This is a genomic window from Simplicispira sedimenti (genome assembly GCF_022760965.1).
Classification (GTDB): domain Bacteria; phylum Pseudomonadota; class Gammaproteobacteria; order Burkholderiales; family Burkholderiaceae_C; genus Simplicispira; species Simplicispira sedimenti.
In genome coordinates this window covers 1-57,306 of the sequence record NZ_JAKVIJ010000012.1, presented here as the reverse complement: position 1 = coordinate 57,306, position 57,306 = coordinate 1, and the positions used below count along the sequence as shown (strand labels likewise).

Genomic DNA, 57,306 nt, shown 5'->3' with positions numbered 1-57,306 from the left:
CAGCCGGGCTTGCGTGGCCAGCCCCGCCATGGCCGCCCGCACCTGGGACCACACCCGGTAGCTGCGAAAACTCACGCCCATTTCCTGGCGGAACAGGTGGTTGAAGCGCGAGGCCGACAGGTGCGCCGCCTGCGCCACCTGATCGCGCGGCAATGCCCCGTCGCGCGCCATGCGCAGATGCTGCAGGCTGCGCAATACGCGCGCATCGAGTTCAGCAGCCGCCTCGAAACGCTGGCCCAGCAGGGTCGGCAGATCGAAGCTGCGCAGCCGGGCCTCCGTGCAGCCGCGCGTGCGGGTCCGCGCGGCCGGGTCGAACACCACACCGCCTTGCTGCCCGAGCCAGGGCCGCAGGCTGCGGGCCTCGGAGGAATCGGGCTCCAGGTACACCAAGGCCACGCGTTCGCCGCACGGGTCGAACAGATGCCAGACCCCCATGTCGATGAGCGCGCTGTGGCAGGTTTCCACGCACCCCGGCGCCAGATGCACCGCAAAGCGTCCCGACAGCCCCAGCAGCAGCACGGGCGCAGCGTGGCGATGCCAGCCGGTGGCCGGCAGCTCTCCCACATACAGGGCCCGGTCGGCCCCCAAGGTCAGTGTGTTCGTCGCGCGCATAGCCCAAACATACAAGTTTTCCGGCGGGCTTGCCGATAGCCTTGCGCACGGCCGATCACATCCCCACCACACCTTCTGGAGAACCCCTTGAAACGCCTTGTCCTTGCAGGCTGCGCCCTGCTGCTGCTGTGCGCCATCACCACCTACCACGCCGTTCCGCTTCTCTACAAGGAGCCCCTGCTGTGGCTCAACCGCAGCCTCTCGGGCCTGGAGGAAAAGACGGTGCAAGCCGCGGGTCACCGCATCCACTACCTGGAGGGCGGTGCAGGCAGCGCGGGTGGCACGCCGGTCGTGCTGCTGCACGGCATCTTCGCCGAAAAGGACCACTGGGTGGACTTCGCCCGCCCGCTGACCGGCAGCCACCGCGTCATCGCACCCGACCTGCCGGGCTTTGGCGAAAGCGATCGGCTCGAGGGACAGGCCTACGACTATGCGGCGCACACCGAACGTCTCGCCGCATGGCTGGACGCGCTGGGCCTGCCGCGTGTGCACCTGGCGGGCAACTCGATGGGCGGCACGATCGCCGCGCTGTTTGCGCTGCGCCACCCTGATCGGGTGGCCAGCGTGGCCTTCATCGGTGCGCCGCATGGCATCCGCTCGGCGCGGCCCAGCACCATGGATCGGCTGATCGATGCGGGCCAGGCGCCGCTGGTCGCGCACGATGCGGTGGCCTTCGACGCGATGATGGACCTGGTGTTCGCGCAGCGCCCGTTCCTGCCCGCACCGATTCTGGAGGCGGCGCGCGCCGATGCCGTGCGCGACGCGCCCTCCAACCTCCGGCTGTGGCATGCGCAGCTCAAGGACCGCTACCTGCTGCAGGAGCGGATCGGCGGACTGCGTCCGCCGACGCTGGCGCTGTGGGGTCAGCAGGACCGCGTGTTTGACGCCTCGGGGGCCGAGGCGCTGCGCTCACTCCTGCCCCATGCCCGCATCGAAACGCTGCCGGGCCTGGGGCATCTGCCGATGATGGAGGCGCCCCTGGCCGTGTCTGCCCGGTATGGGCAGTTCTTGCATGAAATGAACGCAAAAAATAGATAAAAAAAGCCGCTGACGCCTATAAATAAAGCGCCAGCAGCTATATATTTGATAGCAAATCAGGTCCGCCGCGCGGAACGCCCCTTGGCTTTGGCGGTCTTGCCACCGGCTTTGGTGGACTGCGTCCGCGATTTGCCCGCCGAAGCCGTGTTTGTGGAAGACTTGGAACTCGCCTTGCGACCACCGCCGCCCAGGCTGCCGCGACCAGCGTCCTCGATGTCCAAGGGTGGTCTGCGCTTGCCTGCAGGAGCGGACCGCGCTCCACCGGATGGCGCAGCACTGGCCTTCTCGCGGGTGTTGCGCGCGGCTCCCGGCACATCTTCATCACCGACAAGCCTGAAATCGATGCGCCGCCCGTCCAGATCCACCCGGCTGACCTGCACCCGCACGCGGGTGCCGATCACATAGCGGATACCGCTGCGCTCACCGCGCAGTTCCTGGCGGGACTCATCGAAGCGGAAATACTCCCCCCCCAGTTCGGTGATGTGCACCAGGCCTTCGACGTACATGGCATCGAGCGTGACAAAGATGCCGAAGCTGGTGACCGAAGACACCACGCCACCGTATTCCTCGCCCAGATGTTCGCGCATGTACTTGCACTTGAGCCAGGCCTCCACGTCGCGGCTGGCCTCGTCGGCGCGGCGCTCGTTGGCGCTGCAATGCAGGCCGGCGGCTTCCCAGGCCTGCGTCTCGGCCAGGGCCGCGCCCGACTCCTTCTTGCGCGGCACCTTGCCGGGTGGCGCCACACGGCTGGCCAAACGCTTGCTCAGCTTGGCGTGCGCTTCGCCCGGCGTGGGCAGCATGGGCAGGCGGTACTTGGTATTGCCCAGGATGGCCTTGATCACACGGTGCACCAACAGGTCGGGGTAGCGCCGGATCGGGCTGGTGAAGTGCGTGTAGGCATCAAACGCCAAGCCGAAGTGGCCGCTGTTGATGGGCGTGTAGATGGCTTGCTGCATGGAGCGCAGCAGCATGGTGTGGATTTGCTGCGCGTCGGGCCGGTCCTTGGTGGCCTCGGCGATGGCCTGGAATTCAGACGGTTGCGGGTTCTCGCTGATCGACAGCCCCACGGCCATGGCCTTGAGGTAACTGCGCAGAATGTCCTGCTTCTCGGGCGTGGGGCCCTCGTGCACGCGGTACAGCCCGTGCTGCTTGCCCTGCGCGATGAAGTCGGCGCTGCACACGTTGGCGGCAAGCATGGCTTCCTCGATGAGACGGTGCGCGTCGTTGCGCGTGCGCGGCACGATCTTGTCGATGCGCCCGTTCTCGTCGCAGACGATCTGGGTTTCGGTGGTTTCAAAGTCCACCGCGCCGCGCTCACGCCGCGCCTGCAGCAGTGCGCGGTACACGTCGTGCAGGTTGAGCAGGTCGGGCACGCGCTCCTTGCGCTTGGCGGCTTCGGGGCCGCGCGTGTTGGCCAGGATGGCGGCCACCTCGGTGTAGGTGAAGCGCGCGTGGCTGAACATCACCGCCGGGTAGAACTGGTAGGCATGCACCTCGCCCTTGGCGGTGACCAGCATGTCGCAGACCATGCACAGGCGCTCGACATCGGGGTTGAGCGAGCACAGGCCGTTGGAGAGCTTCTCGGGCAGCATCGGGATGACGCGGCGCGGGAAGTACACGCTGGTGGCGCGGTCGTAGGCATCGATGTCGATGGGGCTGCCGGTCTGCACATAGTGGCTCACGTCGGCAATGGCCACCAGCAAGCGCCAGCCCTTGCCGCGCCCTACCTTGGCGGGCTCGCAGTACACGGCGTCGTCGAAGTCGCGCGCGTCCTCGCCGTCGATGGTGACCAGCGGCACGTCGGTCAGGTCGATGCGCTGCTTTTTGTCCTGCGCGCGCACCTTGTCGGGCAAGGCGCCGGCCTCGGCCAGGCAGTCCTCGGAAAACTCGTGCGGCACGCCGTACTTGCGCACGGCGATCTCGATCTCCATGCCAGGGTCGTCCACCTCTCCCAGCACCTCGGTAATGCGGCCCACAGGCTGGCCGAACAGCGCGGGTGGCTCGGTCAGTTGCACCACCACCACCTGCCCGGTCTTGGCGGTACCCAAGGCACCTGCGGGGATGAGGATGTCCTGCCCATAGCGCTTGTCTTCGGGAGCCACGATCCAGACACCGCTCTCTTGCAGCAGGCGACCGATGATGGGATGCGCGGGGCGCTCCAGGATCTCGGTCACCCGGCCTTCAGCGCGTCCGCGCCGGTCGTGGCGCACGATGCGTGCGCGCACCCTGTCTTTGTGCAGGACGGCACGCATCTCGTTGGGGGGGAGGAAGATATCGGCCTGTCCGTCTTCACGGACCACGAATCCGTGGCCGTCACGGTGCCCCTGCACGGTGCCCTCGATCTCGTCGGATGGATGCAAAGGCTTGGCGCTGGAGTTCATTTTTTTGTTATACAATCTAAGTCTTTCCTGAAATGCCCAGGTGGCGGAATTGGTAGACGCACTAGTTTCAGGTACTAGCGGGTAACTCCGTGGAGGTTCGAGTCCTCTCCTGGGCACCAAGTTTAACGAAAAGCCGCTGCTTCAGCGGCTTTTTTCAAAACAAAAAAGCACAAACGATTTCAGGAAGGCGCTTTCTTGCTATACAATTTGAAATTCCTGAAATGCCCAGGTGGCGGAATTGGTAGACGCACTAGTTTCAGGTACTAGCGGGTAACTCCGTGGAGGTTCGAGTCCTCTCCTGGGCACCAAAACAAAAAAGGCCGTTGCATTCGCAACGGCCTTTTTCATTTCTCAAGGCCTCGTGCCCACTCTGCCCTGTTCACACAGTGCGCAGACACAACCCGCCGCACAAGGCCAGCGGGTCAGGCCCCACACATCACTTGCGCAACAGCGCCTTCAGCACGTTTTGCAGGCGGCGGGCGCTGGCTGCATCGCTGGCGCTACCCAGCACACGCGCGGCATCCTGACCCCAGGTTTCTGCGGGAGCAGGGTCGTTGCGGCGGGTGAGCAGTTGCAACTGCAGCATGCGCCGATCCGACAGTTGTTCGGCCGGCGTGGGCACCTCGGCAGCGATCTCCAGGCGCAGCAGTGCCTGTGCGGCATCTCCCGCAGGCGCACCTGCCAGGGCCTGCACCCAGGCCGAGCGCACAGCGGGCTGGACACGACCACCCAGTTCCTGGGCCGATGGCACCAGGCTGCCGTCGCGCTTTTCCCAGGCGGTCAGCAGCTGCGTGAGCGCTTCACCATGGGCCTGGGCGGCCAGCTTCTTGAGCGCCTGCTGGGCGTGCTCCAGCGCCTCGCGCTGAGCCCGGAATGCAGCATCACCCAGGCGCGGGCCACGCTCTTCAGGGCGGCGGTCTGCAAAGCGGCCGCCAGTGCGCATGTCGTCGCGCGGGCCACGGGCGTCGGGCCGACCCGCATCGCGGCCAGGGCGTGCATCACGGCGCTCGCCGGGCCTTGCGCCACGCGTGGCAGCGGCCGGGGCTTCCTTCTTCATGCCAGGGCGATCGTCCCCACGCACCGCCACCACCGGGCGTGCCGCAGGCTTGGGAGCGGGGGCAGCAGGCGCCTCGCCTGCATCCCCACCCTCGGCAGGTGGCTCATCGGCCACGGGCTCCTGGGTTGCCACCGCCGCATCGGCCGGCGCAGCCGCCGATGCGGCTGCTTCGGCTTCACGGGCCGCCTGTGCCTGGCCGCGCAGGGCCGCTTCCAGCGCTGCCATGGCGCTGCGGATTTGCTGCGCATTACCCCCGGCATTGGCAGCCTCCAGGGCCTTGGCGGCTTCCAGCACGGCGCGATCATGCGCGCTGGCCTGCGTCGCACCGCGTTCACGCTCGGCGCTCTTGCGGTTGAAGGCCTCGTCAATGGGCTTGCGGAAAGCATCCCAGAGCTTCTGCTCCTGGCGCCGGTCCATGGGAACGCTGTGTGCCTCGGCCTGCCAGCGTTGCTGCAGGGCCTTGATCGCGTCAATGCGCAGGCTGGGTGCAGCGCCCAATTGGGCGGCTTCGTCGATCATGGCCTGGCGGCGTGCCAGGCTGGCGGCCTGTGCCTGCTCCAGCGGTGCGCTGGCGGATGCCAGGGCCTGCTTCCACTGCGGCTGGAGTTCGGCATAGACTTTTTCGCCCACATGGCCGCTCTCGCGCCAACGCTCGGCAAACTGGAACAGCGCACGTTGCACGGCCTTCCAGTCGCCCCCGTTGGCGTGTTCAACGGCCCAGGCGCGGACTTCCTCGATCAGCGCCAGACGTTGCGCCTTGTGCGCGGCCGTTTCGGTGCGCAGCTTTTCCAGCCAGACCTCAACCACCTTGTGGGCCGCATTGCAGGCCTCGTCAAATTTCTTCCACAGGGCATGGTTGGGCGCGCCACCTTGGTCGGCATGCTTCCATTGTTCGCGCAGCTGGCGCAGCGACTCCTGGATCTTGCGGCCGCCCAGGGCCTGGCCCTCAGGGCGTTGCAGCAGGGCCTGGGCCTTGGCGATCAGGTCTTCGCGCACCTGGTCTGCGCTCCAGCGCTGCCAGCCTTCCAGTTCACCCGCTGCCACCAGGGCGGCGTGCACCCGTTGCTCCAGGGCATGGTCGATATGGCGCCCCTGGGTCTTGAGCACCGCGCGCAGGGCCGATGCGGCACCGGCACTGGCCTTGCCGTGGCCTTGGGCAGTCTCTTGCTCCAAGTGCCGCAGGGCTTCTTCCACTGCCTGAGCGGCCTGAGCCAGCACCTGCGGATCCGTCTTGGGCCGGGCTGGGCGTGGGGGCTTGTCGATGACGACGGCCTCGGCCTGCGCCGGCAGACCACGCGCCTGGCGTAGCTCATCGGCCCATACGGGCACGGGGGGCAGCGGCGCCTGCTCGTCAGACGCGGCCGCCACCGCCTGCGCCAGCGCAGAGTTGAAAGCTTCCCACACCACCAGCAATTGGGCGCGCGAGGCGTCGAGCAAAGGCGGGAAACGTGTCTCCACGCTGGGCCAGTTGGCGTCGGAACTCAGGGCCTGGGCCTGCTCCTGCCAACGCGCCACATCGGTGCTGAGCAGTTCCTGCGCCGCCTGGGCATCGCGCCAGGATTTGGTAGAGAGCACCTCGATGCGCTGGGCCAGCAGCACGGCCGCTTCGCGCTGGACCTGTACGCGGTGCTGCAGATCCTCGATCACCTTGACGCGATCGGCGAGCTCTGCCTTGAGCAGCGACAGGGGTTCGCGCGACAGCGGTGCACCGGCCTTGGCCGCGTCGCGCTGCCATGCCAATGCGTCGGCAATGTTCAGGCGGGGCGCTGCCAGCAAGGCACGGGCCTTTTCGGCCCATTCAGCGGCGATCGATTCCTGGTTGCGGGCGCGACGGATCTCGTCCAGGCGCTCGCGCACGGCACGGGCAGCCCCCTTGTCGCGAGCGCTCAGCTCCTTGAACACCTCTTGCAATTGCTCCGGGGTGGGCGTGGTCGCCAGCCATTCACGGATGCGCGCAGCACGCTCGCCCGAGGTCGCTGCAGAAAAGGCGCCACCGGTCATGGCGTCCAACGGATGGGCTTCGGGAGCCTTGGCCGGAGCCGGAGTGGTTTCAGGTGCGTCGGACATCTTGCTGCGGGAAAAAAGTGGAAACATGGATTTTTTGGAAACAGGCGCACCGACTCATCCCGGTGCGCAGCACGCGCGTCTGGCCAGTCAATGGTGAACGCGCAAAGGGGGTATTTTCGCCGGTATTTGGACAAAACCCATCAGAAGGCTCTCAACGCATGCCCAAACCCAGTTCGGCACGGGGGGTCCAGCCTTCCTGCCCGGACGACAGTCGCACCGCCCCCAGGAACAATCGCTCGGGCGGCATGCGCCGCTCCAGCAGGTAGTCGCGCACCGCCACTGCCCGTGCCAATGCCAGGTCGTGCATCGCCGTATCGGGCACGGCAATGTTCGCCAGCAGCAGCGCCTGCATCTCGCTCTCGGGCAGGTCTTTGGCCAGCCCGACCAGGTTGCGCGGCTTGGGAATGTCGGCGCGGCGGTACACCTCCTTGAGCAGGGCCGGATACTCCTCGGCACGGATCGGCGCCTCTGGCACGGCCCCTGATGTACCGCCGGGTGCCGCCATGCGGCGCTTTTGGGCCAGGAGCACCTGCTCCAGCTGTGCGCGCTTCCAGGCCTCACGCTCGGTCTGCAGGCTGGCCTGGCCCACCACGGTGAGTTGGAGCGCTGGGCGCTGCTCCAGCGCCTGGACCACCTTGTCCAAGGAGGCACGCGCGGTCGCGTCCAATGCCGCACTGCCTTCGGAAAACGGCACAAAGCCCTGTTCCGCGTCACCACCACCCAGGCCTGCAAGCAGCGAGAAAGGCGCTGTCACGGCCTTCAGAATCAGGTTGCCCAGCAGCTTGAAGATCACCGGACCGACGCGAAACTCGGGGTCATTGAGCGATCCGCTGATCGGCAGGTCCACATCGATCACCCCATTGCGATCGGCCAGCAAGGCCACGGCCAGCCGCACCGGCAGGCTTCTGGGGGCATTCGCAACCTCTTCGCCAAAGACCAGCTGGTGCAGCACCAGCTTGTTCTGGGCGCTGAGCTGCCCATCGGGCTGGACACGGTAGCTGACCTCCATGTTGAGCTTGCCACGCTCAATGCCATGGCCTGCATATTTGATGGCGTAGGGCGTGAGCGGAGACAGTTCCAGCCCCTGCATACGCCCTTGGATATCCAGCGCCACGGGCTGGGCCAGGGGATTGAGCTTGCCCAGGATCTCCAGCGATGCGGTGCCCTCGGCCTTGCCGCGCAGCTCCAGCTCGGCCATGGCGGGCGGTGCCCCACCCTCGGTGGGGGCTGAAGTAATGGCGCCCAAACGTCCCGTGAGGCCACTGAGCTGTGCTGAATACTGGGGTCGCACGAAATGGTCCGTGAAATGCACCCGCCCCCCCGTCAGGCTGATGGGCCCGAAGCGAATTTGCGGCGCCTGGGGCGCTTGCTCCGCTGCGGCAGCGGTAGTGTTCTCTGGCGCGTTGGTCGCCGGGCCCATCAGGTCCTGCAGGTTCAGGCGACCGTCGGACTGCACAACGATGCGGGCAAAGAAATCGCTCAGTGCCGATTCGCGGACCGACAAGGTCAGCGGTCCACCCGCTGGCTGTGCGGCGTCGATGCCTCGCATTCCCAGCGACCGCCATTGCAAGACGTCCCCATCCTCCTGCGTTTGCAGCAGGAGTGTTTCCTGCCCTTCATCGGCCTCCGAGGGGGCCACAGAAGCCAGGCGTACGCGCACATCGTCCAAGGCCGCATCCCCTTGCACCGCCCATTGCAGGCCGGGTTCGGTCTGCCGCACCTGCACCTGCCCCACAAAGCTGGCATCCGCCCTGCCCACTCGCGCGCGCAGCCCACCTTGAACATACGGTGCCATCGCGTGCAAGGGAAGATGCCGCGCTGCCACCCGCCCCTGCACCTGCAAAGGCATGACGCCCAGGCCGCCTTCGTACTCCAGTCGCCCGGGATCGGCCTGGCCGGCGCCCAGCCGGGCCGACAAGGTCAGGGCGGCGGGCCGTGCGCCAGGCGCTGCAGGCGCAAAGTCCTGCAGCCTCACCCGCACATCCGTAGCCGCCAGCGATACGCGCTGGCCGAGGGCAGCATCGTTCAACAAGACAACGCCGCCATCGAGTTCCATGCGGCCCAGCACCAGCGACCAGGGCTTCACCGCTGGGGCGGCAGCGGACTCAGGCGGAGGTGCGGTCTGCGCCGCGCGCAGCCAGCGATCCACCATCCATTGCCCACGCGCATCCCGCTCTACCCGCACACGCGGCTGGGCCAGCGCCATCCGCCCGATCTGCACCGCATGGCGTGCACCATCGACACGCATATCCTCGACCTCCAGGCGCTGGAGGTCTGCCAGGGTGCGCCGATCGCGCAGCACGCTGCGCATGGCCTCGACCTCGGAACAGTCTGCCGCGACTACGCAGGACAATCTGGCCCCATCCAGCCCCAATCGGGCCACCTGGGCCACCCAGGCGCCCCCGTTCCAGGCCAGCCCGGCATCGGTTTCAACCACCCCCGAGAGCCTGGGCGTGAACCAGGCACTCAAGTACGGGGCGCCCCACTCCAGTGGCAGGCTGCGTACCGAGAGCGCGGTACGCCCCTCCTGCGGCGTACCCGCACCCGCAAAAGCCAGGGTGGCCGGCACAACGGCCTGGGCCGTGCCTTGCTTGCCTTCGCCATCCAGCGGGGCCATCGCCATGCTGCCGGCCCATTGCATGGGTGCCGTGGCTGGAAAGGACAGGGCTGACGCCTGCAGCACCAGATCCTGCACTGCCAGTCTTGCGCCACCCGGGACACTGTCGTCCTCCCATCGCAGCGATCCACCCTGTGCGGCAAACCGGCCCAGGGACAGCTTCCATCCACCAGCCGCTGGCTCAGCCTGCTGCACCTTGCCTGCCGATGGCGGGGGCAAGGCCAGCGCGGTCTGAGTCCCCCAATCCCACTGACCAGCGCGATTGCGGCGCAGGTGCGCCTGGGGCGCGGTCAGCACCACGGAATCCACACGCAGCATGCGCAGCAAGGGCTGGAAATCCGCCACCTGCACCTGCAGGGCGTCCAAGGACAGCCGTTCATGCTGTTGACTGTCGTGCAAACTCAGCTTCTTCAGGCCCAGCGCCCCACTGATTTGGACCATGGGCCGGGGCTTTTGCTCAAAAGCAATGCGCAAGTCCGCATCCAAGGTGCCTGAAGCGAGGGTCAAGGGCAGGCCTGCAGGAAGATAGTTCTTGTAGGGCGCCAGATCCAGTCCGTCGAACCGCAGCACGGCGTCGGTCCGATGGCTTTCCACGAAGGGCATGGCCTGCGCCGCCGAATCGAACACACTGTTCCCGATGCGCAAGGCCAGCCTGGGCTGTACCTTGACGGCACGCTGTGCACTCAGGTTGCTCAAGAAGGGGAGCGAAAAGGTAATGTCCCGCACCTCATGGGTTTGCCCCACGGTACGGTCCTCAAAATCGACCGAGCCCCCTTGCAAGGCAATGTTGTAGAGGGCAAAGCCCTGGGGCTGAGCCCCCTCAGGCCCAGGCTGGTTCAACCTGTGCACCACATCGTCGAGATCGGTCTGCCCAGGTGCGAGCTGGGTGACACGCAGGATGGGGGCATCCACCTCCAGCGCATCGATCACCGGCGCCCTGCGCAGCAAGGACTGCATCTCCAGATCCACATGGATGCGCGCCACCTGCAATTGCGGCGCGGCACCGTCCCGACCCGCCACACTCAGATCCTGCAGGGTGATCTCCAGCGACCAGGGCAGGAACTGCAAGCGACCCATGGTCACCTGGCGCCCCAGCAGGTCGCTCAATGCCTGCTGCGCACGGGCATGAACCAGCGGCGGCACCGCCAACCAGAGCGCCAGCAAAACCAGCAACAGCGCCCCGGCGGCCATCTGGAGCCTGCGCCGCCAGGCATTCCCTTGGGAAGACGACAACAAACGGACAAATGGCAAGGTCAGGGAACGCTTCATGGGGTCCGTTGGCACGGCAAGACGATGGCGCGATTGGAGCAGACTTTGGCGCTGCCTCGGCAACCGGTTGAAACAAGAAAGCCCGGAGGAGCGGCGCCATGCGCCACCCATCCGGGCTTGACGGCTGACACAACGGTCTTTGCCATCGGTTTGCGGTACGGAGGAATGTGGTCCGTACCGCGGGGGGCAAGGGATTGCCCCCAGGGGGTTGCCTTGGAAGCTCGGCACTCTGTCTGCGCTGGCACTGCATGCACTGGCAGCGGGCTTTGCTTCGTTCGGCGATGCCTTCATCGAAGAGGCAAGCACACCTTATCAAAGAACGCGCCCCAGCACAAATCAGACCGTCAATCACGGAATGCCCATCGATTGAAATTGGATGCAGCACTCCACCCCATTCAGCACACCAGCACCTGTATCGGCCCCGCTCATAGGAGAAATCGGTCCAAATCTGTGATTTTTGACAGCTTTTTAAGAATTTATATGTCTTAAATTTCAATTTGTTAGTATTGACTAGGCATTTAATGCCCTCCTAGAATCCGCCAGCTTCTGAAACATCAGTAGTAACCCGAACCGCTGCCGACATCGGCAAAGTCAGTTCCAGGGCCCTTCCCCATATCCATGGCCCGGACTTGATGGCGTACCAATCCAGGCGAAACCTTGTGCCCATGAATGGCCTCTGGCCACCACAGCATGGCGTTCGCACCAGAAAGGAAAGCTATGACAGCGACAAACAACTTGGTCTCCGGGCTTCGTTCCTTGGCTGCCACCCTGGCACAGGGGTTTCTGCACATCACCCACAGCGGCTTTGCTCTTCTGGGCGTGGCCGTCGCCATCATCGCGATCACCTTGACCGCCCGGCCCGATTTGCGCCAGGCCGGCGAGGCGCAGTTGATGGACTGGTTGCAGGCCCGCCAAGAATCATTGGTCGTTCCGGCAGATGACTTGCAGGAACCCAGCGAACGAACCCTGGCCGTCAACCCCAAGGAGCTGCCCCAGGAGCAGGCCCGTGTGGCCTACTGGCTCAGCAAAAAATACCGCGTGGCGCCGGAGCCCTTGGGCTTGCTGGTGGCCGAGGCCTACGAGATTGGCACCCGTGCCAAGCTCGACCCGACGCTGATCCTGGCCGTGATGGCCATTGAGTCACGTTTCAACCCATTCGCCCAGAGCCCCGTCGGCGCCCAAGGACTGATGCAGGTGATGACGCGCGTGCACACCGACAAATACGAAGCCCTGGGCGGTCACCTGGCCGCCTTCGATCCGGTGACGAATCTGCGTGTGGGCGTGAAGGTATTGCAGGACTGCATCACGCGTGCCGGATCGGTCCAGGGTGGGCTGGCCTATTACGTCGGAGCCACCGACCCCCAGAACGATGGCGGCTACGCCGAAAAGGTCCTGGCCGAACACTACCGCCTGCGCCAGGTCGCATCCACGGGCCGGGCCGTGCCGCCCACACAAGCCGTGGCACCGCCCACACTGGCCACCCAGGCCCCTGCCAAGACGGCCCCGGCTGCAGCATCCCCAGCACCAGGCGCCAGCAGTCTGGGCGAGAAAGTGGCCTTGCTGTCTGCCACGGATCTGTAAGAACCTGTTTGCGATCTTTTGGGCGGCCCAACAGCGCTCCGGTTACACTCGCAAGGTACGCAACTGGCGATAGGCGCAGACCCCCACCGGGCCTGCCGCTGACGTGGAAAACTGCAGGGGCAACCTCCTGTGAACCACCGGGGAGCGTACCGCGCGGCCAGCGACCGCTGTTGCGCGTTCCGCCGTTCGCCTGGGCAGCCCTTGTTTCAAGGGACACAAGTTCATAGGACTGCCAACACCATGTACGACCGCAACATCCTCGTCGAACAAACCGACCCCGAACTCTTTGCCGCCATCCAGGCCGAAAACAAGCGCCAGGAAGAGCACATCGAACTCATCGCCAGCGAAAACTACGCCTCGCCTGCCGTCATGTGGGCCCAGGGCACGCAGCTGACCAACAAGTACGCCGAGGGCTACCCCGGCAAGCGCTACTACGGCGGCTGCGAGTATGTCGATGTGGCCGAGCAACTGGCCATCGACCGCGTGAAGAAGATCTTCGGTGCCGACGCCGCCAACGTGCAACCGCATTGCGGCGCCTCCGCCAATGAGGCCGTGTTCCTGGCCTTCCTCAAGCCCGGCGATACGATCATGGGCATGAGCCTGGCCGAAGGCGGCCACCTCACGCACGGCATGCCGCTGAACATGTCGGGCAAGTGGTTCAACGTGGTCTCCTACGGCCTCAACGCCAAGGAAGAAATCGACTACGACGCGATGGAAGCCAAGGCGCGTGAGCACAAGCCCAAGCTGATCGTGGCCGGTGCCTCGGCCTACAGCCTGCACATCGATTTCGAGCGCTTTGCCAAGGTCGCCAAGGAAATCGGCGCCATCTTCATGGTGGACATGGCCCACTACGCCGGTCTGATCGCCGCCGGTGTGTACCCCAACCCCGTGCCCCACGCCGACGTGGTGACCTCCACCACGCACAAGAGCCTGCGCGGCCCGCGCGGCGGCATCATCCTGATGAAGGCCGAGCACGAGAAGGCCATCAACAGCGCCATCTTCCCCGGCCTGCAAGGCGGCCCGCTGATGCACGTGATCGCGGCCAAGGCCGTGGCCTTCAAGGAAGCGCTCACGCCCGAGTTCAAGGCCTACCAGGAACAGGTCGTGAAGAACGCCAAGGTCGTGGCCGAGACGCTGACCCAGCGCGGCCTGCGCATCGTCAGCGGCGGCACGCAAAGCCACGTCATGCTGGTGGACCTGCGCGCCAAGGGCATCACGGGCAAGGAAGCCGAGGCCGTGCTGGGCGCCGCCCACATGACCATCAACAAGAACGCCATCCCCAACGACCCGGAAAAGCCGATGGTGACCAGCGGCGTGCGCATCGGCACCCCCGCCATGACCACGCGTGGCTTCAAGGAAGAAGAAGCCCGCGCCACGGCCCACCTGATTGCCGATGTGCTGGACAACCCGCGCGACGAAGCCAACATCGCCGCCGTGCGCGCCAAGGTCAACGCGCTGACCAGCCGCTTCCCGGTCTACCGCTGATTCGGCCGCGCGCGCCTGCACGCCCATGAAGTGCCCGTTCTGCAGCCACCACGAGACACAGGTCGTCGAGACCCGGGTGTCCGAGGACGGGGATTTCATCCGGCGCAGGCGCCGCTGCGCCACCTGCGAAAAGCGCTTTACCACCTACGAGCGGCCCGAGGTCAGCTTCCCCAGCGTGGTCAAGAAGGACGGTCGACGCACCGAATACGCACGCCCCAAGCTCATGGGCTCGTTCAGCATTGCGCTGCGCAAGCGCCCGGTGAGCACAGCACAGGTGGACTCGGCCATCGAGCGCATCGAGGAGCAACTCCTCAACCTCGGCCAGCGCGAAGTGCCCTCCAGCCGGATCGGCGAGTTGGTCATGCGCGAACTCAAGAAGCTCGACAAGGTGGCCTACATCCGCTACGCCAGTGTGTACCGCAGCTTCGAGGACATCGACGAATTCAAGACCCTGGTGGACGAAGTGCGCCAGTGATCCCGTGGCGGCAGGCACGCCCGTGCTCCTTTCATCATTTGCTACTATTTTTATAGCTACTCGCGCTTGATGGACGGGCGTTACAAGCATTTTTTATCAAAATGCTGTCGCGTACAGCACGGCGCCTCTGGCCCCGCCCCGGCACAATGGCACTGCCGTGAGAACCCGCCATCTGTTGCAGCTTGTGCTGCTATCCGCCCTGTGGGGCGCTTCCTTTCTGTTCATTCGCATCGCCAGCCCGGCGCTGGGGCCCCATGTGGCTGCGGCGCTGCGCATCGGGCTGGCCACGCTCACCCTGGTGGCCATCATGCGCGCCACACGCGAGCCCTGGCCCTGGCGCCACTGGCGTGAACTGGCAGGCCTGGGCACGCTGACCGTCGCCCTGCCCTTCCTGCTTTACGCCTATGCCGCCCTGCACCTGCCCGCGGGCTACAGCGCGCTGCTCAACACCATGGTGGTGCCCTTTGGCGTGCTGGCCTCGGCCTGGATGAAGGAGGACACGCTCTCGCTGCGCAAGTGGCTGGGCTGCGCGTGCGGTTTTGCCGGCGTGGCCTTGATCGTGCGGCTGGGGCCGGTGGAGCCCTCGCCCACGCTGCTGCTGGCGGCGCTGGCCTGCATGTCCGCAGCCGCCTGCTACGGCGTGTGCACCCCCTGGATGAAGCGCGCCACCCAGCGTATCAGCCCGCTGGCCATTGCGGCAGGCATCCACGCCGCCGCGCTGGTGCTGCTGGTGCCGGGCGCCGTGTGGGACTGGCCGCAGGCCCGGTTCACCCTGCCTGCCCTGCTGGCCGTGGCGGTGATGGGGGTGGTGACCTCCGGCCTGGCCTACTGGCTCAATTTGCGCGTGCTGAGCCAGATCTCGCCCGTAGCGGCGATGAGTTCGGCATTCATGATCCCGCTGTTCGGCGTGGCCTGGGGCAGCCTCTTCCTGGACGAGGCCCTGGGCCCAGGCATGCTGTGGGGCGGCGCGCTGGTGCTGCTGGCCACCACGCTGGTGACCGGCTTCAACCCGCTGCGCCTGCTGGCGTTCCTGCGTCCGCGCTGACCGCGCCGTCCTGCCGTCGTCAGGGGCGCGCGGCGGGAATGGGCGGCACCGCCTGCACCACGTCACCACACTGCGCACGGTGGCGCAGCGCGTGGTCCATGAGCACCAGCGCCAGCAGCGCCTCGGCGATGGGCGCGGCGCGGATGCCCACGCAGGGGTCGTGGCGGCCCTTGGTGACCACCTCGGTACTCTGGCCGTGGATGTCGATGGACTCGCGCGGGCTCAGGATGGAACTGGTGGGCTTGATGGCAATGCTCACCTCAATGTCCTGCCCGGTGCTGATGCCGCCGAGCACACCACCCGCGTTGTTGTTGGCAAAGCCCTCAGGCGTGAGCGCATCGCCGTGCGTGGTGCCGCGCTGGGCCACGCTGGCAAAACCCGCACCGATCTCCACGCCCTTGACGGCGTTCAGGCCCATCATGGCGTAAGCAATATCAGCATCGAGCTTGTCGAACAGCGGCTCGCCCAGGCCCACGGGCACACCCGTGGCCTGCACGCGGATGCGCGCGCCACAGGAGTCGTGCGCCTTGCGCAGCTGGTCCATGTAGTCCTCGTAGCGCTGCACATCGGCCACAGGGGCAAAGAAAGGGTTGTGCGGCACATGCTCCCAGCTCTCGAACGGGATGACCAGCTCGCCCAACTGCGTCATGCAGGCGCGAAACTGCGTGCCAAACTTTTCAGCCAGCCACTTCTTGGCCACGGCGCCGGCCGCGACGGTGGGCGCCGTCAGGCGCGCCGACGAGCGCCCGCCGCCGCGCGGGTCGCGCAGGCCGTACTTGTGCCAGTAGGTGTAATCGGCATGGCCGGGGCGGAAGGTGCGCAGGATGTCGCCGTAGTCCTTGCTGCGCTGGTCGGTATTGCGGATCAAGAGCCCGATCGGCGTGCCGGTGGTGCGGCCCTCGTACACACCCGAGAGGATCTCCACGGCGTCGGGCTCGTTGCGTTGCGTGACATGGCGGCTGGTGCCGGGGCGGCGGCGGTCTAGGTCAAACTGAATATCGGCCTCGGACAGCAGCATGCCGGGCGGGCAGCCATCGATCACGCAGCCAATGGCCGGGCCGTGGGATTCACCAAAGTTGGTGACGCAGAAAAGGGTGCCGAAGGTGTTGCCGCTCATGGCACCGGATTATCCCAGACGGCCACCCACTGCAATGGGAAAGAGCCACCGACGCTTGCATCGGGCGCGACTCTTGGCCAGAGCCACCGCGCAAGGGCCGCCCCGCCGCGCTGGTGGCGTCCCCCTTCCCGCATGGCGCAGCAATGCGAGAGAAGGGGGAAGGCGCCGAAGGCGACTCAGGGGGTTGTCTTCTCTTCCGGCCAATCGCGGATATAGGCCTTGAGCATCTTGTTCTCGAAGTTCTGGCTGTCCACCACGGCCTTGGCCACGTCGTAGAAGCTGATCACGCCCATGAGCATGCGCTTGTCCATCACCGGCATGTAGCGCGCGTGGCGGTCCAGCATCATGCGGCGCACCTCGTCCATGTCGGTTTCCATGGTGCAGGTGAGCGGGTGGTCGTCCATGGCAGAGCGCACAAGCATGGTGCCCACGCTGCCGTTGTGCTTGACCAGGGCCTGTATCACCTCGCGAAAGGTCAGCATGCCCACCAGATCGCCCAACTCCATGACCACGAGCGAGCCGATGTCCTTCTCGGCCATGGCCTCGGCGGCACGTGCCAGGGGTTCATCGGGGTGAACGGTAAAAAGGGTGTTGCCCTTGACGCGCAGAATGTCGCTGACTTTCATGGGGTGCTGCCTTCGTGAAGGGCGCCGCGTCACGCGGGCGCCAGAATCGCGGTACGTTGAGTGGTCAAATATAGCCCACAAATGCGCAGCCATCAGTAGGGCGTGTCATCATCCAATTGCCCCACGCCCTGGCTGCCCAGCCCTTTTCTGGAGACAAGTCCATGCCTGGTTACGCCGATCCCGGCTTTGATACCCTGGCCCTGCACGCAGGCGCCACCCCCGACCCCGCCACGGGCGCGCGCGCCGTGCCCATCCACCTGACGACCTCGTTCGTGTTCGATTCGAGCGACCACGCGGCTGCTCTGTTCAACATGGAGCGCGGCGGGCACGTCTATTCGCGCATCAGCAACCCCACCAACGCCGTGTTCGAGCAGCGCATGGCCGCGCTCGAAGGCGGCGCGGGCGCCATTGCGGTGGCCAGCGGCCAGGCAGCGCTGCACCTGGCCATCTGCACGCTGATGGGCGCGGGCTCGCACATCGTGGCCAGCACCGCGCTCTATGGCGGCTCGCAGAACCTGCTGCACTACACGCTGCGCCGCTTCGGCATCGAAACCACCTTTGTCAAGCCTGGCGACATCGACGCCTGGCGCGCCGCCATCCGGCCCAATACCAAGCTGTTCTTCGGCGAGACCGTGGGCAACCCCGGCCTGGACGTGCTCGACATCCCCACCGTCAGCGCCATCGCACACGAGCACGGCATTCCGCTGCTGGTGGATTCGACCTTCACCACGCCCTGGCTGATGAAGCCCTTCGAGCACGGCGCGGACCTGGTGTACCACTCGGCCACCAAGTTCCTCAGCGGCCACGGCACGGTGATCGGCGGCGTGGTGGTGGACAGCGGCCAGTTCGACTGGGAGGGCTCGGGGCGCTTTGCCGAGATGACGCAGCCCTACGACGGCTTTCACGGCATGGTGTTCAGCGAGGAATCGACCGTGGGCGCCTTCCTGCTGCGCGCGCGCCGCGAGGGCCTGCGCGATTTCGGCGCCTGCATGAGCCCGCACACCGCCTGGCTCATCCTGCAGGGCATCGAGACCCTGCCGCTGCGCATGCAGCAGCACATGCGCAACACCGAGAAGGTGGTGGAGTTCCTGGCCAGCCAGCCCTTCGTCGAGCGCGTGGGCCACCCGCTGCTCGAATCGCACCCCAGCCACCAGCTCGCACAAAAGCTGCTGCCGCGCGGCGCGGGCTCGGTGTTCAGCTTCGACCTCAAGGGCACGCGCGAACAGGGCAAGAAGTTCATCGAAACGCTCAAGATCTTCAGCCACTTGGCCAACGTGGGCGACTGCCGCAGCCTGGTGATCCACCCCGCCAGCACCACGCACTTCCGCCTGGCGGACGACGCGCTCGCCCAGGCGGGCATCACGCAGGGCACGATCCGCCTGTCCATCGGCCTGGAAGACCCGGACGACCTCATCGACGACCTCAAGCGCGCCCTCAAGGCCGCAGAAAAGGCAGGTGCATGATGCTCATCGACGTCAACGGCCATCCAACCTTCTGCTACACCGGCGGCAAGCCCTTCGACCCGGCGCAGCCCACCGTGGTGCTGATCCATGGTGTGCTCAACGACCACAGCGTCTGGGCCATGCAGAGCCGCTACCTCGCCCACCACGGCTGGAACGTGCTCGCCGTGGACCTGCCCGGCCACTGCAAGAGCGCCGGCCCGGCGCCGGCTTCTGTGGAGGAGGCGGCGGACTTCATCATCGCCCTGCTCGACGCCGTGGGCGCACCGCGCGCCGCGCTGGTGGGCCACAGCTGGGGCTCGCTGATCGCGCTGGAGGCCGCCGCGCGCCTGCAGGAGCGCGCGAGCCACCTCGTGCTGGTGGGCACGGCCTTCCCCATGAAGGTCTCGCCCGCGCTCATCGAGGCCGCGCTGAACGAGCCCGAGAAGGCACTGCGCATGGTCAACGTGTTCTCGCGCAGCACCCTGTGCGCGCCGCCCACCGCCCTGGGTCCCGGCACCTGGGTGTACGGCGCCAGCATGGCGCTGGGCCGGCGCGTGCTGCGCAGCAACCGCGAGGTGAACCTGTTCCACCGCGGCTTCGTGGCCTGCGACAGCTATGCGGGCGGCGAGGCGGCCATCGCGCGCATCACCTGCCCCGTGCTGTTCGCCCTGGGCGCGCAGGACCAGATGACGACACCCAAGGCCGCGCAGGGCCTGATCGCCAAGGCGCGTGAATCCGGCAAGCAGGTGCAGGTGGTCCACCTCCCGGTCGGTCACCACCAGATGACCGAGACGCCGGAAGAAACGCTGTTCGCCCTCCGGGACTTCCTGGCGCGCTGAATGCTATCGAATAGATAGCTACTAGCGCTTACTGGTATTGCGTCAAGGCCGTTTTTCGCTCTCAATACTGGCCAACGCATCGCCGAGCAGCAGCCCATCGAGCCCCGCCCGGCCCCACACCCCCTCCAGGCTGGGCGTGCGCTCCAGCAGCAGGCGCTGCACCAGCGGCGCCAGGGGGGTGGTTTGCGGGTCGGCCAGCAGCACGTAGCGCGATTCGGCCTGGCGCGGCGTGACCCCGTCCTCCTCCTGCAAGCGCCCCACCCAGTCCAGGGCCAGCAGGGCATCGAGCGCGGGTTCGAGCTGCAGCGCATCCACGCGCAGCCGCTGCGCCAGCGCATCAGCCCGCAGGCCCCGCGCCGGGGTGTGGCGGGCCACGTCGAGCTGCTGCAGCACCTCCACCGCCAGCTCGAAGTTCCAGCCCTGGTGGCCCGAGCGCCGCGCCACGCCCGCCAGCAGGCTGGGTAGGTAGGCGGCCACCACGGCCCCCAGCAGCACGATGACCCAGGCCACGTACATCCACACCAGCAGGATCGGCAGCGTGGCGAAGGTGCCGTAGACCGCCGAATAGGTGGGCACCTTGGCCACGTACAGCGCCAGCCCTTTCTTGGCCAGCTCCATGCACACCGCCACGAAGAAACCGCCCGCCCAGGCGTGGCGCCAGTTCACCTGGGTGTTGGGCACATAGTGGTAAAGGCCCGCCATGCCTGCCGCCAGCACGAAGAACTCGATCGAATCGAGCAGCAGCCGCAGGCCGCCCGGAAGCTGCCCCACCAGCCCGCGCGAGGCCGAGAGCGCATACGAGGTCAGCGCCAGGCTGGCGCCCAGCAGCAGCGGCCCCAGCGTGATGGCGGCCCAGTAGATCAGCACGCGCTGGCCCAGCGGCCGCAGCCGGCGCACGCGCCAGATGTTGTTGAGCGTGCGGTCGATGGTGAGGATCAGCGCCAGCGCGGTGGCCAGCAGCACGGAAAAGCCCAGCAGCCCGAGCCGGTTGGCCTTGGACGCGAACTGCGTGAGGTAGCCCAACACCTGGCGCGCGATGTTGTCGGGCACCAGGCTCTCGACCAGCCAGCGCTGCAGCACATCCTGCAGCTTGGCGAACATGGGGAAGGCCGTGAACACGGCCAGCGCCACCGCAACGAAGGGCACCAGCGCCAGGACGGTGGTGAAGGTCAGGCTGCTGGCCGTCAGGCCCAGGCGGTCTTCACGGAAGCGCTCGCGCAGGGTGTGGGCCGTGGTGGCCCAGGGAAAGTGCGAAAGCTCTTCGGGCAGGGCCTGCAGGCGCTGCACCACGGACTGTAGGGAAAAGGGCATGGCCGCTATGATGCCATCCGCCATGCACCCGTCCGACGCCCCTGCCCTGCCCTTGCCCCTGGATCACACCCGCTGGGTGGACGCCACCCGCCGCACCGCCGTGGCCGCCCTGCTGGCCCTGATTGCGCTGTGCCTGGCCTGGGAACTGGTGCTGGCACCGCTGCGGCCGGGCGGTTCGTGGCTGGCGCTCAAAGCCTTGCCGCTGTGCATTCCGCTGGCGGGCATTCTGCGCAACCGCATGTACACCTACCGCTGGGTCAGCCTGATGGTGTGGCTGTACTTCACCGAGGCCGTGGTGCGCGGCTGGAGCGACCCTGCCCCGAGCAACTGGCTGGCGCTGGCCGAACTGCTGCTGTGCCTGATCCTGTTTGCCGCCTGCGCCGCCCATGTGCGGCTGCGGCTGCGGTATGCCCCATCCGCAGCGACCGCCCCTTCCTGATTGATTGCAAAGCGCCTGCGCAGCCGCGCGGACGGAGTGGAACCATGCCTGACCTGATTGAACAACTGCGCCAGATCGTCGGCGCCCCCCATGTACTGACCGAGGGCGACCTCAGCGCCTGGGAGCAGGACTGGCGCCGCCGCGTGCACGGCAAGGCCCTGGCCGTGGTGCGCCCGGCCAGCACGCAGGAGGTGGCCGCCGTGGTCAAGGCCTGCGCCGCCGCGGGCGCGCCCATGGTGCCGCAGGGCGGCAACACCGGCCTGTCGGTCGGCTCCACGCCCGACACCTCGGGCCGCGAGGTGGTGCTGAGCCTCACGCGCATGAACGCCGTGCGCGCGCTCGATACCGACAACCTCACCCTCACCGTCGAGGCCGGCTGCATCCTGCAGAACGTGCAGGAAGCCGCCGAGAAAGCCGGATTGCTATTCCCGCTCTCGCTCGCGGCCGAGGGCAGCTGCACCATCGGCGGCAACCTGGGCACCAACGCCGGCGGCACGCAGGTGGTGCGCTACGGCAACACGCGCGACCTGTGCCTGGGCCTGGAAGTCGTCACGCCCCAGGGCGAGGTGTGGGACGGCCTGCGCGGCCTGCGCAAGGACAACACAGGCTACGACCTGCGCGACCTGTTCATCGGCAGCGAGGGCACGCTGGGCGTCATCACCGCCGCCACGCTCAAGCTCTACCCGCGCCCGGCCGCACAGCTCACCGCCTGGGCAGCCGTGTCGTCGATGGAGCAGGCCGTGCGCCTGCTGGCCCTGGCGCACCAGCACCTGGGCGCCGGGCTCACCGGCTTCGAGGTGATGGGGCGCTTCGCGCTGCAACTGGTGGACAAGCACATGCCGCAACTGCGCGTGCCCTTCATCGACCAGGACGGCGTGCCCTACGCCGTGCTGCTGGAGAACTCCGACAGCGAATCCGAGGACCACGCGCGCGCGCGCTTCGAGGCGCTGCTGGAGACCGCCTTCGAGGCCGGCTGCGTGCAGGACGCCGTGGTGGCCGAGAACATCGCCCAGGCGCAGCAGCTCTGGCATATCCGCGAGAGCATTCCGCTGGCCCAGGCCGAGGAGGGGCTGAACATCAAGCACGATATTTCCGTGCCCATCTCGCGCATCCCGGCCTTCGTGGCGCATACCGACGCCCTGCTCGCGCGCGAGATTCCCGGCGTGCGCCTGGTCAACTTCGGCCACCTGGGCGACGGCAACCTGCACTACAACGTGCAGGCCCCCGAGGGCGGCGACGCCAAGGCCTTCCTGCGCGAGCAGGAGGACCGGGTGAACCACCTCGTCTACGAGGCAGTGGCGGAACATGGCGGCTCGTTCTCGGCCGAGCACGGCGTGGGCGCGCTCAAGACCGACAAGCTCGCACGCTACCAGTCGCCCGTGGCCCTCTCCATGATGCGCGCCATCAAACAGGCGCTGGACCCGCAAAACCTCATGAATCCGGGGCGGGTGCTGGCGATGCCAGAAAACTCCTGATTTGGTAGCTGCTGGCGCTTTATCCACAAGCGCAGAAGCCACTTTTGATTCAAAATTCCTGACCATGACTAACGCTGCCAACCGCCCCATCCGCTCGCAGTACGAAGACTTCATGCGCCATGTGTTCTTCCACGGCGTGGCCAAGGGCGACCGCACGGGCACGGGCACGAAAAGCGTGTTCGGCCACCAGATGCGCTTCGACCTCTCGGAGGGCTTCCCGCTCGTCACCACCAAGAAGGTGCACCTCAAGAGCATCATCCTGGAACTGCTGTGGTTCCTGCGCGGCGACAGCAACGTGCGCTGGCTGCAGGAGCGCGGCGTGACCATCTGGGACGAATGGGCACGCGCGGACGGCGACCTCGGCCCCGTGTACGGCGTGCAGTGGCGCAGCTGGCCCGCGCCCACCCCTGACAACCCTCGCGGGCACATCGACCAGATCCAGCAGGTGATCGACACGCTCAAGAGCAACCCGGACTCGCGCCGCATCATCGTGAGCGCCTGGAACGTGGCCGAACTGGACCAGATGGCGCTCATGCCCTGCCACGCCTTCTTCCAGTTCTACGTGGCGCCATCGCAGGTGGCCGGTGAGCCAGGCAAGCTCAGTTGCCAGCTCTACCAGCGCAGCGCCGACATCTTCCTGGGCGTGCCCTTCAATATTGCGTCATACGCCCTGCTCACGCACATGGTGGCGCAGCAGTGCGACCTGGCGGTGGGCGACTTCATCTGGACCGGCGGCGACTGCCACATCTACAGCAACCACGCCGAGCAGGTGCAGACGCAACTGGCACGCGCGCCCTACCCCTACCCGGTGCTGAACATCAAGCGCCGCCCGGACAGCATCTTCGACTACGCATACGAAGACTTCGAGGTGCTGGACTACCAATGCCATCCGGCCATCAAGGCGCCGGTGGCGGTGTAGGCATGCCCCGGCCACCGGCACGACCCGGCACACTGGCCAAAGTGTGCTTTGTGCTGATCAGCCTGACCTTTGCCGCCTTGGGAGTGCTGGCCCTGCTGACGGAAGTGGTGCCCGAGCGCTCCACCCGCTTCGGCATGGCTCCGGCACTGTTCGGTACCGATGCACAAGGCATGGGCGTGGTCTCGCTGCTCCTCGCGGGCGTGCCGCTGCTGGCCTTGCTGCGCAACCAGCGGCAGGCCGCGCTGGCCGGCACCGTACTCGTGCTGGCCCTGCTCACGTTCATCTTCACCTGGATCTTTGGCTGACCCCCTCACCCGCGCCGACACCATGCACATCGCCCTCATCTACGCACGCGCCGCCAACGGCGTCATCGGCAAGGACGGCACCATGCCCTGGCACCTGCCGGAGGACCTGGCGCATTTCAAGCAGCTCACGCATGGTAGCCCCGTCGTCATGGGGCGCAAGACCTGGGACTCGCTCCCGCCGCGCTTCCGCCCGCTGCCCGGGCGCAGCAACATCGTCGTCACGCGCCAGGAGAATTGGAATGAAATGGGCGCGCAGCGCTCATCCAGCCTGCGCGAGGCGCTACAAATAGCAGAGCAATCGAACCCCGCCACGGTGTGGGTGATTGGCGGCGCGCAGATCTACGCCCAGGCTTTGCCGCTGGCCCAGCGCGTGGAAGTGACCGAGATCGCGCAGGACTTCGCGGGCGACGCCTTCGCCCCCGAACTCGGCCCCGAATGGCTGGAAACCGCGCGCGAGGCGCACACCAGCGCGGGCGGCCTGCCCTTCTGCTTTGTGCGCTACGAGCGGCGCTGATTCCCAACCCCGCAGCGTACAAAACCGGCGCGGCCCAGGCCAGGGCTCCCGCGCAAGGGCCGCCAGTATTCCCACGTGCGGGCGCTGGGAGCGTCCCCTTGCCCGCATTGCGCAGCAATGCGAGAGCGGGGGGAAGCCGCGCAGCGGCTCAGGGGAGTGTTTCACCTCACGCCGGGGCGCCGACGATCACGCTGGACGCCTTGAAGATCGCCGTGGCGCGTGCGCCCACCGCCAGGCCCAGGGCCTCGCTGCTGGCGTGCGTGATGATCGCTGCGATCGACACACCATCGGCCACGTCGATCACCACCTCGTCATTCACCGCGCCCGCCGCGATGCGCGACACCGTTCCATCGAGGCGGTTGCGCGCAGAAAAATGCGCGCCTTCGGCCTCGGTCACCACCACGATGGACGAGGCCTTGACCAGCGCGAACGCCTGCGCGCCCACGGCCAGGCCCAGGCCCTCGGCACTCTCGTGCGTGACGGTGGCGACGATGCGCAGGCCCGGCCGCACGGCGATCTCCACCTCGTCGTTGACGGCGCCGTGCACCACGCGGGTGACGGTGCCCGCGAAATGGTTGCGCGCGCTGGTTTTCATGCTGATGTTCCGGATCAGGAGGTAATCGTCGGCAATGCCCTGGGCCTGCTGGCCCAGCTGCGCGATGAAACGCTGGTGCTCGGCCTCGATGCGGCGGAAGTTCTCCACCAGTTGCCGGCCCCGGGGCGTGAGCCGCGTGCCGCCGCCGCCCTTGCCGCCCGCCACGCGCTCCACCAGCGGCTCGCCCGCCAGGTTGTTCATGGTGTCGATGGCGTCCCACGCGGCCTTGTAGCTCATCTTCATGGCCTTGGCGGCGTGGGTGATGGAGCCCTGCTCGCCCACCAGCGCCAGCAGCTGCACGCGGCCCGAGCCGCCCAGGCTCTCGCCGCCCACGGTCATCCAGACCGAGCCGCCGAGTTCGATGCGTTTGTCTTGTTCAGGCATGGGCAATGTCTTCCATCATGTGTCCCGCATCCATGCGCAGCACCTGTTCGCCAAACACGCGCACATCCTCGGGGTCGTGCGTGATCAACACCATGGGCACGCGCAAAGACCGTTGCAGCGCGTCCAGCTCGGCGCGCATGCTCGCGCGCAGTTCGGTGTCGAGCGCGGCAAAGGGTTCGTCGAGCAGCAGCGCACGCGGCTGCGCCACCAGCGCGCGCGCCAACGCCGTGCGCTGGCGCTGCCCGCCCGAGAGCTCGTGCGGATGCTGGTGCGCCACCTCGCGCAGGCCGAAGGCGTCGAGCCAGCGGTCCACGTCTGCGCTGGCGTGCGCGGCCGCCGGGTTGCGCCAGCCCTTGTGCGCGCCAAAGGCAATGTTCTGGCGCACATTGAGGTGCGGGAACAGCGCGTAGTCCTGGAACAGGTAGGCCACGGCGCGCTCGCGCGGCGGCCGGTGGATGCCCTGGGCGGCATCGAACAGCGTCTCGCCATCCAGCCGCACATGGCCTGCATCGGGCCGCAGCAGCCCGGCCAGCGCCTTGAGCAGCATGCTCTTGCCCGCGCCCGACGGCCCCACCACCACCACGCGCTCGCCCTGCGCGCAAAAGCGCGCCCGCAGCTCGAACGTGCGGTGGCCCGAGCGCAGGGTCTTGCGGATGTCCACGTCAAGCCGCATGGCTGCCCTTCATCGTGTTGCGACGCGCCCTGGCGCCAGCTTGCCCACGGCCAGCAGCACCGCCACGCACACCACCGAGGTGATGAGCACCAGCAGATTGGCCACATCGTCTTGCCCGGCCTGCACGGCCTCGTACACGGCGATCGACAGCGTCTGCGTCTTGCCTGGAATGCTGCCCGCCACCATCAGCGTGGCGCCAAACTCGCCCAGCGCCCGTGCAAAGCCCAGCAGCACCCCGGCCAGGATGCCGCGCCAGGCCAGCGGCAGCGTGACGCGCCAGAACACGCCCGCCTCGGAAATGCCGAGCACGCGTGCGGCGTCCTGCAACTGCGGGTCCACCGCCTCGAAGGCCGCGCGCGCAGGCTTGAACACCAGCGGAAACGCCACCACCGTGGCCGCGATCACCGCCCCGGTGAGCGTAAAGATCAGGTGGATGCCGAACGTGTCGTGCAGCCAGCCGCCCACCCAACCCTTGCGCCCCAGCAGCACCAGCAGGTAGTAGCCCAGCACCGTGGGCGGCATCACCATGGGCAGCGTAAGCAGCGTGTCGATCAGGTCGCGCCCGGGAAAGCGCCAGCGCGCCAGCGCATAGCCCACACCCGTGCCCAGCACCAGGCACAGCAGCGTGGCCCAGGTGGCCACCTGCAGCGAGAGCCAGAGAGCGGGCCAGGCGCCGTCCATGCTCAGGGCTTCAAGAAACCGTAGCGCGCCAGAATGGCCTGCCCGGCGGGCGAGCGCACATAGGCGATGAACGCCGCCGCCTCGGCAGCATTGCCGCTGGCGGCGGTGCGCGCGATGGGGTAGAGGATGGCCCGGTCCAGCGGCACGGCAAAGGCTGTCTTCACCTTGTCCTTCATCAGCGCGGCATCGGTGGCATAGACAAAGCCCGCATCCACCTCACCGCGCGCCACGTAGTCGAGCGACTGGCGCACGTTGGTCGTGTTCACCGCCTTGGCCTGCACCGCGCCCCACAGGCCTGCCGCCTCCAGCGCGTGCCTGGCGTAGCGCCCCACGGGCACGCTGGCAGGCAGCGCCAGCGCCACGCGCGCCACGCCGGGCGCGGCCAGGTCCTTCAGCGCGGCGGGCGGCGCCTTGGCGTCCACAGGCGCAATCACTACCAGAGCGTTGCGCACAAAGTCCGCCCGGTCGGCCGCGCGCACCAGGCCCTGCTGCTGCGCGGCGTCCATGGTCTCCTGGTCGGCCGAGGCGAACACATCCACCGGCGCGCCCTTGGCCATCTGCTGCAACAAGGCGCCGGAAGCACCGAAGTTCAGCAACACCTTGCTGCCGGGGTGCGCGGCTTCGTAGCCTTGGGCAATGTCCTTGAAGGCATTGGTCAGGCTGGCGGCAGCGGACACCGTGACTTCACCCGCCATGGCGGCGCTGGCAAGGCCTGCCAGAAGGCAAGCAGCAAGGCTGCGTTTGAGGAAGGAGAAGGCCATGGAAGGGGGCTCCGAGTGTTACAAGCGAGCGAAGTATAAGCTTGGTTATAACGAAAACTTCGCCCCCTAAACTGAGCCTTTGATGCACCTCAAGAATCCGCGAAGACGGGTTAAATCTGCAGGAATGCGTTGCCGGCTACTTTGCCAACCCAAGCCAAACCGCCTTCGTCATTAACCAATTTTCTAATATTCACAGATCAAGTTGCGTGTTCGCCAAAGCAATATTAGACAACCGCTCAGCACCCCTTGTTGTGAACGGCAAAAAATCACTTACATCATCAAGAATATCGAAATTTTCTGGGCACTCTGCTTCCACAGACAGCAAAAACTTCATATCAAACGGTGCATCCTGATTTATTCTATTAACCTTAACATTCACCTTAGTTGATGATGAATCAAGCAAACGAGCAATGCCAGCACAATAATAGCGAGGCACATAGCCCACAAACAACGGCATCGGCTCCGCAGTTCTGATCGCAAGCGCCCAACCATCCTTCTCGTTTTGGACATCTTTCATCAAGAACACCTTAGCCCCTGACTTCTGCAAGAATAATAGCTTCAACACTTCGGTAGGCAAATACCTTAAACCTCTTGCAAAAAAATCCAATTTTAAAATGTTATTCTCTGCTCGTGGCGGAGCAATTAGCTGATATCCATCTGTAGCGCGAATTCCACCAGTCACTGCCAAAAGCTCCATCGGACTCGCTGGAGCATTCTCAAGACCAACCCACCTTAGATAATCACGATACTCCGGGCGAGATTTCGGAATCAGCCTATTAGCAAAAAACGGGAAAAGCACTGGGGAATAATATGATTGCTCAAGAGCATTCATTCGTCCAAGACCACCAAAACCAGGGAGGCGAGCAGCCCCCTTGGTGTAGCGTAACACATACCCATCGCCTTGCTCTAAGAGCTCAGCCACAGGAATCCACTCACGTGTGAGTGAGTTTTGGGCAGCAACATACAGGTGATTCATCGTGCAGGCAGACTCAAAATACGCAATTTATTCAAGCGTAGAAGTTCAATAGTAAATAGACGGGCTGGCTCACTCATCCAATGTCCAGGAATCTTGGCTACTATGTCTTTCACCATCTCACATGTGACATGTTGCAAGCGCAACTTCCAGTACGCAGCAGCTCGGGGACTATGCATGGCAGCGTGTTCAAAAGCTTCAAGAGTGTACAGAGGCTTCGGTTTAGAAGCACTGTGTACCGGATAAAGACCACTTCGTGCCTGTTGTATAAAACTGGTGATGTGACGAGGCATGTCTTTGGTGTTTAGTCGCATTAATCGATCATCATCTGAAAGATTACGAGCCATGCTCGAACCATGATCGTAGGTGGGAGCTAAAAAAAGATTACCGTCGTTTGTCCGAAGTACACCCCAATTTTCATCATGCCTATCTTGGTTGGCAATCCAAGCGTCAAACATTAGATAGCCAACAAAAAAATCGAGCGCGGTACTCGTTTCATCGCATCGAGAAGCGTTATAAGGCGCACCAAGAAAATCGGTACTCGCGCGCAGGTATGCCAAAACCCGTCGGAGAGTATGGTTTGGATTTCCATAAACTCGCTGCCCTCCTACCGGAATATAGTTGGTCGAACCGTGCGCAAGTAGCTCATTGCCATGCACAATCCGCGCCCCACGTTCAACCATAGTGGGCGACAGAACGCCATTCCTTCCCTCATAAGTTGCCAACTCATATCGCGCATTCGGTAAACCTATGGCCTTTGCCAGCTCACAGGCGATTTTTTCAGCCCAGTTTTCGCCAGTATTCGGTCGACCCTCTTTAAACAAACTTAATCCAAAGTTGGGATCGTGGTACCAAAATTTATATTTCGTGCCTAAAGGCTCCGTTGTCGCTGCGGCGCCAGTAGTCACTTCATGGATGTTGTACACAGTTGATCACTTTGACGAATGAAACATCTAGAACACGACGGCACGCTTAGTGATTAATTTAAGTGCATCGTATCGATGCCTTACAGACTGCGTCCTTGGGTGATCTGCGAGAACGCCACCATCGATCAACTTGCCCGGGAGCCAGACTGCACATTTAGGCGTGATATCCAAGCTAGGAACAAACAGCAGCGAGATCTAGTTCAAGTTCGCATCCGCTGCACATCATGCCTTAACAGATAGACATCCCGAAGGTGCCTGCACAGCAAGCCTGCAGCATATTTCCAAACCACCCTACCCTGGCATCCCCACAACCCATCCGGCCGCACGCGCCACAGCACCGGGGCGATGCGCCAGCACAGCAGCCCGAACGCCGCCACCCAGCACAGCCCTGCCAGGCCCAGCAAGGCTGAAGCCGCGTCCGGCACAAAGGCCGCACCAGCACGCAGCACGGCCCCGGCCACGATGAGCACCGCCCCCGCGCCACCCAAGGCCTTTCGTCCGCCGGTTGACCACAGTGCGCGCGCCCGGCGATGCAGATCACAGTGCAGATCGACAGGGGCAAGCGGCGCTTGCACGATGACCATGGCCACACCCGTTGGCGATCCACCCTGCGCACATGAAAGCGATCTTTCGTTGTTGCCGTTTAAATTAAAGAATGCTTTAATTTGCAGGCACACTGTTCAAGGCCGCTTTCCATGACACGCACCACGGGCACCTACGCGATTTCCACGACGCTGGGCGAGCCTGTGCGTGCATTCGTGCCCCATTGCTTGCCTCCCTCGGACCCGAACCTGTCGCCCGAGGTATTCACCGAACTCCACCGGCAGGCCGAACTGGCGCTTGCACGTCTGGCGGGCGTGTCCGGCCTGGTGCCGTCGGTGGATTGGTTGCTGTACAGCGCCATCCGCAAAGAAGCCCTGCTCACGTCGCAGATCGAGGGCACGCAGGCCACGCTGACCGACCTGTTCGACGAAGAAGCGGGGGTCAAGGTCCGCAACACCGAGGATGTGGAAGAAGTCACCAACTACCTCCGTGCGTTCCGCTGGACTCAGGAGCAGTTGCGCGACCCCCACGGGCTGCCCATCAGCGTGCGGCTGTTGTGCGAAGCGCACCGGCGCCTGCTGGATGGGGCTCGGGGCGCTGGCAAGCAACCGGGGGAGTTGCGCCGGTCGCAAAACTGGATCGGCGGTACACGGCCCGGCAACGCGGTCTTCGTGCCACCGCCGCCGGAGCACGTTCCGGCGCTGCTGGCCGATATGGAGCGGTTCATTCACGGCACGGCGACGGATGTGCCGCCCATGGTCAAGGTGGCGCTCGTCCACGCGCAGTTTGAAACCATTCACCCGTTTTTGGATGGCAACGGGCGCATTGGCCGCCTGCTGATCGCGGCCCTGTTTGAGCATTGGGGGTTGCTGTCCGAGCCGTTGATGTATCTCAGCGGCTACCTGAAGCAACACCAGGCGGAGTACTACCGTCGCCTGTCGGCCATCCGCACGGAGGGTGATTGGGAATCTTGGGTCAGGTTCTTTCTGGAGGGTGTCGCCACTGCTGCGGGCGATGCAGAGAAAAACATCATTGCGATCGCCAGCCTTGTGGCCACAGACCGCAGGCGCCTGCTGCAATCCGCCAAAGCAGGCCCGGCAAGCTACCGGCTGTTCGAAATGCTGCCCATGATGCCGCGCTTCACCATCGAGCGCGTGCGCCAGCAACTCGATACCAGCTTCCCCACCGCCACGGCCGCGGTCAAGGTGCTGGAAGAATTGGGCGTCGTGACCGAGATGACAGGGCAAAAAAAGAACAGGAGCTACAGCTACCAGGCCTACGTTGAACTGCTCTCGCGGTGACAAGCACCCACAAGCCCGCAGCACGTTGGCCCCGGCGGCTCCTGCACAGGCCAGCCCCCTACCCCTGACACCCCCACAACCCATCCGGCCGCGCGCGCCACAGCACCGGCCCAATGCGCCAGCACAGCAGCCCGAACGCCCCCACCCAGCACAGCCCGGCCAGGCCCAGCAGGGCTGAAGCCGCCTCCGGCGCAAAGGCCGCGCTCGCACGCAGCATCGCCCCGGCCACGATGAGCCCCGCCCCCTGCCCCACCCAGGGCCGTTCGTCCGCCGGATGCCCGCAGTGCGCGCGCCCGGCGATGCAGATCACGGCGTAGATCGACAGCCCGATGGCGCCCACGGTGAGCAGGTGGCGCCCTGCGCTGGCGCCCGGCCCGCCCGCGAGCAGGGCCGTGCCGATGAGGGCGTAGCCCAGCGCCATGCAGGCATACACGGCGTAGAGCATGAGCGGCAGGCGGCGCAGCAGCGGGCGGCCTACGTGCCAGTCGCCCATCAGGTTGCACAGCGCGGCGGCGGCGGCGCAGGCGAGCCAGCCGCTGGCGCGGCCGCCCGGTTGCACGAACTCGGCCAGCGTGAACAGCGCGATGCACAGGATGGCCAGGTTGCGCCGGGGCGGGCGGGCCAGGTAGGGCTCGCGGCCCGCGCCCGTTTCGTCGATGGCGTTGTTGACGATGCGCATGGAGATGCGGCTCATGGCCACGATGATGAGCACCATCACCAGGCCCAGCAGGGCCAGCAGCCAGCGCATGGGGTAGGCACCGCGCAGTGCATCGGCATAGAAGCCTGCCACCAGCACGAACAGGCCCGCCAGCGCCCAGCCAAAGGCGTGGTGGCGCCGCCCGGCCAAGGTGCGCAGCGCGGGCCACAGCAGCGCCAGCAGGCTGCCCGCCAGGCCCAGGTGCGCCAAGGCGGCCAGCGCCAGCGCGGCGCTGCCCGCCACGCCCGAGAGCCAGAAGCCCGCGCGCCCCAGCAGCCACAGCAGCACCAGGTGGCGCGCGGTGCGCGGGCTGGGGCTCGCGGTATTGGTGAACTCGGGCACGGCGGTGAGCACGAAGCCCGCCACCGCCGCCAGGCCAAAGCCCAGCAGCAGCTCGTGCGCGTGCCACACCAGCGCGCCGCCCGCCACGGGCGGCGGCGGCAGGCCCAAGGCCAGCACGGCGCTCCACAGCGCGATGAGCAGCACGGCCGAGCCCATGGTGAGCAGGAAGAAGGGGCGCATGGCGCACATCCAGACCGGGTGCTGAAGCGACAGCAGACCGGGCGGGGTCATCGCGGGGGCGGTCATCCGCATCGCATCCTCCGCGCGGTGGGGGTGGTGGCGCCTTCGTGCGGCAGCGGCTGCAGGGGCAGCACGCGCGCCTCGGGCGGCGGCAGGGTGTCGGCGAATTCATCGGCGCCGCAGGCGCCCTCTTCCACCAACGCGTCCAGCCCGAAGGCCGTGCGCACGGCGGGCACGCGCAGCAGCTCGGCAGTGTCGTGGTAGACCATGGCGTCGTCTCGCGCCAGCGCAGGCGCGGCAGGCGCATGCAGGTGCACGATGCGGCCCGGCCCGGCGGCCATGACGAGCACGGTGTCGGCCAGGCGCACGGCCTCCATGAGGTCGTGCGTGATCATCAGCACGGCCGTGCCCTTCTCGCGCTGGTGGCGCAGCAGCAGGCGGTGCAGTTGCGCCTTGAGGCCGATGTCGAGCGCGGCAAAGGGTTCGTCCATCAGCAGCAAATCGGGTTCCAGCACCAGGGCGCGCGCCAGCGCGGCGCGGCTTTGCATGCCGCCCGAGAGCTGGTGCGGGTAGGCGGCCAGGGCTTCAAAGTCCAGCCCCAGCACGGTGCCCATGGCGTGGGCGCGCTCACGCGCGGCGGCACGCGCCATGCCCTGCGCGCGCAGGCCCAGGGCGATGTTGTCGGCGGTGGTCTGCCAGGGCAGCAGGCGCGGCTGCTGGAACATCAGCGCGGGATTGGCAAAGGCGTTGTCCAGGCGGCCCTCCTGCACATCCAGCAGGCCGGCGCACAGGTGCAGCAGCGTGGTCTTGCCACAGCCCGAGGGGCCGACCAGCGCCAGCACGCGGCCGTGCGAAAGCGCCAGGCCCACGCCGCCGAGCACCTCGGTGAGCGCGTAGCTGTGGCGCACATTTTGAAGCAGCAAACTCATCGCGGCGCCTCCCGCCAGCGTTCGACTTCGCGCTTGAGCGGTTCCAAAAATCCATACTCGACCACCAGCAGGCAGCCCACCACGGCGCTGATCCAGCCCAGGGTGGTGGCGGTGTCCAGCTGCGAGCGGCTGGCGGCCAGCGCGGCGCCCACGCCGTCGGTGCTGGCGAGCAGCTCGGCCATCACGGCCACCTTCCAGGCGCTGCCCAGCGCGGTGACCCAGGCCGGGAACAGGTACGACAGCACATGCGGCCCGTACACCTCGCGCAGCGCCATGCCCAGCGGCAGGCGGTAGGCGCGCGCCATGTCGCGCAGCTGCAAATCGAGCGTGCGCGTGCCCTGCAGCGCGCTGGCAAACACCACCGGAAAGCAGGCAATGAACACGGTGAACACGGGCGTGCCGTCGCTCATGCCGAACCACAGCATGGCCAGCACCAGCCAGGCGATGGGCGGTGTGCCCAGCAGCACCGTAACCAGCGGGCGCGACAGCACCGAGGCCGTGACCGACAGGCCCGCCAGCAGCCCCAGCAGGCTGCCCACGCAGAGTGCCAGCGCCAGCCCCATGAAGGCGCGCCGCGCCGTGGCCCACAGTGCGGGCCCGGCAGCGCCCTGCTGCACCTGCGCCCCCAACGCGGCAAAGGCGGTGAGCGGGTCGGGCAGGATGAGCGGGTCGTACAGCGCGGCCACGGCCTCCCAGCTGGCCAGCAGCAGCAACAGACTGGCACCGGCGCCCCAGCCGCTCCACAGGTAGGCGGGCAGGCCCGAGAGCACGCGCCAGAGCACACGCAGCATCAGCGCCCCCCCATGCCGCCGGGGGCTGTGCCCACGTTGTTGACGGGTGCGGCGGAGGGCGCGGGGGCCGTGGCCTGGTCTGGCGCGCCGCCTTCGGGCACGTAGACCATGGAGCCGTCCTTCATGCGGTAGGCCACGCCAGCTTTCTCGCCGTCGCCCTCGCCGATCTCGCCGCTGGCCTTGTATTTTTCGATCTTCTCGCCGCGCTTCTGGATCACTTCCATGGTGGGCTTGCCCGCGTCGGTGATGACGGTGACGTCCTGCTTGGAGAAAGGGCTGAGCAGCGGGTTCTTGGCCACGGTGATGAGCAGCGCGGCGATCACCACCAAGAACACGTCGATGAGGTTGACGACCGAGAGGATGGGGTCGTCGGCTTCGGTTTCGTCGAGGAATTTCATGCTTCGCTGCCTGCTTCTGCCATGTGGCCCGCGGCCGGGGTGCGCACGCCCTGGCGCTGCAGCCACACCAGTTCCTCGGCCAGCCAGCGCCGCTGCACCGACACCACCCAGAAGGTGATGGCGGCGGCAATGAGCGACAGGATCACCGCCGCAAAGGCCACGGCCAGATTGTCCGACACCTGGCCCAGGTTGCCATCTGACAGGCCCTTGAGCGCCGGGCCCATGGGAATCATGGTGGCGATCAGCCCCAGCATGGGCGCCACGCGCGTGGCAATGCGCGGCAGCTCCAGCAGCTGGTGCGCCTTCACGTCCAGCTCGTCGGCGCTGGCACCGGGCTGGGCCTTGGCCCAGGCCAGCAGGTGGTGGCCGCGCGTGGGCTGGCCGCCCTGCCCCTGGCGGCGCTGCCACCACTGCATGGCAAACATGCCCAGCAGAAAAAAGGCATAGACGAACAGCACGGCAATCACCACCAGGGTGGGGAACAAAAAGACCTGGCTGGCCTGGTACATCAGGGATTCAAGCAAATGGCTCATGCGAAAAAACTCCGTGGAATCGTGATTTTGGAAAGGGTCAACGCGCGGCGGGCTGGGCCAGCGCCAGCAGGCGCGCGTACTGCTCGGGCGGCAGGGTCTGGCGCACCTGGGCGATGCAGCGCAGGTGGATTTCTGCGGCCTCGCGGCGCACCTGGGCCAGGCGGTCGAGCTGGGGCGCCAGGTCTTGCGCGCTGCGGCCATCGAGCGCGGCGCGGGCAATCTCCTGCTCCAGTTGCTGGGCCTGCTGCAGGCGCGGGCGCAGCGCGGGGCGCACCTGCTCGTCGGCGTAGCGCGACAGGGCCTGCTGGTGCTCGGCCGATGCGTCCAGCTTGGCCACAAACGGCATCAGGTGCGGCAGGTGGGCGGGCAGCAGCAAAGAATATTCAGGCATGGCCGGTGCAGCGGGCGCCAGGGCGAGCGCGCGCTGGCGCAGTTGCTGGTACTGGGCGGCGTCCAGCGTGGTGCGGATGCGCTGGGTGGCGTCGATCTGCGCCTGCGCGGCCTCGCGCTTGAGCTGCTGCAGGCGATCCAGCCGCGCGGCCAACTGCTGCACGCTGGCGCCTGCGAGCGCGGCCTGGGCGATGTCCTGCTCGGTGGCGCGGGCCTGCTCCAGCCGGGGCTGCAATTGGTCGCGCACCTCGAAGGCCAGGGCCGCCAGGGTGCCGCGCTGCACCTCGTTCAGGGCCAGCGCCGTGGTCTGGCCCTTGAGCGCCCAGGCCAGGTGCGGCAGGTGCGCGGCGTGCACCAGCGAATACTGCGCCAGCGCAGGCTGCGTGGCCTGGGCCGCCTGGGCGGAGTAGCCCGGCTGGCCCGAAGCGAGGGCCTGGTGCGCGGCGGCCAGCGGCGGCGCGCCGGCGCAGCCTGCCAGCGCGAGCGCCAGGCCCGCACAGGCCAGTGCAACGGTCAGACGGCGAAGAGGGAATGAACTTGCTTGCGGTGCCATGGGAAACCTTGTGTGTGTGGGTGGGTGAATACGCTTACCACTTGCCTTCCAGCGCCAGCAGCCAGGTGCGCTGGCCATGGTCGCTGGTGGTCAGCGCCCAGGGCTGGCCGCCCTGGGCAGACGAAGCCGTGCGCCAGGTGCTGGTGCCCAGCAGGTTCTGCACCGACAGGCGCAGGTTGAGCGCGGGCGTGAGGCGGCGCACGAAGTGTGCATCCAGCAGGTTGCGCGATTGTGTGGTGGACTGCACCTCGCCAGGCACCTGGGTGCGCACCGCCGCCTGGTGCTGCCACTGAAAGCCCCAGGTGGATTGCCACGCAGGCAGGCTGCCCTCGTAGCCCAGCGTGAACTGGTAGCGCGGCAGCTCGCGCGGGGCGCGCTTCATGCCCAGCACCGAGTCTTGCACCTCGCCACGCGGCAGCGTGAACTGCGCGCGCACGCTGCCCTGGCGGCCGATCAGGCCCTGCAGCCAGGGCGCCTCGCCCGTGAGCTTGGCCGACAGCTCCAGCCCCCAGTGGCGCGCGTCGCCTTCGTTGAAGGGGCGCTCGACCCAGCGCCCGGCCTCCCACAATGTGCGGCGTTCGATGAAGTCCTGCGTGCGGCGCAGGTAGGTGTTGATGCCCCACACGCCGCCGGGCACATGGCGCTCCAGCCCGGCTTCGAGGTTGGCCATGCGCTCCGGGCGCAGCCAGGGGTTGCCGCCCCGGTCGGGCTCCAGCGGGGTGTTGGCCAGCGCGCTGCGCGAGGCCACGCGCGTGAGTTCGTCGAGCTTGGGGAAGCGGATGGCGCCCGACAGCGAGCTGCGCGCCACCCAGCCCGGCGCCGCCTCCCAGCGCAGGGCCAGCGACGGATCGACCGCGCCGTGGCTGCTGTCGCGCTCTTGCGCCTGGATGGCCATGCGCTCGCCGCGCAGGCCGCTGGTGAGCGTGAGCGTCTCGGCCAGTTGCCATTCGTCCTGCAGCCACAGCGTGCCCTGGCGCGCGCGGCCTGCAAAGCGGGTGTCGCTGGCATGGGCACCGCTCAGGGCCTGCCAGTCGTCGCGGCGGTGGCTGGCAGCGTCCAGGCCCACGGACAGCAGGTGCTCGCCGCCCACGGGCCGGTCGTAGCGCAGCGATGCGCTGTGTTCGCGGTCTTCGCGGCGCTCGGTTTCTTGCCATGCAACGCCCGTGCCCAGTCGATTGCGGTCGGCGTTGCGCTGGCCTTGCATGGCGGCGGCGCGGCCCGTCCACTTGCCGCCCCCAGCGCGCCATTCGGCCTCGCCACGCAGGCGGGCAATGCGGGTGCTGTTGTCTTCGCTGTCGTGGCGCTGCGTTCCGTCCGAGCGCACGGTGTGCGTGGCGCGGTCGCCCTCGTTGTAGTACAGGCTGGGCCACAGCGTGAGTTGGCCCGTGGCACCGCGCCAGGCCAGGCGCGGCGAGAGGATGAATTCGTTGATGCCGTAGCGGCCCTGCTCCACGTCCTGTTGCTGTGCGCCACCGGCCAGCGTGCGCGTGCTGCTTTGGTCCACCGGCATGGCGTGGCGGTTGAGCGTGAGCGGCAGCAGCCAGCCAAAGCCCCCTTCGCCCCCGCCGTGGCTGGCGGTGAACTGGCCGTTGGCCAGGCTGCCACGCTGGCCCACGGCCAGCTTGACGCTGGTGGCCGCGCGCGCCACCGGGCGGCGCATGACGAGGTTGACGGTGACGGGCGCGGCGCCGCCAAACTCGGCCGAGCCGCCGCGCAATATCTCCACCCGCTCCAGCTCGCCCGAGGGCATGCGGCCCACCTCGGTGAGGGCAAAGCGCGCATTGGCCGTGGGCCGCTCGCCGTTGACGAGGAACTGCACCCCGTCGCGCGACATGCCCCGGGCGCGGGCGTTCAGGCCGCCGTCGGCGCCGCGCTCGCCCGCGTCGATGCCAGGCAGCTTGCGGATCAACTCGCCCACGGTGAGGCCACCCAGGGCTTCGATCTCCTGGCGGTCGATGATGGTCTTTTGCGTGGCGGCGTTGCGCTGGTCTTCCAGTGCGCTGCTGGCCGAGCGCACGGTGACTTCACCCAACTGACGCTCAGGCGCGCGTGCCGGTGCGGGCTGCTGCGCCAGCACGGGGGCCGCGCAGGCCGCGCACACAGCGGCGGCCAGCAGGCGGGCATGGGCAGGTTTGAATTCAGACATTTGCTACTATTTTGATAGCTACTTGCGCTTATCCATCAAGCGCCAAAGGCCAATTTTGCTTGAAACGAGTAACGCCGCTGCCACCAGCCGCCGCCCAGCATGACGGCGCCCAGCACCAGCGCCACCCACAGCGCCTGCCAGGTGTGGGCGGCAGGCGCGGGAGGCTGCTCGGCCACCTGCTCCAGCCGCATGCCGCTGATGGGCGGCGGGGGCGGTGGATCGGCGGCGCTCTGCGCTGCGGCGGCTGCGGCATCGGCGGGCAGGCGGCCCAGGTTCAGGCCAAAGCCTGCCGTGCCTTGGCCTGCGCCCACAAAGCGCTCGAAGGCAGCGTTGTCGGTACGCACATCGAAGCGCTGGGCCAGGTCGCGCCAGCGGTCCTTCAGCTCGGCCACGGTGGCGGCGTCGGTTTGCCAGTAGCCCTGGCGCGCGGCTTCCAGCATGCGCTCGATGTTCTGCGCCAGCGCGTGCGGGTTGTGCGCCTCGAACCATTGCTTCAGGCCCAGCTGGTGCTTGTCGCGCACGTACACGTCCACCATCTCCTGCCACTGGTCGTCGCGCACGATCTCGCGTGCCACGGCCGTCCAGCCCCAGAAGTTGTTGGTGGCGTCCAGCACCTGCAGCGTGCCCGCATAGCCCTCCTGCATCAGGCCCTGGATGTAGCCGGGGTGGAACTGGCGCGTGGCCAGCTCCTTGGCCAAAAACTGCGCCGCGCCTTCCACGCGCCCGCTGCCCCCATTGCCGGTCGCGCGCAGGTTGCTGATGTAGAGCTGCGGCGCCTTGCCGTCGAGGTGGCGCACGGCCAGGCCGATGCCGCCCAGGTACTGGAACGGATCGTCGGTGGTGAGCATGCCGTAGGTGTTGGACGTGCGCGAAAGCACCGCGCCCTCGGTGCCGCGCAGGTGCTCGGCATACAGGTTGAGGGGCTGGCCATCCTGGCCCTTGAGGTCGCCGCCCTGCAGGCTGCCCCAGGTGGATTCATCGGCGCCGTAGGCGAACTGCATGCGCGAGAGGTAGAGCTGCGCGAGCTTGCGGTCGCCCTCCTGCTTGCCCTTCCAGGTGTCGGTGGCGAGCGTGGCGTCGTCTAGGCCGGTGCCGTACTTGCCCGATTCGGACGAGTAGATGCGTGTTTCCGCTGCCGCCTGCGCGGCCTTCTCGGGCAGGCCCTGGGCGCGCAGGCGGGCGGCGATGGCGCGGGTGTGGGCCGCCACGGGGTTGGCCTCGTCACCCGGCCCCTGGGCCTGCGCGGCCAGTTGCGCGGCCTGGGCCAGGATCTTCATGGTGTTGGGGAAGTGGTCGCGGTACAGGCCGGTGGCCGACAGCACCACGTCCACGCGCTCGCGGCCCAGTGCCTTGCGCGGCACCAGCTTCACGCCGGTAACGCGGCCACCCTCGTCCCACACGGGCTCGGTGCCCAGCAGCCACAGCGCCTGCGCTTCGAGCAAACCCTGGTGGCGCATGGTCTCCACCGACCACAGCGACACGGCGAGCTTTTTGGGCGGCTGGCCCGTCAGGCGGCGATGCTCGGCAATGAGCTGCTCGGCCGCCTCCTTGCCCGCCGCCCAGGCCTGCTGGGTGGGCACGCGCGAGGGGTCGAAGCCGTAGAGGTTGCGGCCCGTGGGGTAGGCGTCGGGGTTCTTGATGGGGTCGCCGCCATAGGACGTGGGCAGGTAGCGGCCCGCCAGCACGGTGAGCAGCGCGGGCAGCTCGTTGTCGGCACCGATGGCGGCATGCCAGGCGCGGGCCTTGTCGAGCTGTTCGCGCAGCGGCGCGGGCAACGCCTGGGTGCTCTCGCCCTGCGCCACATGGCGTTGCAGCAACTGGTAGGGCGCGGTGCCGGGCAGTTGGTCGTAATCAGCCAGCAGGGCTTCGTCGGCATCGGCGGCGGGCTTGCCCGCGTGCAGCCAGGCTGCCTCCCAGAACGGGCGGCCCAGCATCAGCAGCACGGTGGCCAGGCGGTGCTGGGCCTCGGGCGCGCGGCCCAGGGTGTGCAGGCCCAGGGGTTGGGCGGTTTCGGCCAGCTCGTGCAACTGGTTGTGCAAGGCATCGACAAAGGCGGGAAACTCGGCGCGGGCGCGCTCATTCGTCCAGCCCATGTCGAGGGCTATGCGCTCCTTGGCGGCGGCGGCCAGCAGTTCGGCCTTGATCTTGTCTTTGACCACGCCCTCGTCCTGCGCCACCCAGGCGTGCAGCAGGTCGTGCATGTGGGTGAGCGCCTGGTGCAGCCCGGCGGGCTTGAAGGGCGGCGTCTGGTGGCTGATGATGACGGCGCGGCCCCGGCGTTTGGCCTGCTGGGCCTCGCCGATGTTGTCGGCGATGTAGGGGTAGGCCACCGGCAGGTCGCCCACGGCGAGCATGCCGGGGTCAGAGACGGAAAGGCCGCGCTCCTTGCCGGGCAGCCATTCCTGGCTGCCGTGCGTGCCGAAGTGCACCAGCGCGTCGCTGGCCTGCTGCTCGCGCGCCCACAGGTAGGCGGCCAGGTAGTAGTGCGAGGGCCAGGCGTTGCTGGAGTGGTAGAGCGCCTTTTCCTTGGGCTCCCATTTCTCCCCCCTGGGCGGCTGCGGCAGCACGGCGATCTTGCCCAGCATGAGGCGCGGCACCACGAACATGGCCTGGCCGCCCTGGCGAAAGACCATGGAAGACGCCTCGGGCTCGCCCCAGCGCTCGCGCAAGGCAGTCTGCACGGCGGCGGGCTGCTGGCCCAGCCAGGCACGGTAGCGCGCCACGGGCACGGTCGCGGCCAGGCCCTCGCGCAGCAGGGGTTCGAGTTCGCCCGCGCGGTAGGCGGGGGCCAGCAGACGCTGGAGCTTGGCGATGAGTTCGGGCTCGGACGGCACCTCGGTGTCATAGCCCTGGGCGCGCAGCGCGGCCAGCGTGGTCTGCAGGCTGCGCGGCACGTTGAGGAAGGAGGCCGAGAGGTTTTTCTCGCCCGGCGGGTAGTTCCAGAAGAACACCGTCAGGCGCTTGTCGGCGTTCGCTTTGCGCTGCAGCGCCACCAGGCGCAGCGCCTTGCCCACCACGGCGTCGGCCTGGGCGGGAATGGTGGCGATGGGCGCATCGCCCGCGCCGCTGGCCGAGGCGACCTGGATATCGGTCACGCCCGCGTATTCGGCCTGCGCGATGTAGAACGGCACATCCATCAACGGCACACCCTGGGGGTTGGCCTGCCAGTGCGCGGCGTCGCCACGGCGGTAGGTCATGGCCTGCAGCACGGGGATGCCCAGGCGCTCGAACTCGGCGCGGCGCATCTCGGGCATGAGCATGATCTGGGTGTTGATGAGCACGTCGGCCAGCGCCTTGCCCTGGGGGCGCAGCATGCGGTCCAGGCTGCCCGCGTCCATCATGGGGCTGTAGAAGCTCAGCGCCACGGCGCCTGCGGCCTCGATGCGGGCGATGAGGTCGTCGATGTAATCCGCCTGCACCGAGGCGATGTACTGCTGGTGCACGGCCAGCGCCACCACGGGGCGGCGCTGCGGGTCGGTGGGGTCCACCCCCGCCCAGCGCAGGTAGGCCAGCGGGTCAGCAAACACCTGGCCGGGCGCGCGCGGGTGGTACACCGCCGTCTTGGGGAAGATCACCGGGTCGGGCACGCCCTGTGCGCTCTGGCCTTTCAAATAGGCAGCCACGGTGGCCACGAAGCCCTCGAAGTTCTGCCGCCCGCCGTTGCTGTAGTAGTTCGCAAGGCGGCGGCCCAGGGCCTCATCCACCCCACCGCCCCAGGCGGGCCGGGCGTCGTACAGCCAGGCGTGCGGGGCGCGCAGGCCCGGCAGCGCGCGGGCCAGGTGCTGGCGCACCTCGTCCTGCTGGTAGCTGTCGAAGAACACCATGTCCTGCCCCTGGAACAGGCCGGCATCGGCGTCGGCCGGGATCTTGCCCAGGTAGCGCACCTGCACGGCTATGCCGTGCGGGCGCGCGATCTCGGCCAGCAGGCGGAACTTGCCCGGCGGCACGTTGGAGGTGGCGATGAACAGCACCGAGGCCGCCTGCGCTACGCCCACGGGCCATACAGGCAGAAAGGCCAGCAGGCACAGCGCCAGCCAGCGGCGAAGAAGGGACATGGGGTTCACTGGAATTCTTTGAATGAAATAGACCTCTAGCGCTTATTCAGTAAGCGCCAATAGCTATGCTTTTAATAGCATTTAGACACGGTGTGGCGCACGCCCCGGCCATCGCTTCCCCACCAGAGAGGAGGCCGGGGGTGGTTCATCACACAGTCCTTATCGCTTCACACACTCCCCTCTTCAAAAATCCACGCGCGCCGACACGAACAGGCGGCGGGCCCGCTCGGCGTAACCGAAGCTGGCGGACTTTTCCGCCAGGTTCACGTTGCCGATGTTCTCCAGCCCGGCGCGCAACGCTAGCTTGCGCTCTCCGTCCAGCGCGATCTGCTTGCCCACGCTGGCGCTCCACAGCGCGTAGGAAGGCAGGCCCTTGCCGTCGGTCGCCGTCTGGCTGCCGATGAACTCGGCCACCAGGCGGGCGCTCCAGCCCGTGGCGTTCTTCCACTCCAGACGCGAGGTCAGGCTGCTTGAGGGCCGATCGGCCAGCTTCTTGCCCGTGGTCTTGTCGCGCGTGTTGAGCAGCGTGAGGTCGTTGCTCCAGCTCCAGGCGCGGGTGATGTCCCAGGCCACGCCCGCCTCCAGGCCCCGGATGCGCGCAGCGTTGATGTTGTCGTACTGGTAGGTACGCCGCGTACCGACAGTGCTCAGCAGGCGGTAGGTGATGAGGTCTTTCACCTCGGTGTTGAAGGCCGTCGCGCGCAGCGTCCAGCCGGGCGCGGCCTGCCAGTCGGCGCCCACCTCGAAGGAGTTGGACGACTCTGGCTTCACGTTGGCATTGCCCATGAAAGTATGCGGCCCTTCGGCGCCCACGTAGTTGGGCGAGATCTGCTTGAGCGTGGGCGCCTTGAAGGCATGGCCGAAGCCGCCCTTGACGACGAGCGCCGGGCTGGCCTCCCACACCAGGTAGGCGCGCGGGCTCAGCTCGCTTCCAAAGAGCTGGTGGTTGTCGGCGCGCAGGCCGGCGGTGAGCATGAGCGACTGGCTCAGCGGCAACTCGTCCTGCACGAACAGGGCCTTGTGCGTGGCCGAGTCGCTGCCGTTCTTCAGGCCCGCGTTGACCAGGGTTTCGTCGCGCCACTCGCCACCCACGGTGAGCTGGTGGGCGCCGAGCTTGAAGCTGGCATGGCCGTCGAGCACGTCGTCCGTCATGTTCTGCGGCCGTGTGGGCGCCACGCCGTTGCTGGCCGAGTTGGTGATGTCGATCTCGCTGCGGTAGGCGCGCACGCGGCCGCGCCACTGGTCGAAGCGCCCTTCCCAGCCCACATGGGCCTGGGTGCGGTCAATGTCGTAGCTGCTGCGGTAGGCGCCCTTGGTGGTGGAGGTGGTGTCGTAGAAGCGGCGCTCGTTGTTGCCCGTCCAGCCGGCCTCCAGGGTTTGCTGCGGCGTCAGCGCGAAGCTGGCACTCAGGCCGCCGGCCTGCGAGTGGTGGCCCTCGATTTCAGAGACGCGCGGGTCCTTGCGGTCCGCCACGGGGGCGGCGTGCGAGACCTCGCCGTTCACGCGCAGCGTGAGGCGCTCACCCACCGGCCCGGCGGCGAACACCGAGGCCTTGCCCGTGGGCTCGCCCTCGCTCGCACTGGTGGGGTTGCTGCCCGTGATGCCGACCGAGCCGATCCAGCGGTCCTTGGGCTGGCGCGTCACCATGTTGACCACGCCGCCCAGCGCCTCGGAGCCGTAGAGCGCGGACATGGGGCCCCGGATGACCTCGATGCGCTCGATGGCCGACATGGGGAGCCAGCCGTATTGGTAGTCGGAGTGGCCCACCACGTCGTCGGACGCGCTGATGCGCCGCCCGTCGATCAGCGTGAGCGTGTGCTTGCCTTCCAGGCCGCGCAGCGCCAGCGTCTTGCGCCCGCCCACCTGGCGCGGCGAGAGCGTGAGGCCGGGCGCGCCGCGCACGGCGTCGAGCAGATCGGTGGCGTTGCGCGCCTCCAGCTCCTCGCGGCCGATCACGGTGACGCTGGCGGGCGCGGTGCGCGCGTCCTGCTCGGCCAGGGTGGCGGTGACGGTGACGGCGGGCAGCGCCGTGGCGGAGTCCTGTGCCAGCAGCTCGGGCGCCGTGGCGGACTGGGCCCGCGCCTGCGCGCCCGCCAGCAGCAACAGCGCGGCCAGGGCCACGGGGCGGCGCGCCAGGGCGCTGCGGGAGAGGGAGCGGGAAACGTCAAGAACCATGGTGAAAAACTCCTGAGTCGAAAAAACCAGTGAAGACCCAGGTGGCGGCGGCTGCCGGGGATGCATTCGCGAAAGGGGAACAGCGGGTGGCCTCAGCCGGGCGCGTAGAACGCGGCGGGGGGCAGCTTGCCCCCGAGCAGACCGGGGTTGCGCGCCATGAGCTGGCCGAAGAAAAACTCCAGCTCCTCGCGCGCCTGCGGCAAGGGCACGGCGTCCATCTGGCTCACGGCGATGGCGTCGGCCACGGCCTCGGGGGTGAGCAGGTCGATGTGGCGGGCCATCATGCGGCCGCATTCCATGGCGTTGTCGCGGCACCAAGCCAGCGATTGCGCGTAGGCCCGCGTGACGGCGGCCAGCGCCTCGGGCCGCGCGCGCAGGGCGCCCACGGCGGCGATGCCCGCTTGCGGCAGGCGCGCGGGGCGCTGGTACAGGCGGCCCCATTCCTGCTGCATGTCGGCGCCCCGGTGCAGCTCGGGCGCGATCAGGCCCACGGGGAAGGATTGGGTCTTGCGCAGTGCCAGCGACACGCCCGGCTCGGTCAGCAGCGCGTGCGAGACGCGGCGCGTGATGAGCAACTGCATGGCCTCCATGGGCGTGGGCACGTAGCGGATGCGGAAGTCGCGCAGCGGGTCCAGCCCCTGCCTGGCCGCGAGCAGCTGCAGCACGATGTCGGGCATGTCACCCCGGAACGGCACGGAGATTTCCTCGCCCTTGAAAGCCGCCAGCGTCTTGCGCGCCGCATCGCGCGTGACGATCCACTGCGAGCCCCAGGTGGAGATGTTGAGCAGCGCCACCCCAGCCCCCCGGTTGTAGAGGTTGGCCGCCACGTTGCTGGGCATGGCCAGCACGTCGGCCTTGCCGCCCATGGCCATCATGCGCAGCTGGTCGGGGTCGCGCCAGGAAGTGAACACGGTGCGCTGCGCCACGCCCTGCAATGCGTTGGTTTCAGCCATGTGGATCAGCGGCGCCGAGACGATGGCGGGCGGCCCGGCCAGCGTGATCTGCGGCAGCGGCGCAGCCACGCCCAGCGCGGGCGCGGCGGCCAGGGGCGCGGCCAGCCAGGCCAGGGCCTGGCGGCGCGAGAGCGGGGTCTGCGGGATCAGGAAAGAATCATCGTGCATGGTCGTCGTGCTCCACGCCCATCGCGGCCCGGTGCCGGCGAGGCACGGGCCGCAAGGGCGCACCGGAAAATCGAAAATCAGAACCTGTAGGTCAAGCCTGCGGTGAGGCTGCGCCCCAGGCCGGGCAGATAGCCCGGTTGTGTGGCGGTGGCCTGGTTGCGGATGGCGTAGCTGCTGGCGTAGCGGCGGTCGGTCACGTTGTCGGCCTGCAGGTACACGGCCCAGGGGCCTTCGCGCCATTCGACCTTCAGGCCCAGCAGCGCATACGACTCCTGCTGCGTGCCCGGCGTGTTGGCGTGGTCGGTGGGCGTGCTCACCGGCACCCAGCGCAGGTTGGGGCCGAAGCGCCAGGCACCCATGCGCACCATCAATTCGGCGTTGAGCAGGTGGCGTGGCACGCCGGCGATCTGCTTGCCGGCGTACTCGCCCGCACGGAAGCGGAAGTCGCTGTAGGTCCAGCTTGCGCGGTAGTCCAGCGCGCCGGTGCCCATGCGCTGGCTGCCCGAGAGGCCCAGCTCCACGCCCTGGTGCAGCGTGCCGCCCCGGTAGTTGTAGGTGCCGACCTTGATGCCGTTGGCGTCGGTGGTGGAGATGAGTTCGTCGGCGACCACGCTGCGGTACACCGCCGCGTTCCATTGCAGGGCCTGCGCGCCCTCGCTCAGGCGGCCCTGGCCTCCGAGTTCGAGCGTGGTGGCGCGCTGCATCTTCAGGCGCACCAGTTCGGCGCTGGCGGCAGCCGGGTTGTTGGGCGCCACGGTGGCGCTAAGGATTTCCCAATAGGTGGGCGCCTCCTGGCTGCGGCTGAGGTTGGCCCACAGGCGCGTGGTGGGCGAAAGTTCCCAGTTCACGCCGAGCTTGGGCGTGGCGAAATTCCAGCTTTGGTCAAGCTGGGCCGCGCTGGTGCGGCTGGCGGCGTCGCGCGTGATCTGGCTCCACTGCAGGCCGCCCAGCACCGTCCAGCCCGGCGCCACGCGCCAGTCGGCCGCCGCCAGGGCCTGCAGGTTGCGGGCGTCCAGGTCGTAGGAGCCGAAGCGCTGCATCTGCTGGCCGTTGGCCGGGTTGGTGGCGTACAGGTCGCGCTCCATCTGGCTTTGCGCCCACGACAGCGCGGTGCGCCAGCCCACGGCCCCGGCCGCGCCATCGGGCCGGCCGCTGGCCTGCCACTGCGCGCCGGTGGTGCGGCTGTGCGTCACGGTGTGGCTGGTCTGGTTGTTGAACAGGTCGTCTGTATCCTGCCAGTACACGCCCACTTCCTGGCGCAGCGCTTCGTTGCCCCAGGTGGAGCGGTTGGCCAGGCGCAGCTGCGTGGCCTCGCGGCGCGGGTCGCGCTTGTACACGTTGAGCAGCTGGTCCTGCGGCGTCTTGCCGTCGCCCATGACGCCGCGCGGGTCGGAGCCGACGCGATCCTTGGGCACCACGCTGGGAATCTGGAAGGCCAGGTCGGTCCAGTTCAGGTAGGTGCGGTTCTGGAAACCACCGTCGCCCTGGAAGCCCACGTTGGCCTGCAAGGCATCGCGCTGCGAGGCGGAGTGGTGCCGGTAGCCGTCGTAGCGGTCGCTGCTGACGGACACGCGACCGTCGAGCTGCTCGCCCACCGCGCCCACGGCGCCCTGCAGGCCCTGGCGGCCGAAGCTGCCCACTTCGGCGCGCACGCGACCGCGCTCGTCGGCCCCCGTGAGCGAAACGAAGTCCACCTCGCCGCCCAGGGTGGTGGCGCCCGGCGTGGTGGCATTGGCGCCGCGCCGGGCGCTGATGTAGGCCGCGTTGCGCGGCTCGACCAAGCCGATGATGAAGGAGCCGTCGGCCTCGTTCAGCGGCAGGCCGTCCTGCAGCAGCAGCACGCCCCGGTTCACCGGGTTGCTCTGAATGCCCGAGCCGCGAATGCCCAGGCGCGGCTGGTCGGTGCCGCCAAAGAAGTCCTGCAGCACGATGCCGGGCTGGTAATCCAGCGCGTCGCGCAGCGTGGCCAGGCGCGCCTCTTTCTGCGGCTCGGCCAGGTTGGTGCCACCGGGCACCTGCGCCAGTTGCTCGCGCTCTTGCTCGACGGTTTTGCGTGCAGGCATCTCGGCGCTGGAGCGGCTCGATTGCACGGTGACGGAAGGCAGGCTGGCCGCATTCTGGGTCTGGGCCTGCGCAGCCAGGGCGGACATCAGCACTACACCGGCGGTGGCCCGCAGGACGAAGCCGGTGGAGTTCGGGGAGAGGATCGGTTGCATGTAAATATTGTTGGTAGTAATTCGCATTTGCAATATGATCCGAGAAACCACCTGTATCCGACAATGACTTTTGTCAACATCCAGAGCACGCCGCAGCTTGTGATCCACCGATTGGCCCTGCACCCGCTGCTGCGCGAGTTGCCGGTCGACCTTCTGCAGGGGCTGTGCGTGCGTGCCGAAATGCGCCACTACAAGGCCGGGGAAGTGATCTTTCACGAAGGCGACCCTGCCCTGCACTGGCTGCTGGTGGAGCGCGGTCATGTGGAGCTGGTGCGCTTTGGCTGCGACGGCAACGAGCGCGTGTACCACCGCTTTGGCGCAGGCCAATGCGTGGCCGAGGTGGCCATGTTCATGGCGCATGGCCGCTATCCCATGCAGGCCCGGGCCGTGGGTGGCACCACAGTGTGGCGCATGGAGCGGCAGATACTGCAGCAGGCCTGCGCCAGCCACCCTGCCCTGGCGCTGCGCCTGCTCGAGGATTTCAGCCGCAGGCTGTACCACTACATCAACGAGGTGGAGTGGCTGACCGTGAGCAGCGCCCCCCAGCGGCTGGCCGCCTACCTGCTGCGTTTGGCCGAACAGCAGGGGCTGCGCCTGGAGCTGCCCGCCAGCCAGCGCCAACTGGCCGCCCACCTGGGCATCCGCCCCGAAACCCTGAGCCGCCTGCTGGCGCAGTGGCAGGCGCGTGAATGGCTCAGTGGCGAGCGGCGCCATTGGACGCTGCTGGACACCACCCCACTGCGCCGCCTGGCCGGGGCGCTGGTGCGCACGTTCTGAAAATGCCGCGCGCAAGCGCTACCATCGGGCGCTTTCCACTGCCCGAGCCTGCCATGCAAATTGCCACCTGGAACGTCAACTCCCTGAGCGTACGCCTGCCCCAGGTGCTGGACTGGCTGGCCGCGCACCCGGTGGATGTGCTGTGCCTGCAGGAGCTCAAGCTCACCGAAGACAAATTCCCCTTCATGGAGCTGCACGCAGCCGGCTACGAGGCCGTGGCGTTCGGGCAGAAGACTTACAACGGCGTGGCGATTCTGACGCGCACAGCGCCCACAGCTGTGGTGCGCAACATTCCCGGCTTTGAGGATGAACAGGCACGCGTGATCGCGGCCACGGTGGAAACGCCCCAAGGCCCACTGCGCGTGCTCAACGGCTATTTCGTCAACGGCCAGGCGCCGGGCACGGACAAGTTCGCCTACAAGCTGCGCTGGCTGCAGGCCCTGCACGACTGGGTGGCCAGTGAATTGGCGGCGCATCCGCGCCTGGTGCTGCTGGGCGACTTCAACGTGGCGCCCGAAGACCGCGACTCTTACGACCCCGTGGGCCTGGCGGGCACCATCCACCACACGCCCGAAGAGCGTGGGCACTTCCAGGCGCTGCTGGCCTTGGGCCTGGTGGATGCGTTCCGCCTGTTCGATCAGCCCGACAAGAGCTTTTCGTGGTGGGACTACCGCATGCTGGGTTTCCAGAAGAACCGGGGGCTGCGCATCGACCACATGCTGGTGAGCCCGGCGCTGCGCCCCGCCGTGGCGGCCTGCACCATCGACCGCGCTCCGCGCAAGAACCCCCAACCCAGCGACCACGCGCCGGTGGTGCTGGAATTGACACTTTAATTTGCTATTATTTTTATAGCTATTGGCGCTTGTAAATCAAGCGCTGTAGCCGTTTTTTGCTTCATCCACACCGTCCAGGCCCAGCTCCTGGATCTTGCGGGTGATGGTGTTGCGGCCAATGCCCAGGCGCTGGGCGGCCTCCATGCGGCGACCGTGGGTGGCCGCCAGCGCGGTGCGAATCAGGCGTGACTCGAAGCGGTGCGCCAGCACATCCCAAATATCGTTCTGGCCCGCGGCCAGCAGGCCCTGGGCTTCGCGCTCCAGGGCTTGCTCCCAGGCGGTGGCATCTGCCCCATCGACCAGCGGGTGCGCAGCAAGCGGCGACGGACTGCCCGGCGGCAACGCGACGGGTCGGTGCGCCACGGCTGAAACGCCTGCCACGGGCACGGGTGCCGCCACGGCAGGCAGGGGTTCTGCCGCCGGCTCCGCCAACGGCGATGTGGCCAGCAGCGGATCGGTGGTGGCGCTGGGGGCCTCCAGCACCTCGGGCGGCAGGTCCTGCACCGAAATGGTTTGTGCGGGCGCCATGACCGTGAGCCAGTGGCAGATGTTTTCCAACTGGCGCACGTTGCCCGGAAAGCCGAACTGCCCCAGGCGCGCCAAAGCAGCGTCAGAAATGCGCTTGGGCTCCACCCCCAGCTGGCGCGCGCTTTGCTGCAGGAAATGGCGCGTGAGCATGGGCACGTCCTCGCGCCGCTCACGCAGCGCCGGCAGGCGCAGACGGATGACGTTGAGGCGGTGGAACAAGTCTTCGCGAAACACACCGTCCTTGACGCGCTGCTCCAGGTTCTGGTGCGTGGCAGCAATCACGCGCACATGGGCCTTGACGGCGGCATGGCCGCCGACGCGGTAGAACTGGCCGTCCGACAGCACGCGCAGCAGGCGCGTCTGCAGGTCGAAAGGCATGTCGCCGATCTCGTCGAGGAACAGCGTGCCGCCCTCGGCCTGCTCGAAGCGCCCACGCCGCTGCGTCTGCGCGCCGGTGAAGGCGCCGCGCTCGTGGCCGAAGAGTTCGGATTCGAGCAGATCTTTAGGGATGGCGGCCGTGTTGATGGCCACGAAGGGGCCACCCGCCACGGGCGAATGCTTGTGCAGCGCGCGCGCCACCAGCTCCTTGCCCGAGCCCGATTCGCCGGTGATCAGCACGGTGACCTGGCTCTGGCTCAGGCGCCCAATGGCACGGAACACGTCCTGCATGGCCGGTGCCTGGCCCAGCATTTCCGGGGCCACCTCGTGCGCGTCCTGGGCCACTGATTCGCGCTCGCTTTCCTGCACGGCGCGGCGGATCAGCTCCACTGCCTTGGGCAGGTCAAAGGGCTTGGGCAGATATTCAAAAGCGCCGCGCTGGAAGGCCGATACCGCACTGTCCAGGTCGGAGAACGCCGTCATGATGATGACGGGCAGCCCCGGTTGCAGGGCATGCACCTTTTCCAGCAGTTGCAGACCATTGCCGCCGGGCATGCGGATGTCGCTGACCAGCACCTGCGGCGCGCTGTGCTGCACATCGCCGCCCTGCAGGGCTTCGAGCGCATCGAGCACCTCGCGCGGGTGCGTGAAGCTGCGCGTGGGCAGGTTCTCGCGCGCCAGGGCCTTCTCGAGCACGAAGCGGATCGAGGGGTCGTCATCTACTATCCAGATCGGCTTCATGGGCTTGGGTGCTTCCACAGGTTGGTGCAGCGGGTCGTAGGTTCCTCAGGGCAAGGGAATCAGGATGCGGAAATCGGTGCGACCGGGTCTGCTTTCGCATTCGATCATGCCGTGGTGACGCTGCACAAAGGTTTGCGCCAACGTCAGCCCCAGCCCCGAACCGCCGTCCCGGCCCGACACCAGGGGATAGAAGATCCGATCCCGTATGGCGTCGGGCACGCCTGGCCCGTTGTCGATGACATGCAATTCCAGTGCCAGCCTGTAGCGCTGGCGCCCAAAAGTCACCTGCCGGGCCACGCGGGTGCGCAGGGTGATGCAGGCATCCCCGGCGGCAATGCGTTCGGCCAGGGCCTGGGCTGCGTTCTGCACGATATTGAGCAAGGCCTGGATCAGCTGGGCGCGGTCGCCCCGGAATTCAGGGATGGAGGTGTCGTAGTCGCGCACCACGCGCAGGCCCTGGGGGTGCTCCACCAGGATCAGCGAACGCACCCGCTCGCAGACCTCGTGGATGTTGACGTCGCCCACCTGGTGCGGGTGGCGGTGCGGCGCCAGCAAGCGGTCCACCAGTGCCTGCAGGCGGTCGGCCTCGTGGACGATGACTTCGGTGTACTCGGTCAGCTCGGGGTTTTGCAACTCCATTTCCAGAAGCTGCGCTGCGCCACGGATGCCGCCCAGGGGGTTCTTGATCTCGTGGGCCAGGTTGCGGATCAGCTCCTTGTGCGCCTGCGCTTGCTCCAGCAGGCGGTCTTCGCGGTCCTGTCGCGCCTGCTGCTCCAGCGGCCACAGCTCCACGACCAGCTCATCGCCCTGCCCTGGCGACACGTTCACATGCACCGGCAAGGGCTCCTGGTGCAGGCGTTTGAGGCCTGCCTCGTAGCGCAGGGCCTCGAAGTCCTGGCTGCGCGCCCCGGCGAGCGCTGTTTGCAGCAGGGCGGGTTCGGTAAAACACATTGAGAAGTCTGCGCCCTCCAGGGTGCGACGCGACATGCCCAGTTGCTGCTCCAGTGCGGCATTGGCAAACATCACGGCGCCGTCGGGCCGCAACACCGCCACCAGCACGGAGAGCCAGTCGAGGGCCAGCATGTGCGCGGGGACGCCCGCAGGATGGGTCAATGGCATGCGGGCGCAGCGCGGCTCTCAAGGTGTAGGCAAACGGCTGAGTTCGCGTTGTATGCCCTCAATGTCGCTTTCGCTGCGGGCAATGCTCGCCTTGAGTTCAGCAGTCCGTTCTTGGTATTTTTGCGGGTTGCGCAGGTCCAGGGCATTGCGCTCCGGAGCCCCGTTGTTGTATTCCTTCACCAACTCTGCACGGCGCGCCTGCGCCTTGCGCAGTTCGGCCTCCAGAATGGCGCGTGCGTCGGAATCACGCGCACGCTGGTCGTTGGCCGTGACCTTGGGAGCACCGGCCGGGGAGCTGGGCTTGGCCGCACCGGAAGCCGCTACAGCAGGGCGCGTACCCTCCACCACCGTCACGTTACCCCCATCCACCGGCTTGCATCCACGCTCACGGGCTTGGTTGGCGTTGTTGGTGTATTCGTTGCCGCATCGGTAGATGGTGTTTTGCGCCTGCGCGGCCGAAGCAGCCCCCAGGGCCAGCAACAGCGGCAGACAACGTGCGCTCATCAGTTTCAGGTTCATACGGTTTTCTCGCAAGCAGCCACCACGGCGGGCTGTGGGCAGGACGGTGTGGAAGTATCGCCCAAAGCAGCGCCATCTCCAATCGCTGCCTGTCATGCGTCTGCAACGAAGGGCAACGCCGTGAGGTCCATGCCACGGTGGAGCCGCATCACGCGCCATGGTTCCGCACATCGGTCACAGCCCCCCAGAAATGACAAAGCGGCCCGGAGACCGCTTTGTCGTGTTCGCCCAGGGGATCAGAGCGAGTAGTACATGTCGAACTCGGTCGGGGTGACCTCGATGCGCGCACGGGTGACTTCCTGCATCTTCAGCTCAATGAAGGCGTCGAGCATGGAGTCGCTGAACACGCCGCCCTTGGTCAGGAAGGCACGGTCCTTGTCCAGGTATTCCAGCGCCTGATCCAGGCTGTGACACACGGTGGGCACCAGCTTGTCTTCTTCCGGGGGCAGGTGGTACAGGTCCTTGGTGGCGGCTTCGCCTGGATGGATCTTGTTTTCCACGCCGTCCAGACCTGCCATCAGCAGTGCGGCAAAGCACAGGTAGGGGTTGGCCATCGGATCGGGGAAGCGGGCTTCCACGCGGCGGCCCTTGGGGTTGGCCACGTAAGGGATGCGGATCGATGCCGAGCGGTTCTTGGCCGAGTAGGCCAGCTTGACGGGCGCTTCGAAGTGCGGCACCAGTCGCTTGTAGCTGTTGGTGGTGGGGTTGGTAATGGCGTTCAGGGCACGGGCGTGCTTGATGATGCCGCCGATGTAGTACAGCGCAAAATCGCTCAGGCCGGCATAGCCATCGCCAGCAAACAGGTTCTTGCCATCCTTCCAGACCGACTGGTGCACGTGCATGCCAGAGCCGTTGTCGCCATGGTAGGGCTTGGGCATGAAGGTCGCGGTCTTGCCATAGGCATTGGCCACGTTCCAGATGACGTACTTGAGGTTCTGCGTCCAGTCGGCGCGCTCGACCAGAGTGGAGAACTTGGTGCCGATTTCGCACTGGCCCGCGCCCGCCACTTCGTGGTGGAACACTTCCACCGGAATGCCCAGGCTTTCCAGAATCAGCGACATTTCGGCACGCATGTCGTGGGTCGTGTCCACGGGAGGAACGGGGAAATAACCGCCCTTGGTGCGCGGACGGTGGCCACGGTTGCCGCCTTCGAGCTTGGCACCCGTGTTCCAGGGGGCTTCGTACTCTTCGATCTCGTAGAAGCCGCGACCGGGTTCGGTGCTCCAGCGCACGTTGTCGAACAGGAAAAACTCGGGCTCAGGACCGAAGAAAGCCGTATCGCCCAGGCCGGAGGCCTTCAGGTAGGCTTCAGCGCGGCGCGCCACGGAGCGGGGATCGCGGTCATAGGCCTTGCCGTCGCCCGGCTCGATCACATCGCACTGCAGGAACAGCGTGGTTTCCTCGAAGAACGGATCGACGTTGGCCGTGTTGGGATCGGGCATCAGAAGCATGTCCGAGGCCTCAATACCTTTCCAACCCGCAATCGAGGAACCGTCAAAAGCGTGTCCCGAAGAGAACTTGTCTTCATCGAAGGCAGAAATGGGCACGGTCACGTGCTGTTCTTTGCCACGGGTGTCGGTGAAACGGAAGTCCACGAACTTGACTTCGTTCTCCTTCACCATTTTCATCACGTCTGCAACGGTCTTGGCCATCAGGTTCTCCTGGGTAGAGGGCTGTTAAGAAAGGTGCTATCAACTAGCAGGGAGTGTGCCAGCTGCAACTCCAAGAAATAGGGATCATCCGGTGCGCAGTCTTGGACGACCTCTTATGATTGTCTGCGCTATGTTGGTGCAATGACGCGCGACAGATCAAGGACCGTCAATCACGCACCATTTCAGGGCCTAGTTTTGCACCAAAATGGTGCAATCCATCGATCAGGTCCTTCCAGGCCGCCAAACTGTCCGTCGCCAAACCCTTGACACCCAGTTCGATATGGCGACCGTGCACCGGGTGATCCACGCTAGGCAGGCTGAACACCCGAACCCCAGAATGGGTGGCTTCAATCCTCTGCATCAAGGGCGTCAGCGTGGACTCCAGGGCCTCGTACACGATCACCGATCGTTCTACCTTGGCCTGACTGCCGAACAAATGGGCATACTGCGTGTCCAGCACCCATTCCAGCATGGGCCAGGCCATGACCGGGAAGCCGGGGAAAAAATGGACGCTCCCCCCGGCGGATCCACTGCAACTGAACCCTGGAATTTTGTTGTATGGGTTGGGGATGATGGACGCTCCTTGCGGGAAACACCCCATGTTCAAGCGGTGAATGTTGTCGGGCCGCTCTGGGTCAAACACCTCTCCTTTTTCCTGAGCCATCGCCTGCATGCGTTCGCGAATCAACTCCGCCGCCAACGGATGCAACTGCAGGGACACATCCAGAGCCTGCGCGGCACATAGACGGGTATGGTCATCAGGCGTCGCACCAATGCCGCCGGTGCAGAAAACCACATCGCCCGAAGCAAAGGCCCTGGACAGCACGGCCTTGATGCGCTCTGGCTCATCACCCACGTACTCCGCATACGACAGCGCCAAGCCGCGATCAGAGAGCAGGTCAATCACTTTGTTGAGATGCTTGTCGGCTCTTTTTCCCGACAGGATTTCGTCTCCAACGACAATCAATCCAAATTGAGGCGTCATGGTTTCGGCTCTTGATCCATGGGTAGTTGCAAGGGCAGTTGCACAGACAATCCTGTCGGCTCGGACGCTGGGGGAACGGGATCTGCCTCCGCGCCAGCGGCAGAAACTTGCTCAAGCCGCAGACGCTCCAGCGCCGCCAAGCAATAGTGAATGAACCACAACGAGGAGAAAACAAAGACCAGGGTGTAAATCCATATGGCCAAGGGAATCAGGATGAAAAAGGCGGCAACAAAAAGCACCCCAGAGGCCCAAACCACCGCCGGAGCAGCCCCCAGGAACCCCGTCACCACGCCCATCACCAAGAGGCTCATCTTGTGCCGCTCAAACAGCGCGATGCGCTCCTGTCGGCTCGCATGTTCGGCCAACGCATCAAAAGCCATCACCCGATAGGTCAGCCAGCCCCAGATCAAGGGTGGCAATATCAAAACCAAGGGCGGGATCAGCCACAAGGGCATGGAAAGGATGAGCGCAACGAAAGCCAACGAAGTGGAGCCCAGTGACCAAGCCACGCTCCAGAGGAATGATCCCCCTTGCTTGCGTTCGAGCAGCGGAAAACGCCGTTGCGCCACCAGTGACAAGAGCGATGGTGTGGCCAGAAACGCCACCGCCAGCAGCGAAACCATCACCACCACTGGCGCCAATGCCAAAACGACAAGAAGTGGAATCACCCAGGCTTTTGCACCACCCCAACCCCAATCCTCTAGGCGAAGCCAAAACGACTCCAGGAGCGGCCACCCATCGAGCCATGCGGCAGCCAGATCAAGCGCGGGCTGCCAAAAAAAGTAACCAAGAACCAAAGCCCCCACTGCCATGAGTATCAGGGGCAGCAGCGAAAGTGCGATCACGCGCGGATGCACACAGTAGATTGCCGCACGCCAAATTGCATCAAACATCAATCCCATGCTGGCAAGCATACCCTGTCCCGTCGCATTCGGGTGACAGGCAAAGTTCAGGGGCTCTGGGTCAGTGCGTCAATTTCCTCCGCCTGCAACCAACGCCATTGACCCGGTCCCAAATCCTCAGGCAGTTCCAGTACCCCGATCCGAAAACGATGCAGTTGCTCCACTCGGTTGCCTACCGCGGCCACCATTCGTTTGACCTGATGGAACTTCCCTTGGGTCAACGTAAGCTCCAACACGTGGCTTGCCGTCTGTTTACACTCGGCCGCAGCAATCCGAACGCTTTCGTCATGCAGTAACACCCCCGCCACCAATTGCCGGACCTGCTCTGGGCGGATCTCATGTTTGGTGGTGACCTTGTATACCTTGGGCACCTTTTTTTTGGGTGAGGTCGTCTTGTGGATGAACTGCCCATCATCCGACAACACCAACATTCCCGTCGTGTCTTGATCCAGCCGCCCCACGGCCTGAACCCCTGAAATCGCTCCGCGTCCCGGCCGTTGACGCAGTGGTGGCGGGAGCAAGGTGTAAATGCTAGGGTGCACTGCAGGCTTGTGCGAGCACTCTGTGCCCGTGGGCTTGTGCATGAGTATGTATGCATGCTCCTGGAACGGCCAGCGCTCACCATTCACGGAGAACCACAATTCCAAAGGCTCAAACGATTGCAACGGATCCAGACATTCGATGCCGTCAACATCTGGACAGCCTGCAGGCCATACACGCACATGGCCTTGCTGGATCAACCCACAACATACACGCCTCGTTCCGAAGCCTTGCGAATATAGGATGTCCTGCAATTGCATACCACGTCTGTCCATTAATTGAAATCATTTCCCCAAGCAGAAGCGCCCCGCACTGTATTAGTGCGGGGCGCTGCTGGGCTGGAATAGGAGCCTGA

Annotated in this window: 46 protein-coding genes, 2 tRNA genes, 1 pseudogene and 1 riboswitch (1 of these 50 only partly in view); of the genes and pseudogenes, 17 read left to right on the top strand and 32 right to left on the bottom strand. The window is 66.6% G+C overall.

Features of this window, described 5'->3' with window-relative positions; genetic code table 11:
- Window positions 1-612: the 5' portion of a helix-turn-helix transcriptional regulator gene (locus tag MJ602_RS13385; protein WP_243021261.1), read on the bottom strand. 123 nt of this gene lie to the left of the window's left edge; the window shows 612 of its 735 coding nt (coding positions 1-612); the start codon lies at window positions 610-612; its stop codon lies beyond the left edge, outside the window.
- A gap of 87 nt (window positions 613-699) precedes the next feature.
- Here MJ602_RS13385 and MJ602_RS13380 point away from each other — a divergent pair, with 87 nt between their 5' ends.
- On the top strand, window positions 700-1,650 hold the full coding sequence (locus MJ602_RS13380) for an alpha/beta fold hydrolase (protein WP_243021260.1): 951 nt from the start codon (window positions 700-702) through the stop codon (window positions 1,648-1,650).
- Window positions 1,651-1,706: 56 nt separating this feature from the next.
- Here MJ602_RS13380 and rnr read toward each other — a convergent pair whose 3' ends face one another.
- On the bottom strand, window positions 1,707-4,031 hold the full coding sequence (rnr, locus tag MJ602_RS13375; RefSeq protein WP_243021255.1) for a ribonuclease R: 2,325 nt from the start codon (window positions 4,029-4,031) through the stop codon (window positions 1,707-1,709).
- Window positions 4,032-4,065: 34 nt separating this feature from the next.
- Between rnr and MJ602_RS13370 the strand changes: the two genes are divergently transcribed.
- Together MJ602_RS13370 and MJ602_RS13365 are read left to right on the top strand one after the other, a co-directional pair.
- Window positions 4,066-4,150, top strand: a tRNA-Leu gene (locus tag MJ602_RS13370).
- A 104-nt stretch (window positions 4,151-4,254) separates the two neighbouring features.
- A tRNA-Leu gene (locus MJ602_RS13365) sits at window positions 4,255-4,339 on the top strand.
- A gap of 128 nt (window positions 4,340-4,467) precedes the next feature.
- On the opposite strand, the gene MJ602_RS13360 is transcribed toward MJ602_RS13365, so the two are convergent.
- Both MJ602_RS13360 and MJ602_RS13355 read right to left on the bottom strand, forming a co-directional pair.
- Complete coding sequence (locus MJ602_RS13360; protein WP_243021254.1) at window positions 4,468-7,155, bottom strand: DUF349 domain-containing protein; 2,688 nt, start codon at window positions 7,153-7,155, stop codon at window positions 4,468-4,470.
- A gap of 151 nt (window positions 7,156-7,306) precedes the next feature.
- Complete coding sequence (locus MJ602_RS13355; protein WP_243021253.1) at window positions 7,307-11,041, bottom strand: DUF748 domain-containing protein; 3,735 nt, start codon at window positions 11,039-11,041, stop codon at window positions 7,307-7,309.
- A gap of 717 nt (window positions 11,042-11,758) precedes the next feature.
- Between MJ602_RS13355 and MJ602_RS13350 the strand changes: the two genes are divergently transcribed.
- The 4 genes from MJ602_RS13350 (at window position 11,759) to MJ602_RS13335 (ending at window position 15,627) form a co-directional block, all read left to right on the top strand.
- Entirely contained in the window at window positions 11,759-12,622 is an 864-nt protein-coding gene (locus MJ602_RS13350; protein WP_162015791.1) for a lytic transglycosylase domain-containing protein, read from the top strand.
- A 49-nt stretch (window positions 12,623-12,671) separates the two neighbouring features.
- Window positions 12,672-12,825, top strand: a riboswitch (ZMP/ZTP riboswitch).
- A 37-nt stretch (window positions 12,826-12,862) separates the two neighbouring features.
- Window positions 12,863-14,107, top strand: coding sequence for a serine hydroxymethyltransferase (gene glyA / locus MJ602_RS13345; protein WP_243021252.1), 1,245 nt, complete (start codon window positions 12,863-12,865; stop codon window positions 14,105-14,107).
- Window positions 14,108-14,132: 25 nt separating this feature from the next.
- On the top strand, window positions 14,133-14,582 hold the full coding sequence (gene nrdR / locus MJ602_RS13340; protein WP_162015787.1) for a transcriptional regulator NrdR: 450 nt from the start codon (window positions 14,133-14,135) through the stop codon (window positions 14,580-14,582).
- Window positions 14,583-14,739: 157 nt separating this feature from the next.
- Window positions 14,740-15,627: a DMT family transporter gene (locus MJ602_RS13335; RefSeq protein WP_243021251.1), complete on the top strand. Its 888-nt coding sequence runs from the start codon at window positions 14,740-14,742 to the stop codon at window positions 15,625-15,627.
- Window positions 15,628-15,646: 19 nt separating this feature from the next.
- On the opposite strand, the gene aroC is transcribed toward MJ602_RS13335, so the two are convergent.
- Together aroC and MJ602_RS13325 are read right to left on the bottom strand one after the other, a co-directional pair.
- Window positions 15,647-16,744 carry a chorismate synthase gene (aroC, locus tag MJ602_RS13330; RefSeq protein ID WP_243021249.1) on the bottom strand — a complete coding sequence of 366 codons (1,098 nt, stop codon included), beginning with the start codon at window positions 16,742-16,744 and terminating at the stop codon, window positions 15,647-15,649.
- A 176-nt stretch (window positions 16,745-16,920) separates the two neighbouring features.
- Window positions 16,921-17,370, bottom strand: a complete 450-nt coding sequence (locus tag MJ602_RS13325; protein ID WP_162015781.1) for a CBS domain-containing protein — start codon at window positions 17,368-17,370, stop codon at window positions 16,921-16,923.
- Window positions 17,371-17,531: 161 nt separating this feature from the next.
- On the opposite strand from MJ602_RS13325, the gene MJ602_RS13320 reads away from it, so the two are divergent.
- Both MJ602_RS13320 and MJ602_RS13315 read left to right on the top strand, forming a co-directional pair.
- Window positions 17,532-18,833 carry an O-acetylhomoserine aminocarboxypropyltransferase gene (locus tag MJ602_RS13320; protein ID WP_243021246.1) on the top strand — a complete coding sequence of 434 codons (1,302 nt, stop codon included), beginning with the start codon at window positions 17,532-17,534 and terminating at the stop codon, window positions 18,831-18,833.
- Window positions 18,833-19,651 (top strand): alpha/beta fold hydrolase, encoded by an 819-nt coding sequence (locus MJ602_RS13315; protein ID WP_243021395.1) that lies wholly within the window; start codon window positions 18,833-18,835, stop codon window positions 19,649-19,651. Before MJ602_RS13320 ends, MJ602_RS13315 begins: the two co-directional genes overlap by 1 nt.
- 42 nt (window positions 19,652-19,693) lie before the next feature.
- Here MJ602_RS13315 and MJ602_RS13310 read toward each other — a convergent pair whose 3' ends face one another.
- Entirely contained in the window at window positions 19,694-20,962 is a 1,269-nt protein-coding gene (locus MJ602_RS13310; protein WP_243021245.1) for a YihY family inner membrane protein, read from the bottom strand.
- On the opposite strand from MJ602_RS13310, the gene MJ602_RS13305 reads away from it, so the two are divergent.
- From MJ602_RS13305 to MJ602_RS13285, 5 genes are all read left to right on the top strand, one after another.
- Window positions 20,961-21,401: a DUF2069 domain-containing protein gene (locus MJ602_RS13305; protein WP_423246711.1), complete on the top strand. Its 441-nt coding sequence runs from the start codon at window positions 20,961-20,963 to the stop codon at window positions 21,399-21,401. The two genes, MJ602_RS13310 and MJ602_RS13305, sit on opposite strands and share 2 nt — an antisense overlap.
- A gap of 44 nt (window positions 21,402-21,445) precedes the next feature.
- Window positions 21,446-22,876, top strand: a complete 1,431-nt coding sequence (locus MJ602_RS13300) for an FAD-binding oxidoreductase (RefSeq protein WP_243021243.1) — start codon at window positions 21,446-21,448, stop codon at window positions 22,874-22,876.
- Between the two features lie 64 nt (window positions 22,877-22,940).
- Window positions 22,941-23,795 (top strand): thymidylate synthase, encoded by an 855-nt coding sequence (locus tag MJ602_RS13295; RefSeq protein WP_243021242.1) that lies wholly within the window; start codon window positions 22,941-22,943, stop codon window positions 23,793-23,795.
- A gap of 2 nt (window positions 23,796-23,797) precedes the next feature.
- Entirely contained in the window at window positions 23,798-24,100 is a 303-nt protein-coding gene (locus MJ602_RS13290) for a hypothetical protein (protein ID WP_243021241.1), read from the top strand.
- A 22-nt stretch (window positions 24,101-24,122) separates the two neighbouring features.
- Window positions 24,123-24,614: a dihydrofolate reductase gene (locus tag MJ602_RS13285; protein WP_243021392.1), complete on the top strand. Its 492-nt coding sequence runs from the start codon at window positions 24,123-24,125 to the stop codon at window positions 24,612-24,614.
- 166 nt (window positions 24,615-24,780) lie between these two features.
- Here MJ602_RS13285 and MJ602_RS13280 read toward each other — a convergent pair whose 3' ends face one another.
- The 7 genes from MJ602_RS13280 to MJ602_RS13250 all read right to left on the bottom strand — a co-directional run bounded on the left by MJ602_RS13280 (window position 24,781) and on the right by MJ602_RS13250 (window position 30,191).
- Window positions 24,781-25,593, bottom strand: a complete 813-nt coding sequence (locus tag MJ602_RS13280) for a TOBE domain-containing protein (RefSeq protein WP_243021239.1) — start codon at window positions 25,591-25,593, stop codon at window positions 24,781-24,783.
- On the bottom strand, window positions 25,586-26,266 hold the full coding sequence (locus MJ602_RS13275; RefSeq protein ID WP_243021237.1) for a sulfate/molybdate ABC transporter ATP-binding protein: 681 nt from the start codon (window positions 26,264-26,266) through the stop codon (window positions 25,586-25,588). Before MJ602_RS13275 ends, MJ602_RS13280 begins: the two co-directional genes overlap by 8 nt.
- A gap of 9 nt (window positions 26,267-26,275) precedes the next feature.
- Complete coding sequence (gene modB / locus MJ602_RS13270) at window positions 26,276-26,947, bottom strand: molybdate ABC transporter permease subunit (protein ID WP_243021235.1); 672 nt, start codon at window positions 26,945-26,947, stop codon at window positions 26,276-26,278.
- A 2-nt stretch (window positions 26,948-26,949) separates the two neighbouring features.
- A complete protein-coding gene (gene modA / locus MJ602_RS13265) occupies window positions 26,950-27,708 on the bottom strand; it encodes a molybdate ABC transporter substrate-binding protein (RefSeq protein WP_243021233.1) in 759 nt (252 codons plus the stop codon).
- 190 nt (window positions 27,709-27,898) lie between these two features.
- On the bottom strand, window positions 27,899-28,684 hold the full coding sequence (locus tag MJ602_RS13260) for an HIRAN domain-containing protein (protein ID WP_243021232.1): 786 nt from the start codon (window positions 28,682-28,684) through the stop codon (window positions 27,899-27,901).
- Window positions 28,681-29,607 (bottom strand): HipA domain-containing protein, encoded by a 927-nt coding sequence (locus MJ602_RS13255; RefSeq protein ID WP_243021230.1) that lies wholly within the window; start codon window positions 29,605-29,607, stop codon window positions 28,681-28,683. The genes MJ602_RS13260 and MJ602_RS13255 overlap by 4 nt, the downstream gene beginning before the upstream one ends.
- Window positions 29,608-29,807: 200 nt before the next feature.
- Window positions 29,808-30,191 (bottom strand): NnrS family protein, encoded by a 384-nt coding sequence (locus MJ602_RS13250; protein ID WP_243021228.1) that lies wholly within the window; start codon window positions 30,189-30,191, stop codon window positions 29,808-29,810.
- Window positions 30,192-30,302: 111 nt separating this feature from the next.
- On the opposite strand from MJ602_RS13250, the gene MJ602_RS13245 reads away from it, so the two are divergent.
- On the top strand, window positions 30,303-31,451 hold the full coding sequence (locus MJ602_RS13245; protein WP_243021226.1) for a Fic family protein: 1,149 nt from the start codon (window positions 30,303-30,305) through the stop codon (window positions 31,449-31,451).
- A 58-nt stretch (window positions 31,452-31,509) separates the two neighbouring features.
- Here the strand turns inward: MJ602_RS13245 and MJ602_RS13240 are convergent, their stop codons facing one another.
- From MJ602_RS13240 to MJ602_RS13190, 11 genes and pseudogenes are all read right to left on the bottom strand, one after another.
- Window positions 31,510-32,742 (bottom strand): NnrS family protein, encoded by a 1,233-nt coding sequence (locus tag MJ602_RS13240; protein WP_243021224.1) that lies wholly within the window; start codon window positions 32,740-32,742, stop codon window positions 31,510-31,512.
- Window positions 32,733-33,599 (bottom strand): ABC transporter ATP-binding protein, encoded by an 867-nt coding sequence (locus tag MJ602_RS13235; protein ID WP_243021222.1) that lies wholly within the window; start codon window positions 33,597-33,599, stop codon window positions 32,733-32,735. The genes MJ602_RS13240 and MJ602_RS13235 overlap by 10 nt, the downstream gene beginning before the upstream one ends.
- Window positions 33,596-34,390, bottom strand: coding sequence for an ABC transporter permease (locus tag MJ602_RS13230; protein WP_243021220.1), 795 nt, complete (start codon window positions 34,388-34,390; stop codon window positions 33,596-33,598). Before MJ602_RS13230 ends, MJ602_RS13235 begins: the two co-directional genes overlap by 4 nt.
- Window positions 34,391-34,476: 86 nt before the next feature.
- Window positions 34,477-34,788 (bottom strand): annotated as a pseudogene (locus tag MJ602_RS13225) (DUF2149 domain-containing protein); the annotation flags it as partial.
- On the bottom strand, window positions 34,785-35,321 hold the full coding sequence (locus tag MJ602_RS13220) for a MotA/TolQ/ExbB proton channel family protein (protein ID WP_243021218.1): 537 nt from the start codon (window positions 35,319-35,321) through the stop codon (window positions 34,785-34,787). The gene MJ602_RS13220 and the pseudogene MJ602_RS13225, both read right to left, overlap by 4 nt.
- Window positions 35,322-35,358: 37 nt before the next feature.
- Window positions 35,359-36,264, bottom strand: coding sequence for a hypothetical protein (locus MJ602_RS13215; protein WP_243021216.1), 906 nt, complete (start codon window positions 36,262-36,264; stop codon window positions 35,359-35,361).
- A gap of 34 nt (window positions 36,265-36,298) precedes the next feature.
- Window positions 36,299-38,410 (bottom strand): TonB-dependent receptor plug domain-containing protein, encoded by a 2,112-nt coding sequence (locus tag MJ602_RS13210; RefSeq protein ID WP_243021215.1) that lies wholly within the window; start codon window positions 38,408-38,410, stop codon window positions 36,299-36,301.
- A gap of 35 nt (window positions 38,411-38,445) precedes the next feature.
- The gene (gene cobN / locus MJ602_RS13205; protein ID WP_243021213.1) at window positions 38,446-42,465 is read right to left on the bottom strand and encodes a cobaltochelatase subunit CobN; all 4,020 of its coding nucleotides are present in this window, start codon (window positions 42,463-42,465) and stop codon (window positions 38,446-38,448) included.
- A 183-nt stretch (window positions 42,466-42,648) separates the two neighbouring features.
- On the bottom strand, window positions 42,649-44,640 hold the full coding sequence (locus MJ602_RS13200; RefSeq protein WP_243021211.1) for a TonB-dependent receptor plug domain-containing protein: 1,992 nt from the start codon (window positions 44,638-44,640) through the stop codon (window positions 42,649-42,651).
- 92 nt (window positions 44,641-44,732) lie between these two features.
- Complete coding sequence (locus MJ602_RS13195) at window positions 44,733-45,761, bottom strand: ABC transporter substrate-binding protein (protein ID WP_243021209.1); 1,029 nt, start codon at window positions 45,759-45,761, stop codon at window positions 44,733-44,735.
- A gap of 77 nt (window positions 45,762-45,838) precedes the next feature.
- Entirely contained in the window at window positions 45,839-47,911 is a 2,073-nt protein-coding gene (locus tag MJ602_RS13190) for a TonB-dependent receptor family protein (protein WP_423246714.1), read from the bottom strand.
- 129 nt (window positions 47,912-48,040) lie between these two features.
- Between MJ602_RS13190 and MJ602_RS13185 the strand changes: the two genes are divergently transcribed.
- Together MJ602_RS13185 and xth are read left to right on the top strand one after the other, a co-directional pair.
- The gene (locus tag MJ602_RS13185) at window positions 48,041-48,754 is read left to right on the top strand and encodes a Crp/Fnr family transcriptional regulator (protein WP_243021207.1); all 714 of its coding nucleotides are present in this window, start codon (window positions 48,041-48,043) and stop codon (window positions 48,752-48,754) included.
- 53 nt (window positions 48,755-48,807) lie between these two features.
- Complete coding sequence (gene xth, locus MJ602_RS13180; RefSeq protein ID WP_243021206.1) at window positions 48,808-49,587, top strand: exodeoxyribonuclease III; 780 nt, start codon at window positions 48,808-48,810, stop codon at window positions 49,585-49,587.
- 36 nt (window positions 49,588-49,623) lie between these two features.
- Here the strand turns inward: xth and ntrC are convergent, their stop codons facing one another.
- From ntrC to MJ602_RS13145, 7 genes are all read right to left on the bottom strand, one after another.
- The gene (gene ntrC, locus MJ602_RS13175; RefSeq protein ID WP_243021205.1) at window positions 49,624-51,234 is read right to left on the bottom strand and encodes a nitrogen regulation protein NR(I); all 1,611 of its coding nucleotides are present in this window, start codon (window positions 51,232-51,234) and stop codon (window positions 49,624-49,626) included.
- 45 nt (window positions 51,235-51,279) lie between these two features.
- Window positions 51,280-52,353 carry a nitrogen regulation protein NR(II) gene (glnL, locus tag MJ602_RS13170; RefSeq protein WP_197904983.1) on the bottom strand — a complete coding sequence of 358 codons (1,074 nt, stop codon included), beginning with the start codon at window positions 52,351-52,353 and terminating at the stop codon, window positions 51,280-51,282.
- An 18-nt stretch (window positions 52,354-52,371) separates the two neighbouring features.
- Window positions 52,372-52,857, bottom strand: coding sequence for a hypothetical protein (locus MJ602_RS13165; protein ID WP_162018034.1), 486 nt, complete (start codon window positions 52,855-52,857; stop codon window positions 52,372-52,374).
- A gap of 251 nt (window positions 52,858-53,108) precedes the next feature.
- Window positions 53,109-54,524 (bottom strand): type I glutamate--ammonia ligase, encoded by a 1,416-nt coding sequence (gene glnA, locus MJ602_RS13160; protein ID WP_243021204.1) that lies wholly within the window; start codon window positions 54,522-54,524, stop codon window positions 53,109-53,111.
- Window positions 54,525-54,690: 166 nt separating this feature from the next.
- Window positions 54,691-55,509, bottom strand: coding sequence for a competence/damage-inducible protein A (locus MJ602_RS13155; RefSeq protein WP_243021203.1), 819 nt, complete (start codon window positions 55,507-55,509; stop codon window positions 54,691-54,693).
- Window positions 55,506-56,423: an EI24 domain-containing protein gene (locus tag MJ602_RS13150; RefSeq protein WP_243021202.1), complete on the bottom strand. Its 918-nt coding sequence runs from the start codon at window positions 56,421-56,423 to the stop codon at window positions 55,506-55,508. Before MJ602_RS13150 ends, MJ602_RS13155 begins: the two co-directional genes overlap by 4 nt.
- Window positions 56,424-56,458: 35 nt before the next feature.
- On the bottom strand, window positions 56,459-57,211 hold the full coding sequence (locus tag MJ602_RS13145) for a 16S rRNA pseudouridine(516) synthase (protein ID WP_243021201.1): 753 nt from the start codon (window positions 57,209-57,211) through the stop codon (window positions 56,459-56,461).
- Window positions 57,212-57,306 lie beyond the last annotated feature (95 nt).

Coding starts and splice junctions, on each gene's coding strand:
- rnr (WP_243021255.1), bottom strand. CDS start 4,031: ATGAACTCCAGCGCCAAGCCTTTGCATCCATCCGACGAGATCGAGGGC.
- MJ602_RS13360 (WP_243021254.1), bottom strand. CDS start 7,155: ATGTCCGACGCACCTGAAACCACTCCGGCTCCGGCCAAGGCTCCCGAA.
- MJ602_RS13355 (WP_243021253.1), bottom strand. CDS start 11,041: ATGAAGCGTTCCCTGACCTTGCCATTTGTCCGTTTGTTGTCGTCTTCC.
- MJ602_RS13350 (WP_162015791.1), top strand. CDS start 11,759: ATGACAGCGACAAACAACTTGGTCTCCGGGCTTCGTTCCTTGGCTGCC.
- glyA (WP_243021252.1), top strand. CDS start 12,863: ATGTACGACCGCAACATCCTCGTCGAACAAACCGACCCCGAACTCTTT.
- nrdR (WP_162015787.1), top strand. CDS start 14,133: ATGAAGTGCCCGTTCTGCAGCCACCACGAGACACAGGTCGTCGAGACC.
- aroC (WP_243021249.1), bottom strand. CDS start 16,744: ATGAGCGGCAACACCTTCGGCACCCTTTTCTGCGTCACCAACTTTGGT.
- MJ602_RS13325 (WP_162015781.1), bottom strand. CDS start 17,370: ATGAAAGTCAGCGACATTCTGCGCGTCAAGGGCAACACCCTTTTTACC.
- MJ602_RS13320 (WP_243021246.1), top strand. CDS start 17,532: ATGCCTGGTTACGCCGATCCCGGCTTTGATACCCTGGCCCTGCACGCA.
- MJ602_RS13315 (WP_243021395.1), top strand. CDS start 18,833: ATGCTCATCGACGTCAACGGCCATCCAACCTTCTGCTACACCGGCGGC.
- MJ602_RS13305 (WP_423246711.1), top strand. CDS start 20,961: ATGGCCGCTATGATGCCATCCGCCATGCACCCGTCCGACGCCCCTGCC.
- MJ602_RS13310 (WP_243021245.1), bottom strand. CDS start 20,962: ATGCCCTTTTCCCTACAGTCCGTGGTGCAGCGCCTGCAGGCCCTGCCC.
- MJ602_RS13300 (WP_243021243.1), top strand. CDS start 21,446: ATGCCTGACCTGATTGAACAACTGCGCCAGATCGTCGGCGCCCCCCAT.
- MJ602_RS13295 (WP_243021242.1), top strand. CDS start 22,941: ATGACTAACGCTGCCAACCGCCCCATCCGCTCGCAGTACGAAGACTTC.
- MJ602_RS13290 (WP_243021241.1), top strand. CDS start 23,798: ATGCCCCGGCCACCGGCACGACCCGGCACACTGGCCAAAGTGTGCTTT.
- MJ602_RS13285 (WP_243021392.1), top strand. CDS start 24,123: ATGCACATCGCCCTCATCTACGCACGCGCCGCCAACGGCGTCATCGGC.
- MJ602_RS13280 (WP_243021239.1), bottom strand. CDS start 25,593: ATGCCTGAACAAGACAAACGCATCGAACTCGGCGGCTCGGTCTGGATG.
- MJ602_RS13275 (WP_243021237.1), bottom strand. CDS start 26,266: ATGCGGCTTGACGTGGACATCCGCAAGACCCTGCGCTCGGGCCACCGC.
- modB (WP_243021235.1), bottom strand. CDS start 26,947: ATGGACGGCGCCTGGCCCGCTCTCTGGCTCTCGCTGCAGGTGGCCACC.
- modA (WP_243021233.1), bottom strand. CDS start 27,708: ATGGCCTTCTCCTTCCTCAAACGCAGCCTTGCTGCTTGCCTTCTGGCA.
- MJ602_RS13260 (WP_243021232.1), bottom strand. CDS start 28,684: ATGAATCACCTGTATGTTGCTGCCCAAAACTCACTCACACGTGAGTGG.
- MJ602_RS13250 (WP_243021228.1), bottom strand. CDS start 30,191: ATGGTCATCGTGCAAGCGCCGCTTGCCCCTGTCGATCTGCACTGTGAT.
- MJ602_RS13245 (WP_243021226.1), top strand. CDS start 30,303: ATGACACGCACCACGGGCACCTACGCGATTTCCACGACGCTGGGCGAG.
- MJ602_RS13240 (WP_243021224.1), bottom strand. CDS start 32,742: ATGCGGATGACCGCCCCCGCGATGACCCCGCCCGGTCTGCTGTCGCTT.
- MJ602_RS13235 (WP_243021222.1), bottom strand. CDS start 33,599: ATGAGTTTGCTGCTTCAAAATGTGCGCCACAGCTACGCGCTCACCGAG.
- MJ602_RS13230 (WP_243021220.1), bottom strand. CDS start 34,390: ATGCTGCGTGTGCTCTGGCGCGTGCTCTCGGGCCTGCCCGCCTACCTG.
- MJ602_RS13220 (WP_243021218.1), bottom strand. CDS start 35,321: ATGAGCCATTTGCTTGAATCCCTGATGTACCAGGCCAGCCAGGTCTTT.
- MJ602_RS13215 (WP_243021216.1), bottom strand. CDS start 36,264: ATGGCACCGCAAGCAAGTTCATTCCCTCTTCGCCGTCTGACCGTTGCA.
- MJ602_RS13210 (WP_243021215.1), bottom strand. CDS start 38,410: ATGTCTGAATTCAAACCTGCCCATGCCCGCCTGCTGGCCGCCGCTGTG.
- cobN (WP_243021213.1), bottom strand. CDS start 42,465: ATGTCCCTTCTTCGCCGCTGGCTGGCGCTGTGCCTGCTGGCCTTTCTG.
- MJ602_RS13200 (WP_243021211.1), bottom strand. CDS start 44,640: ATGGTTCTTGACGTTTCCCGCTCCCTCTCCCGCAGCGCCCTGGCGCGC.
- MJ602_RS13195 (WP_243021209.1), bottom strand. CDS start 45,761: ATGCACGATGATTCTTTCCTGATCCCGCAGACCCCGCTCTCGCGCCGC.
- MJ602_RS13190 (WP_423246714.1), bottom strand. CDS start 47,911: ATGTCCGCCCTGGCTGCGCAGGCCCAGACCCAGAATGCGGCCAGCCTG.
- MJ602_RS13185 (WP_243021207.1), top strand. CDS start 48,041: ATGACTTTTGTCAACATCCAGAGCACGCCGCAGCTTGTGATCCACCGA.
- xth (WP_243021206.1), top strand. CDS start 48,808: ATGCAAATTGCCACCTGGAACGTCAACTCCCTGAGCGTACGCCTGCCC.
- ntrC (WP_243021205.1), bottom strand. CDS start 51,234: ATGAAGCCGATCTGGATAGTAGATGACGACCCCTCGATCCGCTTCGTG.
- glnL (WP_197904983.1), bottom strand. CDS start 52,353: ATGCCATTGACCCATCCTGCGGGCGTCCCCGCGCACATGCTGGCCCTC.
- MJ602_RS13165 (WP_162018034.1), bottom strand. CDS start 52,857: ATGAGCGCACGTTGTCTGCCGCTGTTGCTGGCCCTGGGGGCTGCTTCG.
- glnA (WP_243021204.1), bottom strand. CDS start 54,524: ATGGCCAAGACCGTTGCAGACGTGATGAAAATGGTGAAGGAGAACGAA.
- MJ602_RS13155 (WP_243021203.1), bottom strand. CDS start 55,509: ATGACGCCTCAATTTGGATTGATTGTCGTTGGAGACGAAATCCTGTCG.
- MJ602_RS13150 (WP_243021202.1), bottom strand. CDS start 56,423: ATGCTTGCCAGCATGGGATTGATGTTTGATGCAATTTGGCGTGCGGCA.
- MJ602_RS13145 (WP_243021201.1), bottom strand. CDS start 57,211: ATGCAATTGCAGGACATCCTATATTCGCAAGGCTTCGGAACGAGGCGT.